Source organism: Pseudomonas sp. S2_B07, from assembly GCF_054668435.1.
The window spans coordinates 5,471,051-5,526,795 of sequence record NZ_CP162769.1 but is presented as its reverse complement, the minus strand read 5'-3'; the positions used below and the strand labels follow the sequence as shown (position 1 = coordinate 5,526,795).

Below are 55,745 nucleotides of genomic sequence, written 5' to 3'. Positions count from 1 at the left end.
CCTGCTCGCGATAGCGGTGTGACATTCGAACATTGATGTCGATTGATGCACCGCTATCGCGAGCAAGCTCACTCCTACATTGGTTTTGTTGTGTGCTTTCAACCTCGTTCAGCCCTTCCTCAAAAAATTTTCAGTCCTGAAAATCTCGCCTCGACCGCTCTAACTCGGCCCTCCGTATCATCCGCCCAAATCCCGACCAAAACTTTTTCAAAAATTTATCTTGCGCGCTAAATACTTGCGCGATACATTCATCTCGCACTTACTTAGCGCGCAAACATTTAGCGCAATACATCAAACCCGAATGAGGCTCACACCATGCAAACTCTCTACACCGCAATCGCAACCTCCACTGGCGGCCGTGATGGTCGTGCCGTTTCCAGCGACAACATCCTCGACGTCAAACTCGCTACCCCGAAAGAACTCGGCGGTGCGGGCGGCGCAGCGACCAACCCTGAGCAACTGTTCGCTGCCGGTTACTCCGCCTGCTTCATCGGCGCGCTGAAATTCGTTGCCAGCCAGACCAAACGCACCATCCCGAACGACGCCTCGATCACCGCCCATGTCGGCATCGGCCAAATCCCTGGCGGCTTCGGTCTGGACATCGACCTGCACATCAGCTTGCCGGGCCTTGAACAAGCCGACGCGCAATCCCTGGTCGACGCTGCCCACCAGGTCTGCCCGTATTCCAACGCCACCCGTGGCAACGTCGATGTGCGCCTGCACGTCACCGTCTAACCGCTGATCCCAAAGTCCGAACAGGAAACGAACATGAACGCTTTCAGCAAAGTCTTGACCGGCACCCTTCTCGCCCTGTCCATCGGCAACGCGTTTGCAGGCGACGGTGTTGAACACAACACCCAGGCCTTCCTCGACGTACTGAATGCCGGCACCGGCAAACCGATGGAGCAACTCACCCCGAAGGACGCCCGTGCCGTGCTGACGGGTGCGCAAGCCTCGGTGAAACTGACACTGCCTAAAGCGGATGTCAGCGAGAAGACCATTCAAGTCGATGGCCAACCGCTGCGCCTGACCATCGTCCGGCCGGCCGGGGTCAAGGGTGAGCTGCCCGTGTTCATGTTCTTCCACGGTGGTGGCTGGGTGTTGGGCGACTTCCCGACCCACGAACGATTGGTGCGTGATCTGGTAACGGGCTCGGGGGCAGTGGCGGTGTTCGTCAATTACACCCCGTCGCCAGAAGCGCATTACCCGGTGGCGATCAACCAGGCGTATGCGGCGACCCAATGGGTGGCCGAGCACGGCAAAGAGATCAATGTCGACAGCAAACGTCTGGCCGTGGCCGGCAACAGCGTCGGTGGCAACATGGCGGCCGTGGTTGCACTGATGGCCAAGGACAAGGGCACACCGGCGATCAAGTTCCAGGTGCTGCTGTGGCCGGTAACGGATGCGAACTTCGAAACGGCGTCATACAACCAGTTTGCCGAGGGGCACTTCCTCACCAAAAACATGATGAAGTGGTTCTGGGACAACTACACCACCGACGCCGACCAGCGTAACGAGATCTACGCCTCGCCGCTGCGGGCAACCACCGCCCAACTGAAGGGCTTGCCACCTGCACTGGTGCAGACGGCGGGCGCTGACGTGCTGCGCGACGAGGGTGAAGCCTATGCTCGCAAGCTTGATGAGGCAGGGGTGGCAGTGACGTCGGTTCGCTACAACGGCATGATCCACGACTACGGTTTGCTCAACGTGGTGAGCCAGGTGCCTGCGGTGCGTTCGGCGATGCTGCAAGCGTCGCAAGAGCTCAAAGAACACCTGAAGAAGTAACACCGCTCCTACAGGGGTGCAACGTTGAATTCGAAATTGCGCCCACAAAAAAGCCCGACTCAGTGGTCGGGCTTTTTCTGTCCGCAAAAAGCAGTGCTTATTTAGCACGGCCTTTGTAGGAACCGCCTTCGCGGGTATCGATCTCGATCATGTCGCCGATTTCGATGAAGTCAGCAACCGACAGCTCGGTACCGTTCTTCAGTTTGGCAGGCTTCATGACCTTGCCGGAAGTGTCACCGCGAGCGGAACCTTCGGTGTAGTCAACCTGACGCACGATAGTGGTCGGCAGTTCTACGGAAACCAGACGCTCTTCGAAGAAGATCGCTTCGCAAACATCGGTCATGCCTTCTTCAACGAAAGGCAGAACGGCTTCGATGTCTTCAGCGTTCAGCTCGTACATGGTGTAGTCAGTGGTGTCCATGAACGTGTAGGTGTCGCCGCTGATGAAGGACAGGGTCGCTTCTTTGCGGTCGAGGATTACGTCGTCCAGTTTGTCGTCAGCGCTGTAAACGATCTCGGTCTTGTAACCGGTCAGCAGGTTTTTCAGCTTGGTCTTCATGATCGCGCTGTTACGACCGGATTTGGTGAATTCAGCTTTCTGAACCAGCCAAGGATCGTTTTCGAGACGGATCACGGTACCGGGTTTCAGTTCTTTACCAGTTTTCATTGCGAATATCCGAATTTGGATGGGATTTACAAAAATCTAGGCCGCGTATCATATCCAATTTACATAAAACTGTACCAGCGCCGCGGCAAGATCGGCCTGCAAGGCTTGTTCCAGACACCACGCCTCGGCGTGTTTTTGCAGCTCTGGCCAGTGTTTGCGGGCTGTGCGCCAGTGGTCGGACATATCATGACCGGCATTCCAGGCGTGCCAAAGACCGTTTATCGCCTGGCTGGCGGGCTCGGACAGGCCTTTTGTGTACAGCGCGAGGAACGCATCGAGCTTGTCCAGGTGGATGTCTTCCTCCTGCTGATAGATGTGCCAGAGCATCGGCCGACCCGCCCATTGAGCGCGAACGAAGGAGTCTTCACCGCGCACGGCGTTGAAATCGCAGCACCAGAGCAGGTGATCATATTGATCCTGTCGGACGAACGGCAGCACCTGGACGGTCAATCCGTCGCGAACATGAAGCGCCCCCGCGGCCAATCCTTCAACGCCGAGCCAGCGTTCGACATCGCCGAGAATCCGCCCCTCGGGCACCAGCAAATGTGTGGGCGACGAATCGGCGGCCAGTACATCCAGCCAACTCGACAACCCGGCATTCTCATAGGCAAACAGCGAGATCAATTGCGCGTTCGGCGCACGATCAATGCCCAACCCTTGAAGGAATTCGCGTTGAGTCTCGGGACTTTGCTGAAACTGTCGGCGACGCTCAAGCAATCCACTTTCACGCAGCAGACCGCCGGTGCCCGGCCGGAATCCCGGGAAAAAGAAGTACTTCTGCACCGTTTTGTATTTGACCGACGGCAAACCGTGGCAGCCGATCACCCAGTCCTCGGCGCTCAGATAATCGAGGTTCATCCACAGCGGCGGCTTTACCCGCTCGGCCATGGCGTCCATGTAGGCGCTCGGCAATTGGCAGGCGAATGCGGCGATGACCACGTCCGCCGCGTCGGTGGCCAGCCACTCGGTCGGCCATTGGCGCACTTCGACACCGGCCTGCCATTGCTGCGCGACATGGCTATCGATCTCGGGACACAGACGTTCGAAGGCGCGCAGGTCATCGACCCACAAGCGCACCTCCAGCCCGTGGTCGGCCACCAGTTGGCGAGCCAGGCGCCAAGTCACGCCGATGTCGCCAAAGTTGTCGACCACGGTGCAAAAAATATCCCAGCGCCGGCGGTTTTTCACTTGAGGCAGTTCAGGCATTCCAGGTTCCCGTTGGCAAAGGCACCGATTGTCCGCATAAATTACCTCGTGCAGAAGAGCCGACGGCGATTAATCTTCGTGCGACAATCGCCACTCGCCCGCGACCATCCGCCAGGAGGCAGCCATGCCCTACCGTCCCAACCCGCGCCGCCCGTTGCCGATCCAGCTTAACGCCCTGCGATTGACCGGCAGCATTGCCCTTGGTATGTGGCTGGGATTTATCGCCATCGCGCTGACCTGCTGGCTCGTCTCAGCGGTGTTTTTCAAAGAGCAACTGGCACCGGTAGCCGCCGCCGTGGAACAACTGGCCAAGCCGCCGATTGTCGAACAGCCAAGGCCGGATATTCCACCGCAGAGCCCGTTGTTCGAGCAATACGAAGAGAACCTGCGCAAGAACGAACAGCAGGTGCGCATGGATCAGGCCCGCAGCAGCAGCCGCAATCTGTCCAATCCAAAATGCCAGTTCTGGTTGCAGCAGGACCATACCGCGCCGAGCGAAAAAAGCCGCGCCAATGTCCTGCAATTCTGCGACTGATCATGAACAAACAGACCGTCCACCAATTGATTCTCGACAAGCTGCGGATTGATCTCGACATCGCAGAGCGTGCCGCGCAAACCGCCTACGAAACCGCGACCCACGAAGAAAACATCGCCGAAAACAAGTACGACACCCTGGGGCTGGAGGCGTCCTATCTGGCAGCCGGGCAGGCCAAACGGGTGGAGGAAATCCGCCAGTCACTGGCGCTGTGCCAAAATCTGATGCTGCGCCCTTATGATGATCAGCGCGGCATCGAAGTCGGCGCACTGCTCGGCCTGGAAGACGAGAACGGTCGTGAGCAATGGCTGTTTCTGGCCCCCGATGCGGCCGGCCTGAAGGTCGATCTGGTGGGGCAACTGATCACCGTCATCACCCCCCGCTCGCCGCTGGGCAAAAACCTGCTGGGCAAGTTCGAAGGGGATGAAGTGGAGATTCTGGTGGCGGGCGCTCGGCAACAGTTTTCTGTTACCGAGGTGGTCTAGAACAAACGATCAGTGGACCGGCAGTTCGACGCCGTCGAACAGTTCTTCCAGCTCCTGCTTGTTGTGGCACTGAATGGCTTTAGCCATCACTTCACGGGTCAGGTGCGGGGCAAACTTCTCGATGAAATCGCACATGAAGCCACGCAGGAAGGTGCCACGACGGAAACCGATTTTGGTGATGCTCGATTCAAACAAATCGCTCGCATCGAGCATGACCAGATCGCTATCGAGTTTGGCATCGACCGCCATTTTCGCCACGATGCCCACGCCCAGTCCCAAACGAACGTAAGTCTTGATCACGTCGGCGTCGGCGGCAGTGAACACCACTTTCGGCGTCAGGCCGCGATGGCTGAAGGCTTCGTCGAGCTTCGAACGGCCGGTAAAACCGAACACGTACGTCACGATCGGGTATTCGGCCAAGGCTTCGAGGGTCAGCTTCGACAGTTTGGTCAATGGGTGACCTTGTGGCACGACCACGCAGCGGTTCCAGCGGTAGCACGGCATCATCACCAGGTCGCCGAACAACTCCAGCGCTTCGGTGGCAATAGCGAAATCCACGGTGCCGTCAGCGGCCATTTCAGCGATCTGCATCGGCGAACCCTGGTGCATGTGCAGGGCAACGTCCGGGTATTGCTTGATGAAGGTGCTGATCACCGGTGGCAACGCATAACGTGCCTGGGTGTGAGTGGTGGCGATCGACAGGGTGCCCTTTTTCTCGTTGGAGAATTCCTGGGCGATCTGCTTGATGCTTTCAACCTTGCGCAGGATTTCGCCGGCGGTGGTGATGATGCGTTCGCCAGCCGGGGTAACGCGGGTCAGGTGCTTGCCGCTGCGGGCGAACACCTCGACGCCCAGTTCGTCTTCCAGCAGGCGGATCTGTTTACTGATACCCGGTTGCGAGGTGTAAAGGCTTTGGGCAGTAGCGGAAACGTTGAGGTCGTGGTGCGCCACTTCCCAGATGTAGCGCAATTGTTGAAGCTTCATATGAATCCCTCAAAGCAGGTAGACGCCACGGGCATCAGCGACGGTATATAACTATATTAATGGCGTGAAGAATAAATCTAGAACTTTTTTGTCAAATTGCCACTATTTGTGTTCTAGCGATCTTCCTTGCGGCGACGCTCTACCAGTGGCACCAGATAGACCGGCACCCGCGCCAGCTGCAACACGCGCGCGGCGGTCCTGCCCAAAGGCGTTTCCGCGCCAGCACCATGGCTATGACTACCTACGATCAGCAAATCCACAGAGAGTTTCTGCGCCTGGTCGAGAATCACCTGCGACGGATCCCCCTGAAGTACGCGCACCGCGCGGATTCGCGCCAGATCCTGCTCCCCTTCATCCCCCAGCTCTTCGCGAAAACTGTCGAGCACCCGCTGCTCGATATTGGCAATGACGGTACTCAGGCCCTGACTGTGAAACTCGTTCAAGGCCTGTTCATCGAGATAACTTTGAAGCACCGATTCGGCAAACAGCCCCATGGGCTCAACCGCGTGGACCACATACAAGTCGGCATTGAATGTCCGCGCCAGGGCCAAGGCATGTTGCATCACCAACGGTGCATATAGGCCAAGGTCAGTGGCATACAGCATCGACTGAATCATAGGATCTCCTCGCAAGCCAACATGGCGGAGATTTGATTCAGCTTAGCAGTGCCTTGGCGAGTACGACGCTCTGCGTAACGCGTTGAACGGTAGGCTTAAACCTTTTGCTCGTTGCTTACGCCGTGCGGTACGTGACCGGTGGCGACGACTTCGCGGGCCAATTCGCAATGGCCAGCCTGATCGTCGAAAAACACATCGGCGGCAAACGCTTCGAGAAATGCCGATTTGGTCAGGCCACCGAGAAACAGTGATTCGTCCAGGCGAATATCCCATTCGCGCAACGTGCGGATCACGCGCTCGTGGGCCGGCGCCGAACGCGCCGTGACCAACGCCGTGCGGATCGGGCAGTCGTCGTCTGGAAACTCACGCTGCAACAGATTGAGGGCCGCCAGGAAGCCTTTGAACGGCCCTCCGCGCAATGGCTCACGGGCGGCTTCGCGCTCGCTGGCCTGAAACGCTTCCAGGCCGCCCGACTGGTAGACCCGCTCCGACTCGTCGGAAAACAGCACCGCATCGCCGTCGAAGGCAATCCGCAATTCATCGCTGGCCGCGCGGCTGGCACCGCCCGACAGAATGGTCGCCGCGGCGAAACCGGCCTCCAGTGCGCTACGCACGTCTTCGGCATGCGTCGACAGAAACAGGTCACAACCAAAGGCCTTGAGATACGGATAGGGACTGCGCCCGCCGACAAACGCCGCGCGGGAAATTGCCAGCCCGTAGTGATGAATCGAGTTAAACACCCGCAACCCGGTGTCGGCGCTGTTGCGCGACACCAGGATCACCTCGACCCGGGCGCGACCAAGAAGGGTATTGAGGTTCAGGAGTTTCTGCACCAGCGGGAAGGCATCACCAGGCTCAAGGATTTCGTCCTCGTGCTCGATCTGGTATTGCCGGTAGGCCTCGACACCGCTCGACAGATACACCTTGTGGCTTTCGCTCAGGTCGAACAGTGCCCGCGAAGAAATCGCCAGCACCAGTTTGTCGTCGATAGTCTTGGCCATGCCCTTCCCCCCGGATTGATCGACTCAGGTATTTCGTCGATCGATAAAACTCAAACTGCGATACAAGGCTTCGATCAGCGGCAATTCGCACCCTGCCGCTTTGGCCGCAGCCAAGGGGCGCGCGTAAATCGCCGCCAGTTCCAGCGGTCGCTTGTGCAGGAAATCGTGGTACATGCTCGGCCAATAGTCCGGCATTTTTTCGGTCACCATGAACAGATGGTCAGCGTAACCGGCCGGTATGTCGTGACCACAGGCGATTGCGCCCTGCACCACTTCGGCCATCAATGCCTTGATCAATTCCCTGCTGTCAGCATCGGCCATCAATGGCGTGGTGCTGGCCCCCAACAGAACCGACAAACCGTTGTACGGAACATTCCAGACCAGTTTTTGCCAACGTGCCTGCTGCAGGTTCGGCATGGCCTGGGAATCGATGCCAGCGCTGCGGAACAGTCTGGCGCCCTCTTCTACAATCGCCACGCGCTCCACTTCATCGGCCGCAGGACCACTGTGATAGCCGATGTTGACCGCGCCGAGCGCCTGATGGGTAATTTCCCCGGGACCGGTGCGATGGACACAGATAAAACACAGCCCGCCGAGCAGGTGCAACGAGTCAGGAAGCAACTCGCGCAGGCTGTCTTCGACGTCCAGGCCATTCTGCAAGACCAGCACTTTGGCGTTCGCAGCAGCCGCCTGAATGATGGCGGGGGCCAGGTCGGCATTGCTGGTGGTTTTGGCGCCGACCAGCAACCAGTCGCAGGCGGGCATGTCTTCCGCGGATGAATAGGCCTGAACCGGGTTCAACGTCAGCGCGCCATGCGCCGCGCTGTCGAGTCGCAACCCGCGCTCGGCCACTGCTGAAAATTCACTGCGCAGCAAAAAGTGCACATCGAAGCCGGCACGCGCCAGCATCATCCCGTAGAACCCGCCGATTGCGCCGGTCCCGATCACACCGATTGTCGGCCTGGTCACTGCCCCCATCATGGCAACTCCTCTGCTGTTTTCATCAGCGCCCGTCCGACCGCTTCATTGAGTTCGGTACCGGTCAGGCGCGATTTTAATGCCCCGAAGAACTCACCGTCGCGCACTAAAAACAGCGCCGGCAAATGAAAAACCTGATAACGCTCGACCACCCCGCCATTGTTCCCCGCATCGATCCAGCACAGTCGATCGACTGCCAGATCGAGCCTTGGCAATTGCTCACGGGCAAATCGGCAACTGGCGCAGCCGACACTGGTAAAAATCACCAGGGAAACACCGGGCATTCCCAGCAGCCGTTGGTCGGCATCGAAATCGGTCAGTTCCAATTCGACCACTATACTGGGTGAAAGAATGTCAGATGACCGACACAGGGAGTCCGTGTTCATGGGACGTTTTATTCCTCATCCTGATGATGTGCCCGTCGAATTAACGTTGCTCACACATGAGTGCATCTCGCGACAGCGCTTGCACACTATCAGCCTCGGGGGCATGGCTTGCAATTATCACAGGGCCTGGCGCCACGGCACGGCGCTGGAAGTGCGCATGCCGACCCTGAACCCCGACTTGCGCTACCTGGGCTATGTGGCCTGGTGCCTGCGGCGCAAACGCGGCTACCTGGTGGGCATTGCCTTTGTCGACGAGCAGATGATGTTCAGTGCCCGAATGGGCGAGCAAGTGTGCCAGATCGAACGCTATTGCCGCCTGCATGACGCACATGACGACTTGCAGGGTATTCAGGCGCTGGCCCTTGAATGGGTCCAGGCACATGCCGACGAGTTCTCTCACGACACCGTGCGCAAGGCATTTGCACAGGCTGTGCTGGATTAAACAGGTGTGTGCCCATTGTCGAGCAGGCGCCTAACGCGCTAAGGTTCGGGTCCCCGACGCGCTTAATTTGCTGTGCTCCGCCGCGCGGGTTCGCTGGCGGCCGGCACCCGTGACCTGACGAGTAAACGATGGCTGATTTACCGATCAACGACCTAAACGTCGCCTCCAACGAGACGCTGATCACTCCTGACCAGCTCAAGCGTGACATCCCCCTGAGCGACGCCGCCCTGCGCACCGTCACCAAGGGTCGCGAAGTCATTCGCAATATCCTGGATGGCACCGACCACCGCCTGTTCGTCGTCATCGGGCCTTGCTCGATCCACGACATCAAGGCTGCCCACGAATACGCCGAGCGCCTGAAGGCACTCGCGGCAGAAGTGTCCGATACCCTGTATCTGGTCATGCGCGTGTATTTCGAAAAGCCACGCACCACTGTCGGCTGGAAAGGCTTGATCAACGACCCGTACCTGGACGACTCGTTCAAGATTCAGGATGGCTTGCACATCGGTCGCCAGTTGCTGCTGGACCTGGCCGAAATGGGCCTGCCGACCGCGACCGAAGCCCTCGACCCGATCTCCCCGCAGTATCTGCAGGACCTGATCAGTTGGTCGGCCATCGGCGCGCGTACCACCGAATCCCAGACTCACCGCGAAATGGCTTCCGGCCTGTCCTCGGCTGTCGGCTTCAAGAACGGCACCGACGGCGGCCTGACCGTGGCGATCAATGCCCTGCAATCGGTTTCCAGCCCGCACCGCTTCCTGGGCATCAACCAGGAGGGTGGCGTGTCGATCGTCACCACCAAGGGCAACGCTTACGGCCACGTGGTACTGCGCGGTGGCAACGGCAAGCCGAACTATGATTCGGTCAGCGTCGCGCTCTGCGAGCAAGCGCTGAACAAGGCGAAGATCAAGCCGAACATCATGGTCGATTGCAGCCACGCCAACTCCAACAAGGACCCGGCGCTGCAACCGCTGGTGATGGAGAACGTTGCCAACCAGATTCTCGAAGGCAACCAGTCGATCATCGGCCTGATGGTCGAGAGCCACCTGAACTGGGGCTGCCAGGCTATCCCGAAAGACCTCGCCGACCTGCAATACGGCGTGTCGATCACCGATGCCTGCATCGATTGGTCCGCCACCGAAAACACCTTGCGCAGCATGCATGCCAAGCTCAAGGACGTGCTGCCCAAACGCGATCGCACCTGATCAGCGTTTAGCGCACACAAAAACGCCAGGCTTAAACCTGGCGTTTTTTTATGTGTTCGTTGGGGTCACAGCTTGGCGGCGTGCCGCTGGTGACGCTCCATATAGCGCTCAACGTAGGAGCACGATGGAATGACGGTGTAACCCATTTCATCAGCGTACTCCAACGCCTTCTCGGTCAATGCCGCAGCGATGCCGCGACCACGCAACGCGTTGGGCACGAAGGTGCGATAGATATCCAGGGTCTGTTTTCCCAGATCCATATAGGTCAGGTAGGCACGATGACCGTCCACATTGGTCTCGAACTGATGACCAGCCTGGTCATGGTGGATGGACAACGCCTCGCTCATCACTACTCCTCGCGGGTCTGAATTCTGACCCCTACCTTACCGATGTTTTTCCGGCGAAGGAACATCTACGCCACCCCGTGCCAATGGACACCGAGAAGAACTGCACCGATCTCGCGCAACCGAGCACGTATCAAATAGTAGGCACCATTGGCGAAAATGCTCAAGGTGCGCTCGTCATCATGCTCAGCCAGCGGGTGCTGCTCCGGGGGGACGCAGGGACGGCTCGACCGACGGTCTTAGCGGGTCGGCAGCCTGAACATTGCCGGATATTGAGACATAAGACGAATCCGCTCTCTTAAAGTCACCTCTAGATGGATAAAGATTATGAGAGCCTCTGCGCAAAATTCGAACAGAAGTATGGACGAACTCATCTAGCCAGACTTTAGCCAAGACCGAAAAAAAGCCCTGTGAGTGCGCGGAACTTTTTTTGAGCGGCTCGCTCATCTCGGGCCTCGCAGCTGGATATTTTTTAGACAATGCAGTTAAAAGTTGCTCGAAAAAGAATCAACGCCTACAATTTTTTTTGCTTCTTGCTTTACGTCAGTTTACTTACGAGTAGTAATGAGTAGTATGTACGCCGGCTATTTCCTCACTCTGAGGAGACAGCTAACTTAATAGAAAGTCCTTGAAGGGGAACACGATGAACAACGTTCTGAAATTCTCTGCTCTGGCTCTGGCCGCAGTTCTGGCTACCGGTTGCAGCAGCGCATCGAAAGAAACCGAAGCACGTCTGACCGCTACTGAAGACGCAGCTGCTCGCTCCCAGGCTCGTGCAGACGAAGCTTACCGTAAAGCTGATGAAGCTCTGGCTGCTGCTCAAAAAGCACAACAGACTGCTGACGAAGCTAACGAGCGTGCTCTGCGCATGCTGGACAAAGCTAGCCGCAAGTAATAATCCCTCGGGATTGTTATCAAGCCGACCCATTTTTTGGGTCGGCTTTTTTATTGCCTGGTGTTTCCTACCGGCAATAAAAAACCCGCCGACGCGGTGTGCGTCGGCGGGTTGTTTTCAAGCCTTACTGCAACGGATCGAGCGGTGTATTCGACACCATCGGCGCGGAGCCATTCGGCACCGCGATTTCCACCGGCAGGCCATCTTCAGCGGCGACCACGTCACGCACCACATCCCAGTTCATGCGCAGGTTGTTAGTGATGTCTTCACGCTTGAGCATCGCGTTGATCACCGCGGTGTGCTTGTCGACCACCGACGGGTTGCCCTTGTCATCCAGCGGTGTGTGCGCTTCGAGATACACCTTGCCGCCACTTACGCCAAATTTGTACGGATCGTTGATGATTCGTACCGACGTGCCAACCGGCACCATTTTCGCCATTTCCAGCACGTTATTGTTGAACATGCGGAAGCAGCCGTGGCTGGTGCGCATGCCAATGCCGAATTTCTTGTTCGAGCCATGAATCAGGTAGCCCGGAGTGCCCAGGCTGAACTTGAACGGCCCCAGAGGGTTATCCGGGCCTGCTGGCACGACATTCGGCAGCGGATCACCATCGGCGGCGTGCTCGGCCTTGATCGACGCTGGAGGGGTCCAGGTCGGGTTAGGCGTTTTCGCGGTGATGGTGGTATGGGCGATTGGCGAGCCCCACCCCTCACGACCAATCCCCAGCGGGAAGGTGTACACCACGTTCTGGCCTTTGGGGTAGTAGTAGAGGCGGTACTCAGCCAGGTTGATCACGATGCCTTCGCGCGGGCCCGGTGGCAGGATGAAACGGGTCGGCAGAATGACTTCAGTACCGGCGCCCGGCAACCATGCATCGACACCCGGGTTGGCCGCGATCATTTCCGTGTAGCCCAGGTCGTAAGCGGTGCCAAGGTCAGCAAAGGTATCTTCGTACTTGGCCTTGATCACCTGCACCTGGCCGATGATGTCTTCACCGGGCGGTGGCAGGGGAAACTCCAATGCTGCAGCTGGACCGGCCATACAAAGGGCGGCAAGAGACAGGCAGCGGGTGACGGCAGGAAAACGCGGCAACATCCGGAAAGTCCTTCGCATGATCGACAAGGGTATAAAAAACGGGATTGTACACCGCCGTCTGGAATTTCGGGGAGTTGGCCGATAGCACGCTATCTTTTATGCGTCAGAGCTCAAAACGCAGCTCTGGCCAGATCGGCGAGGTGCCGCGCTTTTGCGATTCAAGGATCGCCCGGCACAGCGAGCACAGGCGCTGGTCCTGGAATACTCGACGGTCCACACTCGACCAGCGTGGCTGTGCAGGCAACAGGCTGCCGCACAAGGTTCGGTCCGCCGAGCCGCCCAGCTCCAGTTGACGGGTTACCAGATGCACCCGCACTTCCTGGCAGGCGAACAGATCCAGCTGTTCGTCAGGCTCGATCAGTTGGTAGGCAAAAAGTGACCAGGCAGGACGCGGCATCGGGGGCTCCAAATCGGGGGCGCCACCTTAGCCGAAAGCCTGCGCCTAGAAAAGGGTCATAACAGCGGTTTTAGCGTAGGCCAGACATTATCCAGCAACTTGTCCTGAGCCCCGGCCGCCGGGTGTATGCCGTCAGCCTGCATCAAGTCCGGATGACCGCCGACGCCGTCGAGGAAAAACGGCACCAGCGCGATGTTTTTCTCGGTGGCCAGCGTGCTATAGACCTTGGCAAAGGCTTCGGTGTAGCGCACGCCGTAATTAGGAGGCAGTTGCATGCCCAACAGCAGGACCTTGGCGCCGTTGTCGCGGGAGCTGTCGATCATCGACGCAAGGTTTTGTTGCAAATTAGCCGGGGGCATTCCACGCAGTCCGTCATTGCCGCCCAACTCGAGGATGACAAGCGCCGGCTTATGCTCTGCAAGCAGCGCAGGCAGGCGCGCCTGGCCTCCGGCACTGGTGTCGCCACTGATGGAGGCGTTGACCACTTTATCGTCGAAGCCTTCGTGTTTGAGCCGTTGCTCGAGCAGCGAGACCCACCCTAACCGGGTATCCAGTCCGAAACCCGCGCTGATACTATCGCCAACGATCAGGACAGTACCCGCCGCTGCGTTCTGGGCCATGCACATCAAGGCCAGGCCAGCACTCAAAAACCACACACGCATCGGATTCTCCATGGGCGCAAGCATTCTCACCGCGAAGAACCTCAGTAAAGTGGTTCCCAGCGCGGAAGGTGAACTGACTATCCTGCACGAACTCAACCTGGAACTGAACAAGGGCGACAGCCTGGCCATCGTCGGCGCCTCCGGTTCCGGCAAATCCACCCTCCTCGGCCTGCTCGCCGGGCTCGACCTGCCCAGCAGCGGCGAAGTCACGCTGGCCGGGCAAGGGCTGAGCACCCTCGATGAAGATCAACGCGCACGCATTCGGGCCGAGCATGTCGGTTTTGTATTCCAGTCCTTTCAGTTGCTCGACAGCCTCAACGCCCTGGAAAACGTCATGTTGCCGCTGGAACTCGATGGCCGCAAAGATGCCCGCGAGCGGGCTACCGAGTTGCTGCAACGGGTCGGCCTGGGCCAGCGCCTGACCCACTCCCCCCGCCAGCTATCCGGTGGCGAACAGCAGCGTGTAGCGATTGCCCGTGCGTTTGCCGCCGAGCCCGATGTGCTGTTCGCCGATGAACCCACCGGCAACCTCGACAGCCATACCGGTGAACGCATCAGCGACCTGTTATTCGAACTCAATCAGGAACGCGGCACGACACTGGTACTGGTGACCCACGACGAACGCCTGGCACATCGCTGCCGGCGCCTGATCCGCCTTGAAGCCGGCCTGCTGGTCGCCCCACTGGAGCCTTGATGGCACGCCTGCCGCTGTTGCGCCTGTTCAGTCTTGCCATCCGTCAACTGCTGCGTGATGCCCGCGCCGGTGAATTGCGCGTGCTGTTCTTCGCCCTGCTGGTGGCCGTCGCGGCGAGTACCGCCATCGGCTACTTCGGCGCCCGTCTCAACGGCGCCATGATGTTGCGCGCCACCGAATTTCTCGGCGCCGACCTGTTGCTCGAAGGCAGCTCACCGGCACGCCCCGAACAGATCAAAAGCGGTACGGAGCTGGGGCTTGAACACGCTCAAGTGGTGGAATTCTCCAGCGTCATCGCCACCGATAACGGCATACAACTCTCCAGCATCAAAGCGGCCGATGATGTCTACCCACTGCGCGGCGAACTGAAAAGTGCCCCGGCGCCTTTTGCTCAGGAAGAACCTGGCGGCGGCCCGAAACCCGGCGAGGCCTGGGTTGAGGCGCGACTGCTGACGGCGCTGGATCTGAAGATCGGCGACAGCATCGACGTCGGCATGAAAACCCTGAAACTGGCACGCGTCCTGACCTACGAACCCGACCGGGCCGGCAACTTCTATAGCCTCACGCCACGGGTGCTGATCAACCTCAGCGACCTGGCCGCCACCGGTGTGGTGCAACCCGGAAGCCGGGTCAGCTACCGCGAACTCTGGCGCGGCAAAGCCGAGGCGCTGGAAACCTATCGCCAACTGGTCAAGCCGGGCCTGGCGGCCAACCAGCGCCTGCAGGATGCCCGCGACGGCAACCGACAAATTGGCGGCGCGCTGGGCAAGGCCGAGCGTTACCTCAACATGGCGAGTCTGGTGGCGGTCCTGTTGTCCGGCGTGGCGGTAGCGCTGTCGGCCACGCGCTTTGCCACGCGCCGATTCGATGCCAGTGCCCTGCTCCGTTGTCTGGGCCTGTCACGCCGGGAAACCATGGCATTGTTCAGTTTTCAGCTGACCGTACTCGGCCTGCTCGCCAGCCTCAGTGGCGCCCTCCTCGGCTGGCTGGCTCAGTTGGGGCTGTTCGCCTTGCTGCATGATTTGCTGCCGACTGACGTGCCTCCGGGTGGTCTGCTGCCGGCCATTGCCGGGATCGGCACCGGGCTGGTGGCACTGGCCGGATTCGCCCTGCCACCGCTGGCCGCGCTCGGTCGCGTGCCACCACTGCGCGTGTTGCGCCGAGACATGCTGCCAATTCCGTCCAGCACCTGGATGGTCTATAGCGCCGCCCTGGGTGCCCTCGGCCTGATCATGTGGCGCCTTAGCCTCGACCTGGTGCTGACCTTCGCCCTGCTCGGCGGCGGCGTAATCGCCGCGCTGGTGCTCGGTGGCTTGCTCTTGCTGCTGCTCAAAAGCCTGCGCCGGCTGCTGGCCCGTGCTTCGCTGCCCTGGCGCCTCGGTCTGGGCCAACTGCTGCGCCATCCACTGGCCGCAGCGGGGCAAGCCTTGGCCTTCGGCCTGATTCTGCTGTCCATGGCGCTGATCGCATTGCTCAGAGGCGAGTTGCTGGACACTTGGCAGAACCAATTGCCGAAAAACGCACCGAACTATTTTGCGCTGAACATTCTGCCGGCGGACAAACAGGCTTTTACGGATCGCCTGATTCAACTGTCGGCGCAGTCGGCGCCACTTTACCCGGTGGTGCCGGGTCGTCTGATCAGCATCAATGGCGAACCGGTGCAGGACATCGTCAGCAAGGATTCGGCGGGTGATCGGGCGATCCAGCGCGACCTGAGCCTGACTTGGGCGGCAGACTTGCCGGTGGGCAACAAACTCACGGCGGGCAACTGGTGGACCGAGCAGGCACCGGACGAGGTTCCCGGTGTGTCGGTTGAAGGCAAAGTGGCCGAAAGCCTGAAGCTCAAGCTGGGCGATCACCTGGTGTTTACCGTGGGCGGGGTCAATCGTGAAGCGAAGGTCACCAGCTTGCGAGAGATCAACTGGGACAACTTCCAACCGAACTTCTTCATGATCTTCCAGCCCGGCACCTTGAAAGATTTGCCGGCGACTTACCTGACCAGTTTCTATCTGGCGGCCGGTCACGATCAGCAGATTGTCGACCTCTCGCGCAGCTTCCCGGCGGTGACGATTTTGCAAGTCGAAGCCTTGCTGGAACAGCTGCGCAGCATCCTCGCCCAAGTCACGCTGGCGGTGGAATATGTGCTGTTGTTTGTACTCGCGGCGGGGATGGCGGTGTTGTTTTCCGGCCTGCAGGCGACACTCGATGAACGCATTCGCCAAGGCGCCCTGTTGCGCGCGCTGGGGGCCGAGCGGCAGTTGCTGGTGAAGGCCCGGCGGATCGAGTTCGGTTTGCTCGGCGCGGTCAGCGGTTTGTTGGCGGCACTGGGCTCGGAACTGGTGAGTCTGGTGCTTTACCGCTACGCCTTCGACCTGCCGTGGCACCCGCATCCATGGTTGCTGGTGCTGCCGGTGATCGGTGCGGTGCTGATTGGCGGTGCCGGTGTGTTTGGTACACGTCGTGCGTTGAATGCCAGCCCCCTGACAGTGTTGCGCGAGGGTTGATAGACTCGAACCTTCTCAAATACAAGAAGTTGCCATGAGCCGTTATCGTCCACCCCGCCCCGCAGGCACCGCGCTGATCACCCCCGAAGGTGAAGCGCGGATGCGGGCGGAGTTTCATGAGCTTTGGCATGTACGGCGACCGCAAGTGACGCAGTCGGTGAGCGAGGCGGCGGCGCAGGGTGATCGTTCCGAGAACGCGGAATACACCTACGGCAAAAAAATGCTGCGCGAAATCGACAGCCGTGTGCGCTTTCTCACCAAACGGCTGGAAGCGTTGAAAGTGGTCAGCGAAAAGCCCAGCGATCCGAACAAGGTCTATTTCGGGGCGTGGGTCACGATTGAAGACGAAGACGGCAAAGAGTCGCGCTATCGCATTGTCGGCCCGGATGAGCTGGACCTGAAGCTGGGGCTGATCAGTATCGATTCACCGCTCGCCCGCGCGCTGATCGGCAAGGCGCTGGACGCCGAAGTTCGGGTCCAGACGCCGACCGGTGAGCAATGCGTGTACATCGTGGCGATTGAGTATCTCTGAGCCTTAGCGACGGGTAATCAGCCCCTGTCGGGCAACGCGGGTCAGTTGTTTTATCACTTCCGGCGCGTCTTCGAGGCTCGGTGATTGAATCACCGCCAGGTCAAAGCTGTCGCTGGCAAATCGAGCCAGCGATTCGCCGTCTTCGACAAACTGGATCAGGAAGGCTGCAGGCCCGCCGGTACGACGTGGCCAGCCATCGAGATAACGCAGGAGCGTCGGCTGATGTTTACCGCCAAGCAGGATTTTTGGATTGCGCTGGGTAAGGTGTGCCGTGATCGGCGCGGGACGTACTACAGGGCTAAGTGCGTTCATCGAGTCGTGTCTCTGCCTCAAAATTCTGCATGGCAGGTGAGAGGCAACACCGAACCAGCGCTTTAGCGGTATTTCGAAGCCTGTTTCAAGCTTCTATCGGCAACTGAATGAGTCACCTGGCGCCCCGCAAGTAGCTGTTTAAATCGGCGCATGGGCAACATCCTAGAGAAGCTGACCGGACAGTGTCAAGAATGACGCGCAACAAAAAAGGCCCGCGCAATGCGGGCCTTTTCGTTGAGCCAGAGCGGTCAGTCGGTAATGGCGCGGTCCAGCGACAGCTTGCCGGCACCTTCGATCAGTACCGCGATGCTGCCGCCAAGCAAAGCCAGGGCGAATTCATAACCGTTGTTGGCCATGAACAGGCCGTTATGGATGTGCACCGAGAAAATCGCGACCAGCGAGAGGAAGGTCAGGCCCAGTGCTGCCGGACGTGTCAGCAGACCGATGATCAACGCCAGACCACCGAAGAATTCGGTACCACCGGCCAGAATCGCCATCAGGTGACCCGGTGCCAGGCCCAGGCTTTCCATGTACTGCGCGGTGCCGGCAATGCCGTAGCCACCAAACATACCGAAGAGCTTCTGCGCGCCATGAGCAGCGAAGATGATCCCGACGACAATCCGTATCGCGGTCAGGCCGAAACCGGCGCGGGTAAACAGTACCTTGTTGATCAGTGAGCTCATGCTGTGTCATCCATTGTGAGTGAGTGTTCGTTGGGCACCATATTAATCGATAAAACAAATGTGAAAAGCGCAATAATTGCGACATAACAATCAGTTTAGTTGATTATTTACGAGAGGCCACTTTTTGTCCCTGTGGCTCCAATGACTCCCTCTCACGATCGAACGCCAAGTAATACTTATTCACGCTATTAACATAGCTGACGGGCCCCATCCCCACCTGCTCCATGGCAATGCGCTCGACCTGGAAGAACCACTGATTGGGATTCAGGCCACGCCGTCGGGCTTCGGCGCGCATACCCTGAACCCGCTCCGGGCCAATGTTGTAGGCCGCCAGTACGAACGCCATGCGCTCACGTTCGTTGAGCTTGGGGCTGGAGAAGAACTTGCGGCGGATCATGGCCAGGTACTTGGCCCCGGCCTGCACGTTGGCGTCGAGGTCCTGAATGTTGTTGACCCCCACCCGCTGGGCGGCAGACGGGGTGATTTGCATCAGGCCGGTGGGGCCACCACCGTTGCGGGCGCTGGGTTGCAGCGCCGACTCCTTGAACGCCAGCGCCGCCAGGTTCAACCAGTCCATGCCTTGGGCATCGGCGTGTTTCTGCAGCACCGGTCGCAGTTTTTCCAGGCGCTGACGGTCGGCCTTGGCCAGTGGATAGTGCACTTGGTACAGCCGCCGATAAATCCGCAGAAACGCTACGTCCTGGTCCGAGGGCTTCTTGTACGTCGTCAGAAAACGATCAATGCTCGCCCGCAGCATCGAGGCATCACGGCGCACAAACCAGAATTCTTCGCCTGGATCACTGATCAGCAACTGCTTGTCGAAGCGCAATTTTGGCAGGATCCTGCCCCAGCGCTCGGCAATCGGTTGCTCGACGATGGTCAGGTGAAAGATCCCGCCCTGAACCATTTCCAGCACGTCTTCGACGGCCAGACTCGGATCGACCCACTCGATCTTTATCGGCGCCAACTTGTGCAGTGCGAGTCTTGAATTGATCTGGCTCACGGCATCGCCGGCCGCGCTGCCGGTGGGCAACGCCAGGGTCTTGCCCGAGAGTTGTTCGACCCGGGTGTAACGCCGTTCGCCCTTGATCCCCACCAGCACCAACGGGATGTTGCTGGCGATCGGTTCGCTGCTGCTGACTGCGTGGCCAGGCTGCAAATCGAGCAACTCCCCGGGCGCGACCAGATCCCCTTCCCCGCGCTGCAACGCGCCGAGTAGTTGATCCTTGGCTTTGGGAATGATCTTGAGGGTGACTTCCTGACCGTCGCGGGCGTGGCCGTTGAGGTATTGCTCGAAGGCGCGCAAGCGGTGGTATTCGACGCCGATGGCCTGGCCCTGGACTTCGCCGGAGCTGTTGCGGCTCTGATTGACCAGCACCCGCAACACGCGGCTACTGCGAATTTCTGCCAGATCGCGCACCTTGGCCGCCGGCACGGCTTGCAGCGGCCCGGCCAGACGCGCGACCGCCGGCATCGGCAGCAGCAACGAACAGCACAGCAGTAGCAAAATCGAGGGACGTGTCATCCACTCTCCGGAAAGAATACTGGGCCGATTTCCAAAAAAATCTCGAAATCGAACGTCAGAAACAGAGCGCCATGAGCGCTGGCAAAGTGCGAAAGACTGGCACAGTGATGGCACAATGACCACCCGGGCCTGTCTCGCGGCATCAAGAGACAGCTTCAACTCGTTGTAGTTCTTGGCTTTTCTTATAAATCTACAGCTCTGATATGCTTTCCGGCCTTTGGTCCGAGGTAGCACCATGCAACTCATCGATATCGGCGTCAACCTGACCAACCCCAGTTTTGCCGACAAACACCAGGCCGTACTCGACCGCGCGTACGCCGCAGGGGTTTGCCAATTGGTCCTGACCGGCACCAGTGTCGAGGGCAGCGAACAGGCTTTGGAACTGTGCCAACACTTGGACGAAAGCGCTCAACGCCTGTTCGCCACCGCGGGCATTCACCCGCACGCGGCCAGCGACTGGAACACTGACAGCGCCCAGCGTTTGCGCAGTTTGCTCAAGGAGCCGAACGTGGTGGCCGTGGGTGAATGCGGGCTGGATTTCAATCGTGACTTCTCGCCACGCCCGCAACAGGAAAAGGTCCTCGAAGAGCACCTGGCGATGGCGGTCGAGTTGCAGTTGCCAGTGTTCCTGCATGAGCGCGATGCCAGTCAGCGACTGCTGGAAATCCTGCGCGACTACCGTGATCAATTGCCGGCCGCCGTGGTGCATTGCTTCACCGGCGAAAAGAAAGCCCTGTTCAGCTACCTCGATCTTGATTTGCACATCGGCATCACCGGCTGGATCTGCGACGAACGCCGGGGCACGCATCTGCATCCGTTGGTGAAGGAGATCAAACGCGGACGTTTGATGCTGGAAAGCGATGCACCGTATCTGCTGCCACGCAGCTTGCGGCCGAAGCCGAAAAACGGGCGCAACGAGCCGGCGTATTTAACTGAAGTGTTGCGGGAAGTGGCGTTGCATCGTGGGGAAAGCGAAGAAGATCTCGCCGCCCACAGCACCGACTGTGCACGAGCGTTTTTCGGCTTGCCCACAATCCCCCAGTAACCACCGATCCCCTGTAGGAGTGAGCCTGCTCGCGATAGCGCCAGCACTTTCAACATTGATGTCTCAGACAGACCGCCATCGCGAGCAGGCTCACTCCTGCAGGGGGACTGTGGTGCATGTTGATCCACATCAAATTCAGAATCTTCGATAGCGGCACAATGCTGGCACCTTGCCAATGCTGTTTCCGCTATCAGAGAAGACCTCCATGGGTGCCTGGCTTAGCAACATCTCGCTGAAATACAAATTCTGGGCGGTCAACGCGGTCGCTTTCTTCACCACCCTGTTGCTGGTGCTGTACGCCGTGCAACTCGAACAACAAGTCCGCAGTCACGCCGCGCAGGGGGCTGCCCAGGCACAGGCGCGATTGCTCAGTGCCTGGCCCGTCGGGCAACCGCTGCCCAAGGCCGACAACCTGCTGACCTTCGGACGCGGACAGGCGCCATTGTTGAACGGTCAGCCACTCCTGGAACTGACGGACAGCCACGGCTGGGTCGAGATCCACCCGATGCCGCTGCTCGGTGACAACCCGTTGATGGGTGCCGAGGTGTTCACCCGCCCCGACGGGCAGCAAGTCGCGGTGATCGCTTTTGGCCCGAGCCTGAGTCAAGTCTTCAGCGAACGTTTCGCCCAGTACGCGGTGGCTGTATTTATCTTGATGCTGGCGATGTTGGGCGCATCGCAGCTGTTGATCCGCTTCCTGCTGAGTCAGCTCAACACCTTGAAAGACGTGATGCTCCACGTCGAAAAAACCGGCGACCTGTCGGCCCGTGTGCCGCTGGCCTGCCAGGATGAAGTCGGGCAGATGGCCAACGCCTTCAACGCGATGCAGGCCGGATACCAGCGAGTGGTCAACACCGTCGCCAGCACGGCCCGGCAACTGGATGTCGGTGCTGCGCGCCTGGCTTCGAGCATGAACGAAGTGCGCCACGGCATGCTCGGCCAGCAAAGCGAAACCGATCAGGCCGCCACGGCAATCAATGAAATGACCGCCACCGTCTATCACATCGCCCAGCACGCCGGCGCCACCCGCGACCTCTCGCAAACGGCAGACAAGCTGGCGGGCAGTGGGCAGCAAGTGGTGTGTCGCGTGCAGAAGTCGATTGCCGGGTTGTCCAGCGGTGTGCAGCAGACGGCGGAGATGATTCAGCGCCTGGCCGAGGACAGTCAGAAAATAAACGGCGTAGTCGGGGTGATTCATAGCATTGCCGAGCAGACCAATCTGCTGGCCCTGAATGCGGCCATCGAAGCGGCACGGGCGGGCGAAATGGGACGGGGCTTTGCAGTGGTGGCCGATGAGGTGCGCAACCTGGCCAAGCGCGTGCAGACCTCTACCGACGAGATCACCCTGATGGTCTCCGCCTTGCAGGCCGGGACCCGGGACGCGGTGGACTTCATGCAGGAAAGCTCCTTCAAGGCCGATGATTGCGTGAAGCAGGCTCAAGAAGCTGGCGCCGCGCTGGCCGAAATCACCAGCGCCGTGGCGCAGATGCGTGAAAGCAATACGCAGATTGCGGTGGCGGCCGAGCAGCAAAGCCAGGTGGCAGAGGAGATGAATCGGGCGGTGGTGAGTATTCGCGATGTGACCGAGAACACTGTGCAGCAGACCATTAACTCTGCGACGACCAGTCATGAGCTGGCAGCGTTGGCTGGGGAGTTGAGCAAGGCGATCGGGCAGCTCAGGCTGTAAGGGCCCCATCGCGAGCAAGCTCGCTCCCACAGTGACCGCGTTTTAACAGATGAATGCAATTAAATGTAGGAGTGAGCCTGCTCGCGATGGCGTCAGCCCGGTCAACATCAATCCCCACCTATCACCCCCATAGCCAACCTCGATTCGCCGACCACCCTCCCCCCGCCTATTCTTCAATCATACGGTCAACACGGATTGAGGAGTTTCAACATGGGCAAACGTCACCCCAACCTACCCGCCTGGCAATGGCGAGCGTACCCGAACAATCACCAGCACCCGACCAACCTGGTGCTGCACCTGATTGCCGTACCACTGTTCATTGTCGCGTTTCTGCTGATTGTGTCCGGGGTGTTCAGCCTGAGCCTGTTGAACATCGCCATCGGCGTGATCGGCCTGCTCGCTGCGCTGGGTCTGCAACGTCACGGTCACAGCCTGGAGGCGCAAGCCTCCGAACCGTTCAGTGATCGCAAAGATGCAGTGTCACGCTTGCTGGTCGAGCAATTCCTGACCTTCCCACGGTTTTTCCTCAGCGGCGGCTGGTGGCGCGCCTGGCGTGAGCGCCATCGTCGGCACTGATCAGGCGAAAATCGTTACCGTCTGCCGGCTCATGGCGATCAACCGGCCGTCCGCGCTCCACAACTTCGCGGCCGCATGACCGTAGCCGTCTGCGGCATGCTCGGTTTCGACCAGGTATTTGCACCAGTCCAGCGTGCTCAGTTCCAGCAACGGCTGAACGAATTCGATGGTCCAGGTCAGCGTGCTGCCCATCGCGGTTTTTTTCAGGTGCGGCAGCAAGGACGGCGGCCAGGCATCCACCAGCGCGAGGATATGCGACTCGGTGACGGCCTCTTCCTTCACATCCCCACGTAACCGCACCCAACCGCCCATTTGACGGGAAGAGTTGCCGGTAAACGGCATGCCGCCGACGGCCCAGCGCATTGCCAGATGGCGCATGAACTCCGGAATCACGCCGGGGATGAAGGGCAATTCCTGACACTCGTCCCAGTGCTTCATTTCCGGAGCAGGTTCAGCCGTGATCGCCACTTCGGAAGGCCGCGAGGCACCGAAGCTGCCCTGAATCAACGTCACCACTTGCCCCTTCTGCATCGCCCGGCCCAGCACCTGGCTGACGGCTTTGCCTTCGCGCAAGACATCGACTTCAAAGCTGACCGGCACTTCAGGCTCGACGGGGCCGACAAAGGTGATCGCCAGCGAACGCACCGGCCGGTCTGCCGGGACTTTTGCGCGCATGGCTTCGTATTGCAATGCCGCCACCAGACCACCAAAACTGGCCCGCCCCTGCGCCCATCCGGCTGGAATAGACAGCTCCAGCGGTTGCTGGCGGACGGCGTCGAGCAGATCGCAAAAGCGCATGAAGACCTCGGAAACGGGAAAAGGAGAGGAAGATCTTAACCAGCCAGCGATGGGGATACAGCACCTGTTCCGGCCAAAAGTACTGACAGAAGAGCCGCATACTAGATTCCATACTCAACACAAAACCCTGTAGGAGTGAGCCTGCTCGCGAAAGCGGCATGACAGCCAACATCACTGTTGAATGTCACGGCCTCATCGCGAGCAGGCTCACGCCTACATTTGATTTGCGCGGTTTTCAGGATTTGAAGCAGCGGGCGCTGAGTTTGTCGAGGACACGGTCGGCGCGGGCTTCAGCGTTAGCCATGGTGGTTTTCCAGACCGCGACACAAGGCTGCAAGTCCGCCTCTTCTTGCGCCCTGGCCAGCCATTGCCAACTGTCGTGCCAATCACCCAAAGCCCCCTGTGCCGATTTCAATCGGGCCAAGGCAGCCTTCGGCAAGCGGTCCAGCTCGGGATAGGCCTCGATGCCGTAGCGCACACGCTTGATCAACAGACGCAAGCGATGACGGTCGTGGGCCGGGTCGTGCAGGGCAACGTCGAGTTTCTTCCATTGTTTGCCCAAGCGTTTTTCAATGCGCTTGCGCAGGCCCTTGAGCAAGCCCTGGCGCTGGGACGCGCGCAAAAAACGCGGAAAGGCATCGAAGATCATTAGCAACTGCGCCAGCTCGGGACTGGCCGCCACCGCTGGATACGCCTTGGCCATCAGCGCCATGCGCCGGTGGGCGGCTTCGGGTTGACCGTGCTCGAGCAGGTACGCCGCCAGCACTTCGCGATCACGCAACGGCGTAGTCAGCTCGCCGACCCGGGACGCCGCCGCTTCCACCTGCTCGACACCGGGCAGGCCGCGCAAGGGGCGCAAGAGGCTGCGCAAACGGCGAACCGTGGTGCGCAGGTCGTGCAACGCTTCAGGGTCAGTGCGGGCAGTCAAACGCGCCTGACAGGCCAACAAGCGGACTTCAAGGCCCAGGACATGGGCCACCAACCGATCAACCAAATCAGACATCGCTTACTCCCTGAATCGAGTGTCCCTTTTTACCCGCGTCATGCCTCAACGGCCTGCACGCGACTCCCGAATATAGAAGCGCGCTTTCTCGGCTTTGCTGGTGCAGCCTTCGTAGGCTTCGAATTGTTGCTGGGTCTTGGCGCCTGTCAGTAACGACAGGGCCTTGGAATAGCTGACAGTCCCGGCGAAACCTTCGGCCTTGGCCAAGTCTAGCTCATGCCACGCGGCGTCAATCTGGCTGCCGCAGCTTTCGCGGTAAGCCGTTTTGCCGGCACAACCGGCGAGCGCCAGCGCAATCAAAGGTACGCAAATCCAGGCTTTCATCAATACCACCTCAAGATAGGTCAACAGTCGTGCAGGTAAGACGGCCCGGCGCGGGAAAAGTGCCTTGGCCGCTCGAAGCAAACTCACTATAGCGTGGGCAAGAATAGCCAAGTGCCGCCATGGAGTGTCGAAAAAACGACGCCATCGGCCTGTCGAGCGACCATGGCGATTGAAGCCCGCCCCTTGATGGGTGCATTGTTGAACCTTGTCAGACGAGGGCGATTCATGAAAAAGCGTATCGCACTGGTACTGGGCTCAGGCGGAGCCCGAGGTTATGCCCATATCGGTGTCATTGAAGAGCTCGAACGGCGCGGTTACGACATCGCCTGCATTGCCGGTTGTTCCATGGGAGCGGTGGTTGGCGGAATTTATGCGGCGGGCAAACTTGACGAGTATCGCAGCTGGATCGAAAGCCTGGATTACCTCGATGTGTTGCGCCTGGTGGACGTCAGCTTTCGGCTTGGCGCGATTCGCGGTGAGAAGGTCTTCGGGCAGATCCGCAAGATCGTCGGCGAGATCAATATCGAGGACCTGCGCATTCCCTACACGGCCGTGGCCACGGACCTGACCAACCAGCAGGAAATCTGGTTCCGGGAAGGTTGTCTGCATCAGGCCATGCGCGCCTCGGCGGCGATCCCCAGCCTCTTCACTCCGGTGATGCAGGGCAACCGGATGCTGGTGGATGGCGGCATTCTCAACCCTTTGCCAATCGTGCCAGTGGTGTCGAGTCATTGCGACCTGATCATCGCAGTCAACCTCAACTCCACCAACCAGCGCCACTATCAATTGCCGGTGATCCAGCGACCGGCAGCGTTCAAGAGTCGTTTCGACAGTTTGATCAATTCACTGGGTTCGAAGTTGCCGTTCCGGCGCAAACAGGCCGAACAATTGCTGCTGCTGGAGAAGGAAGCGTTGATGGCAGAAGCGGCTGACATCAACCCCTGGATCGAATCCGCCGAGCCCGAAGCCCAGCAACCTGCCGCCGCTCCCGAGCGCGAAGGCGCGCCGAAGTCGGCCACCGGTTCGTTCATCATCGATAACGTTGGGCCGGCGTCTTTGCTGGACCTGATCAACCAGAGTTTCGAGGTGATGCAGACGTCGCTGGCGCAGTACAAGATTGCCGGGTATCCGCCGGACATCCTGATCAACGTGCCGAAAAGGGTTTGCCGGTTTTTCGAGTTTTACAAGGCGCCGGAGTTGATCGCGTTGGGACGGGAGATTGCTCGGGATACGCTGGATCGGTATGAGAATGAGCGTGAGCCCTGAGATCGTTCCCACGCGCTGCGTGGGAATACCGCCATGGACGCCCTGTGTCCGCTGTTGAGATCGTGACGCGGAGCGTCACGGGATGCGTTACCACGCAGGAACGATCAGGTATCAAGCAACCGATACCCGACCCCTGCCTCCGTCACGATAAACCGCGGCTGAGTCGGATCATCCACCAGCTTCTGGCGCAAATGCCCCACCACAATCCGCAGGTAATGACTGTCCTCGGTATGGGTCGGCCCCCAGATATCCTTGAGCAGTTGCTGCTGGGTAATCACCCGTCCCGGATGCCGCGCCAGTTGCGCCAGCACCGCGTATTCCTTGCGTGTGAGCGCCACTTCGACGCCCTCGAGCAGCACCCGCCGATAAGCCAGGTCCACGGTCAACGGCCCAAACGTCAACGCCGCCTGCTGGGCTTCACCGACTGGCGCCTGGCGCAACAAAGCACGCACCCGCGCCAGAAATTCCTGAATGCCAAAGGGCTTGGTCACGTAGTCATTGGCGCCGCCATCGAGTGCTTCGACTTTTTGCCCTTCGCTCGCACGCACCGACAGCACCAGCACGGGCACCGTCGACCATTCACGAAACTCGCGCAGCACTTGCTGGCCGTCCATGTCGGGTAAACCGAGGTCGAGCACCAGCAAGTCCGGTTTGTTCAGCGCCGCTTGCGCCAGGCCTTCGGTGCCGGTGCCGGCCTCCAGCACTTTGTAGCCTTGGGAGACCAGACTGATGCGCAGGAATTTGCGGATTTGCGGTTCGTCGTCGATGACCAAAATGGTCGCGGTCTGGCTCATGGTTTCTGATCGCGGCATGGGGATGTCCAAAGGGTATCAGGCTTCACTTCAGCGCTCACTTTCAAAGGCGGGTTGTTCCTGCAAGGGCAAGTGAAGCGTAATGCACGTTCCGCGTCCCTCAATGCCGTCAGCGACGCTGATCCGTCCGCCATGCGCACCGACCATGCCCTGACAGATCGCCAGCCCCAGCCCGGTGCCCTGCCCGCCCCGATCACCGCGCGCGGCGGTGTAGAACATGTCGAAAATCTTCGCCCGTTCCTCCTCCGGAATACCCGGCCCCTCATCACTCACCGAGAAAAACAGCTCGCCATCCTCGACACCGGCGCGCAATTGCAGGCGCCCATGTGCCGGTGAGAATCGCGCGGCGTTTTCCAGCACGTTGACCAGCGCCTGCTCGATCAGCGCCGCGTGGACATACAGCAGCGGCAACTCCGGCGGCACGTCGGTGCTGACTTGCAACGGCGCCAGCACGGCGCGCAGTCGATTGAGTGAACTGGCGACGATGTCGGCCGGCGACACCCAATCACGCGCCAGCTTCAGCGCGCCGTGACCGAGGCGGGTCATGTCCAGCAGGTTCTGGATGTAGCGATCCAGCCGCTCGGCTTCGTCACGCGTGCCTTCGAGCAACTCCTTGCGATCCTCCAGCGGAATGGCTTCACCGAGGGCCAACAGGCTGTCGATGCTGCCGCGCATGGACGTCAGCGGCGTGCGCAGGTCGTGGGACACCGACGCCAACAGTGCGCTGCGCAGTTGCTCGGTTTCGCCGTGCAGTCGCGCCGCTTCGAGGTCTTCGGCCAGTTGCGCCCGAGCCAACGCCTGGGCCAGCGGTTGGCTCAATGCGGTCAACAAACGCCGACGCTGACCGCTTAAGGTCTGGCCTTCTTTGGCGCACACGCCCATCAATGCCAACGGCCCGTCTTCCACCGATAACGGCCACCACCACCAACGCCCCATTGGCAATGTTCCGGTGCCTGCACCAGCGGGTTGATCGTGTTGCCAGGCCCAATCGGCGGCAGCGCGTTCAGCTTCGGAGAACTCTATCGGACCGCCAGTTTCGACTTTCCAGCCACCCTGCCCGTCTTGATTGAGCAGGCACAGCTGCAAATCACTCCAGCCGTTGAGGTGCTGGGCAGCGGCGCTGATCACGGCTTGGCGATCAGTGGCGGCCGTCAGTTTGCGCGACAGGTCGAGCAGTTCGGTGGTCTCTTCCTGGGTGTCACGCAGTGCCTGCAATTGCCGACGTTGCCGCGCCGCGAGGTTGCCGGTGAGCGCCGCCATCAGCAGGAAGAACAGCAAGGTCAGCACGTCTTCTTCGCGCTGGATGGCGAAAGAAAAATTCGGCGGAATGAACAAAAAGTCGTAGGTCAGAAATGAAAGCGCCGCACAGGCCAGCGCCGGGCCGAGGCTGCTGCGCACCGCCACCAGCAGAACAGCGGCGAGAAACACCAGCGAGATGTTGGGCAGCGGCAAAATACTCGCCACGCCCCACGCCAACGCACTGGCCAAAACGGTCGCCACCAGTGCCAGCACGTAGTCAAACCACACCAGTGATTGTGCCGAACGCTGGCGCGGTTGTTGCGGTAAATCATCGCTGTCGAGGACGTTGATTTCCAGCCCGCGCGCATCGCGCAGCAGGCGTGACGCCAAGCCCCCACCGAACAAGCGCCGACGCAACCGCTGCCGGGACTGGCCGACCAGCACCAGACTGGCGCGGCGTTCGGCGGCGTGCTGGATCAGGGTCTTCGCGACTTCACCGGCGCGCAGCAACACCACTTCGCCACCGAGGCGTTCGGCCAATTGCTGGGCACTTTGCAGACGCAGGCGCGATTGCTCGTCACGCACGCTGCCATTGTCGACATGCACCAGGCTCCATGGCAAATGCCGGCGCTGGGCAACGCGACTGGCGTGACGCACCAGGCGCTCGGCCTGCGCATCGCCATCGACCCCCACCAACAAACGACCACGTACCGCTGGCGCTGCTTGACCGAGTTGGCGATACCCCTGGGCCAGGTCATTGTCGACCTGCGCGGCAGCGGTTTGCATCGCCATTTCGCGCAGGGCGGTCAGGTTGGTCTGGGTGAAAAACGCGTCGATGGCCGCCCGCGCCTGCTCCGGCACGTAGACCTTGCCGTCGCGCAGACGCTCAAGCAATTCCCTTGGTGGCAGGTCGATCAGCAGCAGTTCGTAGGCTTCTTGCAGCACCCAGTCCGGCAGGGTTTCACGCACCTGCACACCGGTGATGCCGCGCACTTGATCGTTGAGACTTTCCAGGTGCTGGACGTTGACCGTGGTGTAGACATCAATGCCGGCGGCGAGCAATTCCTGGATGTCTTGCCAGCGTTTGGTATGGCGGCTGCCGGGGGCGTTGCTGTGGGCCAGTTCATCGACCAGCACCAGTTTCGGCTTGGCCGCGAGCAGACCGTCCAGGTCCATTTCTTCGAGCATCACGCCCCGGTATTCCGAGCGCACCAACGGCTGTTGCGGCAAGCCGCCGAGCAGCGCTTCAGTTTCGGCGCGGCCATGGGTTTCGACCACGCCGGCAATGACTTTGACGCCCTGGCGCAGCTGGGTATGAGCGGCTTGCAGCATGGCGTAGGTTTTGCCGACACCGGGCGCGGCGCCGAGGAAAACCTTGAGCCGGCCACGGCCATCGCGGGGCAAGTCTGCTAACAACGCGTCGGCGCGGCCGGAATCACTCATGCTTGAAGCTCTCTCTAATTGATCGTTCCCACGCTCTGCGTGGAAATGCAGCCCGGGACGCTCCGCGTCCCTGCTTAAAGCGGACGCTAAGCGTCCATTGATGCGTTCCCACGCAGCGTGTGGGAACGATCATCTCTTACAGCTTTTCCAGTGCGATGTTAAGCGCCAGCACATTCACCACCGGCGGTCCCACCAATGGTTGTTCAATGTGCGCGTCCAGCAGTTGTTGTAGCGTAGACACCGGCAGATTACGCGCAGCGGCAACACGCGCCAGTTGATAGGCAATCGCGGCCGGTGGCAAGTGTGGATCGAGGCCACTGCCGGAGGTGGTCAGCATGGCCAATGGCACAGGCCCCTGACCCGGCACCAGCAGTTTGTTGGCATCGTCGATCACTCGTGTGGCCAACGCCGGGTTGCTCGGTGACAGGTTACTCGCGCTGCTCGACACGGTGGCAAACGCACCGGCGGAGGGGCGTGGATGGAACCAGGCGTCACCGACAAAATCCTGGGCAATCAGCGACGAGCCACGGACCTTGCCGTCGGCGTCGTGCACCAGGCTGCCATTGGCTTGATCCGGGAACGCAACCTGGGCGACACCGGTGACCACCAACGGGTAAGCGACGCCGGTGATCAGGGTCATCAGGACCAACAGGCTCAAGGCCGGACGTATCATTGTGGACATTTCAAAATCCTCGAATTCGGATAACACATACAGGGTTCGATCAGGTGCACCGAGGTGCTTTCATCGCGAGCAGGCTCACGCCTACAAAAGCACCGCATTCCCCGGTGGGCGCGAGCTTGTTCCGGGGCGGCGTTCCGACGATGGCGTCAAACCAGATGCAACGCCGTCAACAGCATGTCGATTGCCTTGATGCCCACGAACGGCACCACAATCCCGCCCAATCCATAGATCAGCAGATTGCGTCGCAGCAACGCCGCCGCACTCGCCGCTTGCACCCGCACGCCACGCAAGGCCAGTGGAATCAGCACGACGATGATCAAGGCGTTGAACACGATGGCCGAGAGAATCGCGCTCTGCGGACTGGTCAGGTGCATGACGTTCAGCACGCCCAGTTGCGGATAAATCGAGGCGAACAACGCCGGCAAAATCGCGAAGTATTTGGCCACGTCGTTGGCGATGGAAAAGGTCGTCAACGCGCCGCGGGTCACCAGCAATTCCTTGCCGATCTGCACCACGTCCAGCAGTTTGGTCGGGTCGCTGTCGAGGTCGACCATGTTGGCCGCTTCGCGCGCCGCTTGGGTGCCGTCATTCATCGCCATACCGACGTCCGCCTGGGCCAATGCCGGGGCGTCGTTGGCGCCGTCGCCGCACATGGCAACCAGGCGACCGTCGTTTTGCTCGTGACGGATGCGCGCCAGTTTTTTCTCTGGGGTGGCTTCGGCCAGCACGTCGTCGACGCCCGCTTCGGCAGCAATCGCGGCGGCGGTCAGCGGGTTGTCGCCGGTCACCATGACCGTGCGAATCCCCAATTTGCGCAGCTCGGCGAAACGCTCGCGGATGCCAGGCTTGACCACGTCCTTGAGGTGAATCACACCGAGCAGTTTGCCGTCGGCGCAGACCAGCAACGGGGTGCCGCCGCTTTGGGCAATCTTGTCGATTTCCCGGGACAGCGGCGCGGCCAGGTCAGCGCGTTTCAGGCCGACGAAGACCAGCAACGAATCCACCGCGCCTTTGCGATACACGCGGCCCTGATAGTCGACACCGGACAGACGGGTTTCAGCGCTGAACGGAACCGCTGTCAGCAACTCGGCGGCGGGTTCTGGTTGTGGCTGAGTGCCGCGCAGGTACTCGACGATGGATTTGCCTTCAGCCGTGTCATCGGCCAGCGAGGCAAACAATGCGCCCTCGGCCAGTTCCTTGGCGGTGACGCCCGGGGCTGGATGCACCGCGGTGCAGCGACGGTTACCGAAGGTGATAGTGCCGGTCTTGTCCAGCAACAGGACGTGTACGTCCCCCGCTGCTTCCACGGCACGGCCGGACTTGGCGATCACGTTCAAGCGCACCAGACGGTCCATCCCGGCGATACCAATGGCGGACAGCAAACCGCCAATGGTGGTCGGAATCAGCGTGACCAACAACGCCACCAGGAACACCAGCGGCAAGCTGCCATTGGCAAAGTGGGCGAACGGCTGCAGGGTCACGACCACCAGCAGGAAGATCAGCGTCAGGCCGATCAACAGGATGTCGAGCGCCACTTCGTTCGGGGTTTTCTGGCGTTTGGCGCCTTCGACCAGGGCGATCATGCGGTCCAGTGTCGATTCGCCAGGGTTGGCGGTGATCTTCACCAGCAACCAGTCGGACACCAGTCGGGTGTTGCCGGTGACGGCCGAGCGATCTCCCCCGGACTCACGAATCACCGGCGCGGATTCACCGGTAATCGCCGCTTCGTTGACCGCCGCGATGCCTTCAATCACTTCGCCGTCACCGGGGATCATTTCCCCGGCTTCAACGCGCACCACATCACCTTTGCGCAGGCTCGTGGCCGGTACCACTTGAAAGGTGCCGTTACTGGTTTTACGGCGGGCGCTCAAGCCTTCGCTGCCGGCCTTGAGGCTGTCGGCGCGGGCCTTGCCGCGACCTTCAGCCAGGGCTTCAGCGAAGTTGGCGAATAGCACGGTGAACCACAGCCACAAAGCGATTTGCGCGGCGACAAACGTCGGCACGGCGCTGTCGGGAATGAAGCACAGCACGGTGGTCAGAATGGCAGTCAGTTCGACCACCAGCATCACCGGCGCACGCTGCAATTGCCGTGGATCGAGCTTGACGAAGGCTTGCACCAGCGCCGGGCGCCAGAGGGCCGAGATCGCGGTTTTCGGTTGTTCCGGCGCCTTGGCGACGGCGGTTTTGCTTACAGGCATATTCATGATGGATTCCTTAGAAGCCCATGCTCAGATGTTCAGCAATCGGACCCAGCGCCAGCGTCGGCAAGAAGGTCAAACCACCCACCAGCAAAATGGTCACGGTCAGCAGGGTCACAAACAGCGGGCCATGGGTCGGGAAGCTGTTCTGGCCGATCGGTGCGGTTTTCTTCATCGCCAGGCTGCCGGCCAATGCCAGTACCGGGAGGATGTAACCGAAGCGACCGATCAACATGCCAAGACCGAGCATCAGGTTGTGGAACGCGGTGTTGGCCCCGAAGCCGCCGAACGCCGAACCGTTGTTGGCACTGGCCGAGGTGTAGGCATAGAGCAACTGACTGAAACCGTGGGCGCCAGGGTTACTCACCGCCGCGACCGGGCCAGGCAGGCTGGCGGCAATCGCGCCGAGCACCAATACGCCGACCGGCATCACCAGCAAGGTCACCACCAGCAGTTGCACTTCTCGGGCTTGCAGTTTCTTGCCGAGGTATTCCGGGGTGCGGCCAATCATCAGGCCGGCGAGGAACACCGCGATCAACACGTTGAGCAACATGCCGTAGAGCCCGGCACCGACGCCGCCGAAGATCACTTCGCCGACCATCATGTTGACCAGCGCGACCATGCCGCTCAGCGGGTTAAGGCTGTCGTGCATGCCGTTGACCGAGCCGTTGGACGCCGCCGTGGTGGTCACCGACCACAACACCGTGGCCGTGGTGCCGAAGCGCGCCTCCTTGCCTTCCAGCGGCGCGGTCTGTTCGACGGCGACGTTATTCAGCGTTGGATTCGGTTGGTATTCAGCCCACAGCGAAGTCGCGCCGCCGATCAGGAACAGCGCCAGCATGCAGGCGATGATCGCGCGGCTCTGACGCAGGTCTTTGACGTAATGGCCGAAGGTGAACACCAGGGCGACCGGAATCAGAATGATCGAGCCGACTTCGAACAGGTTGCTCCACGCCGTCGGGTTCTCGAACGGGTGCGCCGAGTTGACGCCGAAGAAGCCCCCCCGTTGGTGCCCAATTGCTTGATCGCTATCTGGCTGGCGGCCGGGCCGAGCGGGATCACTTGATCGACGCCTTGCATCGTCACCGCACTCACGTACTGGGCGAAGGTTTGTGGCACGCCCTGCCAGACCAGATACAGCGCCAGCAGCAGGCACAGCGGCAGCAAGCCGTAGAGGGTAGCGCGGGTCATGTCGACCCAAAAATTGCCGAGGGTCTTGGATGACTTGCGACCGATACCGCGACACAGGGCTACCAACACGGCGAGGCCGGTGGCGGCGCTGACGAAGTTCTGCACGGTGAGGCCGACCATCTGACTCAGGTAGCTCAGGGTTGCTTCGCCGCTGTAGGACTGCCAGTTGGTATTGGTCATGAAGCTGACGGCCGTATTGAACGCTTGCGTCCATTCCTGGCCCGGCAGGTTTTGCGGGTTCAGCGGCAGGTGATCCTGAAACAACAGGATCGCGAACAACAGCAAAAAGCCCGCAAGGTTAAAGGCGAGCAGGGCCAAGGTGTACTTCTGCCAGCTCTGTTCTGCCTGCGGATCAACGCCGGCCACGCGATAGCAGCCGCGTTCCACCGGCCCGAGAATCGGCGTCAGCCACGTGCGCTGACCTTCCATTACCTTGTAGTAGAAGCGCCCGAGAAACGGCGCCGGGACCAATACCACCGCGAAAAACGCGAGGATCAGCCAATAGTCATAACTGTGCATAGCCGCTCCTAGTTCCGGTCCGCGCGCAACAGCGCAACCAACAGATAAATGAACAGCCCCACTGCCAGTAGCAGTGACACTCCGTCCAGAACGCTCATGGAAGTTCTCCGTGTTACGGCGTATTGCCGCGTGTGGAGTCATTGTCGGCAGGGAGGCTGTAAAGGAACGAGATCGAGGGTGCGGGCGAGGCATAAAGAAAGCGTAAAGAGTGGGTTTATGCCTGCTTTACAGCGGTGTTTGGGCGGGCCTCATCGCGGGCAAGCCCGGCTCCCACAGGTTCAGCGGTGGCGTCGGATTCGGAGATTGACCCAAATCCCTGTGGGAGCCGAGCTTGCTCGCGATGGCGGCACAACTGACGCCCTTGCCCTCAACTGGCGCACAAAAATGCACTCATCCAGCGGCGAACATCCCTGATACGACACCTTTTTACGCTTTACGACTGCTATCACAACACTGGCACGCCCACTGCAAACACCCTCCCCCGAGCAATCCAAACCGTTCAGGGAGCAACCGCATGAACACACAACTCAAACCCACGCTGGGCACGTTGCACTTATGGGGCATTGCCGTCGGGCTGGTGATTTCCGGTGAATATTTTGGCTGGAGCTACGGCTGGGGCGTCGCGGGTACATTGGGTTTTCTGGTGACCTCGTTCATGGTCGCGACGATGTACACCTGCTTCATCTTCAGCTTCACCGAACTGACCACGGCGATCCCCCATGCCGGCGGTCCCTTTGCCTACAGTCGCCGCGCCTTTGGCGAAAAAGGCGGATTGATCGCAGGATTGGCGACGCTGATCGAATTCGTCTTCGCGCCCCCCGCAATTGCCCTGGCGATCGGTGCTTACCTGAACGTGCAGTTTCCGGCACTCGACCCCAAACACGCGGCGGTCGGTGCCTACATCGTGTTCATGGGCCTGAACATCCTCGGGGTGAAACTTGCGGCCACGTTCGAACTGGTCGTCTGCGTACTGGCCGTGGCTGAACTGCTGGTGTTCATGGGCGTGGTTGCGCCGGCCTTCAGCTTCAGCAACTTTGCGCTGAATGGCTGGGCCGGCAGCGATGTGTTCGGTGCCCCGGCGATTGCCGGGATGTTCGCGGCGATTCCGTTCGCCATCTGGTTTTTCCTCGCCATCGAAGGCGCCGCCATGGCCGCCGAAGAAGCCAAGGACCCGAAACGCACAATTCCCAAGGCGTACATCAGCGGCATCCTGACCCTGGTGTTGCTGGCCATGGGCGTGATGTTCTTCGCTGGCGGCGTCGGCGACTGGCGCACCCTGTCAAACATCAACGATCCGCTGCCACAGGCGATGAAAACCGTGGTCGGCGAGAGCTCCGGCTGGTTGCATATGCTGGTGTGGATCGGTCTGTTCGGGCTGGTGGCGAGTTTTCACGGGATCATCCTCGGCTACTCGCGGCAGTTCTTCGCCCTGGCCCGGGCCGGCTACCTGCCAACCTCCCTGGCGAAACTGTCGCGTTTCCAGACGCCGCACCGGGCAATCATCGCTGGCGGCGTGATCGGCATCGCGGCGATTTACAGCGACGGTTTGATCAACCTCGGCGGCATGACACTGACCGCGGCGATGATCACCATGGCGGTGTTCGGTGCGATCGTGATGTACATCATGAGCATGCTCAGCCTGTTCAAACTGCGCAAAACCGAACCGAACCTTGAGCGTACGTTCCGTGCGCCGTGCTATCCGCTGGTGCCGATGATCGCACTGGTACTGGCGGTGGTCTGCCTGGTGGCGATGGCCTGGTTCAACGCCTTGATCGGGCTGATCTTCCTCGGCTTCATGGCGGCAGGTTTCGTGTACTTCCTGCTCACGGCGCAATTGCGTGCAGACGCACCGGCAGACGCGATGCTGACCGGGCTGTAAACGCTTCAGGTGCGATTGGCTTATCAGGCATAGAATGGAACCACTGCGAAAATCCATCGCTCAAAGTGGTATGCACGATCGATTGGCGACCTCCGCCAATCGCCCTGCCTCAAGGAGAGCCCTATGCCCTGGTATGCCTGGTTGATTCTGGTCGTTGCAATCGGCTCGATCGTTGGTGGCTTGATGATGTTGCGAGACACCGCCACCAAGGTCGACCTGACCGAAGAGCAACGAAAACGCGTCGCTGAACGCAATGCGGAAATGGATGCCAAGGAAGCACAGGACCGCTAACGAAAACCCCCCTGTCATTCTCAGTGAATGACAGGGGGTTTGCTTTTATTGTTCCCAGTCGGCTTTGGCGATGTGCAAGCCGTGCATACCTTTGTACGCCGCGCGCTCCGGTTGGCTCCAGCCTTCCAGCAACGACTCCTGCAACCGATAAATCTCCACGCCCAGCGGTCGACATACGGTCAGCGGATCCTGCGCATCCGGCCCCCACATGGCCAGCGACAGGTCACCACCTGGACAGGTCGAGAGCGCGCACAGCAAATCGATCTCGGCAAAGAACTCCAGGTAATCGCCCTTCTGCGCCGGACAGGCTTTCATGAAGTAAAGGTCGTCGTGATTCAGACCGGTGCACTGGAAAATGTTCAGCACGTCATGCACGTCGAACTCGGTCAGGCCATAGGGCAAAACGGCGCGAGTCAGGTTGGAATGGCAGTGATGATGGAAGTCCTCACCAGTGAGCATCTTGTTCACATAAGGATCGCAGCGCGTGCCGAGTAAATCATGCAAGCGACCGCCGTGTTCGTCGATGCCATAACCCGCCAGGCTGTCGTCGGTAATCGTCACCAGCGGCCGCAAAAAAGGCAGGTTCGACCAGAGCCGGTCGTGGGTGCTGACGTGGGCGCCCTGCAATTGACGGGTGCGCGCCGCCCATAAGCGCTCCCGTGGGTCATGGGCGTTCCAGACGTTGAAATCCCCCACTTGCGGCCCGACCGGTGTGGTGACACGAAACACATGGCCTGCCGGCACGTTCCAGGCGCGGCCGGTGCGGATCGGTACTTCGAACTGCTCGATCAGCGTCCGCCCGTCCTTCGCATCCCGAATCCGTTCGTAGAAGGCTGTATCCACCTGCAACGCCGAGCCTTTGCTGACTTGATAGGCCGCCGGATAGTCTTTGTACATGGCACGAATCCTCGATCAGTGATGGGAAGAAGGGGTACATATCTGCAACAGGAGGTGTTCCGAATCATCCAGGTAAAGGCTCATCGCATCCGCAGCTGCGCGGGTATCGCCCTCGGCCAGCAAGGCATGGATCTGCCGGTCACGCGCCAGCCATGGCGCCTGAAAACGTGATTCATCGGGCGCGGTGGAGAACACCAGACGCAATTGCGCGACGACGTTGGTGAAGAACTCATCAAACAACGGACTGCGCAGCAACCCGACAATGTGTTGATGAAAGGCCAGGCTGTGAGTGCCGACGGCACGCCAGTCCTCACGCTCCCTGGCCAGCTCGGTGGCTTCCAGGGCCTGGAGCATCCGCGCCGACTGATCGTCGCGCAGCGGCGGGCTGGCATTGATGGCTTGCAACTCGAGGGTGCGCCGGACCTTGAACAGGTCACGCACGTCCACTACGCCCAGCCTGCGCACGCTCACCCCTTTGTTGCGGACATACACGGTCAACCCTTCCTGACCCAAGCGGTGCAAGGCCTCGCGGATCGTATTGCGAGAAGCGTTATAGGCAGACACCAGATCGTTTTCCACCAACGCCATGCCGGGCACCAATCGGCCGCCAATGATGTCGGCACGCAATTCCAGTGTGATGTGGTCGGCCAGGGACTGTCCGTTGCTCATGCGCTTCGCCTTATGATTGTTCAACAATCTCTGGCTAATGAGTAATCACTATCCGTGCCAGATCACGTCGTGTTCAGGACGGAGTTGGACGCATCTGCATGCTTTATAGAAGTAGAAGTACAGTCGCCATCTTATTTTCATTGGTTAAGATGGCGCATTGTTGCGGAGATTTCAGATGCGTTACTCGCAGGACCATAAAGCCCAGACCCATCAGCGCATCATCAAGGAAGCGTCAGCGCGATTCCGCCGCGACGGTATTGGTGCGACCGGCCTGCAACCGCTGATGAAAGCCCTGGGGTTGACCCACGGCGGTTTTTACTCGCACTTCACGTCCAAGGACGAACTGGTTGAAAAGGCGTTGCAAGCGGCGGGTGATCAGTGCGACGCCGTCTGCGCCGAGTTGTTCGCCCAGGATCGCCCGCTGGAAGCGTTCATCGACACCTATTTGTCGGAATGGCACCAGACCTCGCCGCATGAAGGATGCCCGTTACCGACCATGTCCTCGGAACTCGGCTTGCGCGGGCAGCCAAGTCCGACCTCGGACGTGGTGCTGAACGCACGACTCCAACAAATAGAAAACAGCCTTGAAGGCGAAGATGCCGCTGACCAGAGCGTCTTTATCATGTCCGCCCTGGTCGGCGCATTGTTGTTATCGCGCAGTGTCGAGAGTCCGGAGCTGGCTCAGCGGATTCTTGACGTGACCCGCGCGTTTCTTAAACAACCGCAGGATTAACCCTGCCAGCGTTTGAACAACACGCTGGCATTGACCCCGCCAAACCCGAAGCCGTTGGACAACGCGTACTCGATAGCCATTGGCCGCGCCTGACCGTGGACGATGTCCACACCTTGCGCCGCCGGGTCCGGGTTATCGAAGTTCAAAGTGGCCGGCACGATCTGATCGCGAATCGCCAACAGCGTGAAGATCGCCTCAACCCCACCAGCAGCGCCGAGCAAATGCCCTATCGCCGACTTGGTCGATGTCACCGCCACCTTGTTGTCTGAACCGAACAATGACTTGATCGCCGCTAACTCGCCGAGGTCGCCCACCGGCGTCGACGTGGCATGCGCATTGAGATGTTGCACCTGTGCGGCTGAAACACCGGCCTGTGCCAATGCCAGCGACATCGCCCGACGTGCACCATTGCCATCTTCCGGGCCCGCCGTCAGATGGTAAGCATCGGCGCTGGTGCCGTAGCCGACCAACTCGGCTAACGGTTGAGCCCCGCGCGCCAAGGCGTGCTCCAGGGATTCAATCACCAGAAGGCCAGCGCCCTCGCCCATCACAAAGCCGTCGCGAGCACTGTCGAACGGCCGGGAAGCACGTTCCGGGGTTTCGTTGAAACCGCTGGACAAGGCTCGCGCCGCCGCGAACCCGGCAAGACTGACCCGATCGATCGCCGCCTCCGCGCCGCCGCACACGGCAATATCCGCTTCGCCACAACGAATCAGCCGCGCCGCATCACCAATCGCCTGAACCCCCGCCGCACACGCCGTCACCGGAGCACCCAACGGGCCTTTGAAACCGTGCTGGATCGACACATGACCCGCAGCGAGGTTGACCAGGAACGACGGAATGGTGAAGGGCGACAGTCGCCGTGGGCCACGGCTGTCGGTGGTGCGCACCGCATCGGCAATGGCGCCGAATCCGCCGATTCCTGAGCCGATGATGGTTGCGGTACGTTCCTGGGCTTGCGCGTCCAGCGCCTGCCAACCCGCCTGCTCCAACGCCTGCCGCGCGGCTTCCATGGCAAACAGAATGAAGCGGTCCATCTTCTTCTGCTCTTTGGGTGGCGTCGCCCGATCCGGATCAAAACCCGCCTCGGCATCCTCCTCGGCAGTCGGCACCACACCGCCCACCTTTGCCGGCAAATCGGCGACCACCTCGTCCGGCAAAATCCGCAACCCGGAACGCCCGGCCAGCAGACGCTCCCAGACAACTTCTACACCGCTACCCAATGGAGACACCAGGCCCATGCCGGTGACAACTACTCGACGATCACTCATGCCGTAATTACCTCAATACGATTGAAGGTGTTTCATTTGTAACGTGCGGCGGCGGTACTTTTGGAAAGATTCGGCGCCATGACCAAGCGGGCCTTCACAAAGTCGTCCCAGTCCGAGGCGTTCGGCAACGATGGAATGGTGATCAGTTCACCTTGGTCCAAGCCGGATAACGCCGCATCAACCATTTCGCCGGCTTCCATGACCATCTCCGCCGGAATCTGGCTGGCGTCGATGCCGGAGCGTTCCCAGATTTCGGTACGCGTGACACCCGGCAAAACGGCCTGGACCTTGACCCCGGTGCCATCCAGTTCGGCATTCAGGGATTGGGTCAGGCTTAACACATAAGCTTTACTGGCGCTGTAGGTTGCATTGAAGCGCTCAGGGAACAGCGCGACCACCGATGCGATATTGATGATCGAACCCCGGCCGGCCTTGGCAAAACTGGCGGCTGCCGCCGATGCCAGGCGTGTGACCGTAGTGACATTCAGTTGAATCAGCTTTTCCAGCTGTTCCATGTCGGCATTTGCCAGCAGACCATCCGACGCGACGCCAGCGTTGTTCAGCAACAGGCTGATACTCGAATCACTGCGAAGACGTTGTTCGATCTTCAGCACATCATCCTTTTGTGTCAGGTCTGCCTTCAGCACTTCTACCTGAACACCATACTCGGTGCGCAACTGGCTCGCTGCCGCCTCAAGCCGCTGCTCGTCGCGAGCGACCAGCAGCAAATCAAAACCACGCGCCGCCAACCGCTCAGCGTATATCGCACCGATACCGGAAGATGCGCCGGTAACAAGGGCCGTACCTTGGGACTGGGAGGAAGTCATGACTGTGCTCCAGGAAAAGACTTGAGGAAAATGAGCGTCTGAACATCAGCACGCTTCAGCGGCACGCGAATGAATTATAGGCATAATATCAGCGACATATGATAGCCATAATTTTTTATCAGCCGATGAAAGGCGTCTCCCCTCCCCTATTCCCAGAATGAAAAAAGGCCGGTCAATGACCGGCCTCTGGGCTTGAGTTACAAGCTTAGTTCACCTGAAGCTTTTCGCGGTTCTTGTCCACAATCGCTTTCCCTATCCCTTTCACTTCCAGCAGTTCGTCTATAGACGAAAATGGCCCATTACTCTCACGATAAGCAACAATCGCCTTGGCTTTGGCCTCACCGATACCGGACAGCTCACGCTGCAATGTCGGTGCATCGGCTGCATTGAGATCGACTTTGCCAACCTGCATCTTAGGGGAAACGTCCAGCACCGAAGGTGCGTTGGCAGGCTCGGGTTTCACAGCTGGCGCGGCAATAGCGGCAATAGAGGCGCTGGTGAGCAGTGCAAAAACCAAAGAGTAGAAATAGCCAGTACGCATAGATGAAGCTCCATAACATCGTTTGAGAAAGCAGCTTTTCCGAAGCTGCTCTCCAAACTTAGGCGATGGTGGGAGCTTGTCAAAAATGTGTCTGTTGCAGAATGTGAAACAATCAGGGGTCGAGGCGGCGTTGCTGGTAGATCCAGTCGACGATATCCCCGTCTGGGGTGTAGCCGCTGACCGTATCACGCAGCAATTGGCGGACCCGAAAGTAGTCATCCTGCTCAACTGCCGCCAACAACTCAACAAGCCTTGCCTTGAGCACATCCCAGGAAAGGTAGTCCTCGCTGGCAGTCATGATCATCGGGTGCAGAGTCGCCGCAACGTTATCGCCAATCAGTAACTCTTCGTAAAGTTTTTCACCAGGACGAAGCCCCGTGAACTCGATGGCAATATCACCATGGGGATTCTTTTCCGATCGCACACTCAGACCAGAAAGGTGAATCATCTTTTCTGCCAGCTCTACAATCTTCACCGGCTCGCCCATATCCAGAACGAAAACGTCACCACCCTGCCCCATTGAACCTGCCTGAATCACCAGTTGGGCGGCCTCAGGGATAGTCATGAAGTAGCGGGTGATCTTCGGATGAGTAACCGTGAGAGGTCCACCTAACTGGATCTGTTTGTGGAACAACGGTATGACCGACCCGGAGGATCCCAGCACGTTCCCGAAACGCACCATCGTGAAACGGGTTTTATTGACCCGGGATACATTCGACGTATCAGCAAACAAAACAGGGGCCAGTTCGCGGCTCAGGGCCTGGAGCGTCATTTCAGCCAAACGCTTTGTACTGCCCATCACGTTGGTTGGCCTGACAGCCTTGTCTGTGGAAATAAGTACGAAGTTGGCAACGCCAGCTTGCAACGCGGCTTGCGCGGTGTTCAACGTACCGATGACATTGTTGACTACGCCTTCGGCAATATTGTGTTCAACCATTGGAACGTGTTTATAGGCCGCAGCGTGATAAACCGTATCGACGCGCCATGTCTTCATTACGTCCAGCAGTTTGTCCTGGTTACGCACGGAGCCAAGGATCGAGAGCAACTTTACAGGCAACGATTCACGCGCGATTCGCTGCTCCAACTCCGACATGATGCTGTACAGGTTGAATTCACTGTGTTCAAACAGCAAAAGAGTAGTCGGTCGCAAGGCAAGGATCTGCCGGCACAGTTCAGAGCCGATAGAACCACCGGCACCGGTCACCAAAACCACTTGTGCCTTGATGCAGTGTTCAAGCAGATCGGCCTGTGCCGGTACTGAATCACGGCCAAGCAGGTCGCCGATGTCGACCTCTTGAATATCATCGACTTTCACACGACCGCTTGCCAGGTCCATGAAACCGGGAACACTTCGCACGTGCAGCGGGAACCCTTCCAGGTACCCCAGAATCTCACGACGGCGTCCACGATTGGCCGAGGGTATGGCCAAGAGGATTTCCTGAGCGCCAGTCGCATCGATCATTCGTTGAATATGCTTGGGCTTGTAAACCTGTAATCCCGAAATAACCCTGTCGGCAATACTGCAGTCATCATCGATAAAGGCGACCGGACGCATTGCTCGCCCCATGCGCAGAGCCGCGACGAGCTGGTTGCCTGCCGCCCCGGCACCATAAATGGCAACCTTGGGCAATCCATTGTCCCTGTTCGTAAACGGTACGTGCTGTGCAGCGGTAAACCAGTCACCGAGAAAATATTGACGCATCGCCAACCGCAGCCCGCCGATCATCAGCAGACTGAGCCACCAGTAATTGAAAATAATCGAACGGGGCACAACATTCTGATGATTGCTATACCAATAGACCACGAGGCCGAGGATGAGCGCGGACAGGCTCACGGCTTTCACGATTTCGATCAGCGCATCGTTACCAAAGTAACGTAGAACCGCGCGGTAAAGACCGAAACGAATGAAGAGCGGAATCGCGATGACAGGAGCACACAGGAACAACCACGTGTGATCTCTGAGCGGATTTATGATCTCGTCAATCCCAAGGCGAACGACAAAAGCCATCCAAAGCGCAATCCAGACCAACACTACATCGGTCCCAACCTGCATCAGCCTTTTTTGCCGCCGAGGAAGCTGGAGTAGCCATTGGCGAAACATCTCAATATCCTTTTCAAAAAAGCAAGCGACAAGCTTAAAGCTCAAGAGGGTTTATCTCAATTGACTTCAAGGCTCTTCCCCCCTGCGCCCTGTGAAAACTGCGCCGGGAGGAAGAACCGAATCAACCTTCGCGTTGACCTGCCTTGAACCTCAAGGCCAGAAGAATCAATGGTACGTAGGCTATCAACAAACCGACAAAACCATCGAGACTGCCCAAGGCCACCAAAGTGGCAATCGGTAACAGCCAAATCAGGTTGATGCCGGTGACGGACAAGGTGATGGGCAGGTGTCCACCAAACTGACGTGACGCATATTGATAAGCGTGGCTGCGATGAGCCTCGTGCACCTTGTCACCCTTGACCAGTCGGACAACAAGGGTACAGGTCGCGTCGACGATGAATACGCCCAACAGAATGAGCCACCCCCATAACAATGCAGGGTTGACCCACGCTGCTTGCAACGACAAGAAGCCCAGCGTAATCCCCAGGAACCCACTACCTGCATCGCCCATGAAAATACGCGCGGGGGGGAAATTCCAATACAGAAAACCAGTCACTGCCAGCGCCAACGCTATCGGGCCCCAAACAAATTCGATGTTTGCGGAAACAACATAAAGTAGTGCCCCTCCCAGACACACAAATATCGCTTCCATACTTGCCAATCCATCGATCCCGTCCATGAAGTTATAAAGATTCAACAACCAGACGAGATAAAGACTTCCGAACACGTAACCGGTCCAAGCTAAATTCACCGACGTCCCGAAGAGCTGAATCGGAGCCAATCCGCCAAGAAGAACCAACCCCGTGATCGCGGCGATAAAATGCCCCAACAACCGCCAACGTGCCGGAATATGACCATGATCGTCGAGGAACCCGATAACAGCGATTGCGCCCCCAGGCACCGCGATTGCCCATGTCAGCGACCATTGAATCTGTCCGGTCAGTGCAAGTAAAACTGCACTCAATACAAATGACACAACAATGGCCACACCGCCCCCCTGGGGGTAGGCAGCACATGAGAACTTCGCGCATTCGGAATATCTATAAGACTATTGGAGAGCGCATATCGACGCAGTACAGCGGTTCCAGCGAGTGCACCGGCAAGCGCCAACGGTAAAATCCAGTATAAGCTGGTCATCAACGGTATTCCAAAAATTCTTTAGCAGTTCTATTCAAGGCATCTTGTACGGAAACTGGCGGATTCCAACCCAATAACGTTCGGGTTTTACTGATATCAACCTGCAGCGAACCGCACAATCGCTGGGACAATGCTCGCCGCCCCAAAGCCACTGCGCAGAAAACCAGCAATCGCTCAGGCACGGGAATCAACCGACTCTTGACGCCTAGAGCTTCAGCAGTTCGATTCAGTAACTCAGTCGTAGACAAGTCAACGCCATCGCTAACCAAAAATATTTGACCGGCAGCATTATCATGTTTCAGGCAAACCAAAATCAAACTGACCAGGTTTTCAAGCGACACCAGACTGCGCTTATTATGAATAGCACCGAAAGGTAGAGGTATACCTTTCTTGAGCCATCCCATCATATTTCGAAAATTAGCCTTGACGCCTGGCCCATAAATCAAAGTAGGACGAATAATAACAACTTCCATGCCCGTTTCCTGGGACAGAGCTAGTAACGCCCCCTCTGCTTCCTTCTTGGAAATGCCATAGGGATCGGATGGCGCTGGATTATCGTCAGCAGTGAAAGGGTGACCAGGATTCGTCTCCTCGCCATTCACTTTGATTGAACTGATAAAGACAAAACGCTTAACTCCGGCTTGCGCAGCTTGCCGGGCAAGATTGACTGTGCCCTCGACATTAATCTTGCGAAACTCGGTTAACGCGTCCGCGGCGACTTCCTTCATCACATGCACCCTTGCAGCAGCATGAACGATAACCGCGACGCCCTTTAAACTATCTCCCCATTCGGTTGATGATGAGATATCAGAAATATAGAACGATTGGGCGTTTGCTACAGCCGCATTTGCTTTTGAACGTACGACGGAAACTGGTAAATAACCCGATTGGTTATCCAAAGCCCTGACCAGTGCGGACCCAACGAATCCAGTCGCCCCGGTGACTAGGACTCGCCGAGCTGCGTGATCTATATCAATAGTCAATTTGAGAAACCCTTGTACTCATTGATCAATAAATCAGAACAGTTCTTCGCGCCAAAATCGTTGCGAGCACGATCCCTGGCAGCAGCCCCCATTGCCGACATTAATGAAACGTTGTTCAATGTAGAGAGAATCGCCTTTTCAAGTGCAACAGCATCTCTGACGGGAACTAAAATTCCCGTTTCGCCATCGACTATTGCATCAGTCAAGCCATAGATATCGGTACCAATCGTTGGCGTACCCATTGCAGCGGCCTCGATAACCACTGTACCGAAACCTTCCCTATAACTGGGCAGACATAACAAATCGGCGAGAGCCATATATTTCTCAGGCTCATCGGAATAACCCACTATCCTTATGTATTTTCGCACGTTGCCATCTTTCACCTGCGCGACAACTTCCTCTCCGACTGACTCGAATGGACCGACAAGTACAAGAAATACATTGCCGTCTTTATTCACGATCTCGGCGAATGCAGAGACAAGTTCCTTGATACCTTTGTCAGGCGTAATTCTACCAACAAATAAAAGAACCTTACCCGATTCAGGTATGTCCATGTCAGTTCGCAAAGCACTTAGCTTTTCCGAGGAGTAGCGAGACGGATCAAACCGGTTCAAATCGATACCTGCCAAAGAGCCAGCACCAATAACCGATATCTTCTCTGTCTTGATAATCCCGCAGGAAACGAGAAATTTTTTCTGACTTTCACTATCCGCATAACAATGAGTGTTCAACAAACCAATAATCTTGTCACACGTTTTCAGAATCGTTCGCTTGACGCCACCCATTGTAGCCCAGGGCTGACCCGTGAACGTATGCAGTCGAATTTTCGTACCCGAAAAAACACCCGCTATCGCACAAAGCAATCCGGCTTTCGGGGTAGTTGAATGAACAATATCAAATTTGTTTTTTCTGAAAGTACTAATCAACGCGATCAGACTTAAAAAATCCTTGATTGGATTTATGTCCCGCTCAATATTGACAGGAATATAGGTGAAGCTCTTGTTTTCCGTGAGCTCATCACTCATTTCGTCGCGACTGGCAATGACCGTAACAGCCATACCGGAAGCGCTCAACGCTTCGATTTGAGCTCGTAGCTGGGTGACCACAAAGAACGGTACTGTCGAAACTCGAGCAACTTTTAATTCATTAGCTTGCAATGAAAATCTCCCCTCATGCCTTGGCGCCGGCCATACCCACGCAGAACCAGCAAAATCCGATGATCCAAGACCTGTAAAACACACCCAAAATATAGCTTATATTTTGGGGTAACTAGGCACGTAACACCATTGTTATGGCCCTGATCAGACTATCGGCTTCTGCGCGAAAAGCTCGCCAATGGCACCGGGCACTTCCCTTTCGGAAGCAAACGTGGCCGAAGGTGATACGACTCAACGACCCAACTTCATGACCTGATCCACATAGATGCAAAAGCAACGGGCGTCCTACAAAGCTCTTGGTGCTTGTCAGCAATATCATATTTCTACCCTCCCTGGACAGGGATAGCTCTTCTTTGTGCGGCACGCCGCTTACCATTAGCAAAATTGTTACTAATCGCACGAATGACGTAAGCCAATTCCAACGGATAGAAAATCCAGGAATAAATACCAAACCTGTCATTATACGCCACGTCAAACATCGCTATATGAAGACAAGAAAGAAAGGCACTAACATAGAAGACATAAGCCTCCCGTTTATTGACCTCCCCACCCAGCACCTTCAGTATCACCAACAATATTACGGCAAGCGACGAAAACACCCAAAAATCCCATCTGAAGCCGGTCACATAATCAATATTATCTACATCACTGTAGTTAATAACTAACCCATAACCAGACAAAAAATCAAACAACAAGGCAACCAACAAACCAAGGAGCTTCGAATACGACGCAAGTGAAACCACTAGCCACAAACCGACGACACCATAGACACCAATCTTCAAGACCAATCGTCTAAACAAAAGAAATGGAAAATAGACGATGGATGATTTATGAAACAAAGTAGCAATCAATGTAAAAATCACACCGCGATTCCAGTAGCCTCTAGCCCCAAAATACAGCGAAAGATTTATGAAGCTCAGCGCAAAGCCTTGCCGAATAACATTGGCGGTTAAAGAAAAGAAAAACGGATAAAACAAAAACGCGCCAAAAACAAACAGCGACCAAGGAGACTGACGGCCAAATACCGCCTTGGCCAACAAATAATATGACCACAAATACACAAATGTAATTAAGTAAAAGAAGCCCCGATAACCAAGCGACAAGTAATCAAACAATTGCATTATAGCAATAAAGCCTGGTTCGAACGTTTGGAAGGGGTTTTCCACGCCGGAATTCAAATCTTTATAAAAATCGATATAAACTGGCGTATCACCGTCCATATCAAATGGCCGATTAGATATGTAGTGTGAGACGATGGCAATTGCGAAAAACACCACAAAAATCTCTATGGCGCGATTGACGTCTATCACCCTACGATCGCGCACCAGGGTCTGAGCGGCCGCGAACAAAAACAACAAAGCGCTCACAAGATAAAACGCTGTACCGTAAAGATTTAGACTTAACATCCTATCGCCTCAACCACTTCCGAACCACAAAGCACATCCATCAGCGGATCTTGCTCGCAGGCCCCACACGCTTACGAACGTTTACTGTCTCGATAAATTTGCGCAGACGAAAACAGTGTAGATTTCGTACAAAAAACATGAAATTTTTGGCGGTACATTTGCGAGTTGACTTTGCCATCGCTACAAATGTTATAAGGAAATTAGAATACAGATCAGTCCTTAATTTTGGCTGCGAATGAAAATACTCATACAAATCATCAAGGTAGATTGTGTATGCTTTAATTTTTCCGGCTGCTGTTGACAAGTACGAACCCGCAGACGGATTACACCTATATCTAACCAACGGTGCATTTATATATGCCGCCTTTTTATCCGGAAGCAAAGAATCAATAACAAAAAACCATTCCATAAATTCACGATCGATCATTGCTCGTCTGGACGTCCTTCGATAGGAGTAGGAACTGTGAACGGCAATGGCGCCCCAACGAGCCATTTCTTCGAGCGATATTAAAGACACCATCTGCGTATCCGCATCTGGATATCGTGTTTCTGACGAATACGAATGATCATCCGAAAAATAAATTGCCTTGTGAAACACTACGTTCACTTCAGCGTTATTTTTAAAAACATCATATTGCCGCTGTAGTTTCCCCGGCAGCATGACGTCATCACCATCAAAGTGATAAACGATATCGCCAGATGCCATTTTATGCACGCCGTGATAATTCAACGCCGCGCCAACATTCTTATCTCTTAGCAGAAGTTTGAGTCTGCCCGGATGCCTGTCAGAATAAGCACGAATCCTTTCCTGGGTGCGATCAGTCGAGCAATCGTCCGAGACTATAATTTCACAGTCAAAGTCGATTTCCTGAGAAAGTATGCTATCCAGACACTGTTCGATATAATCTTCCTGATTATAGCAGGATACCACTACGCTCCCGGTCAACATTAAAAACTCCTCCGTCTATAAATCATAAACCCGATAATTGAAACAACAAAATACACGACGTTCATTACCAAGTTGGCGAGAAAAACACCCTCGACCCCCATTCCGGTGTGCAGAGAACAGAGGCTCAACCCACAAAAAATCAAACCTTGAGTCAACTCACTTACTAGGTATATTCGCAATGCAGCCTTAGCCACCACAACAAAACTTATCACATAAGTGGTGACACGAAAAAAATCAGCCAACAACTGATATTTGATTAGACCTTCAAGATCCACAAACTCAGCAGAAAGCAATAATGGAATAAGAAATTGTCTCAAAGTATAAAAAACTGCGGCACCCAATACAAATATCGCCATTACAAGCTTCATAAACTTCAGAACCAAGGGCGTTATCTGTGAAACTTCAGCTTTTTCTGACACCATTGGCATGAAGTACACGGCAAGAAAAATGGTGAAAAAACCCATATAAGCACTTGATAGCTTGATGGAGGCTTGCCAGATACCGGCAGCTACAAACCCAACGTGGTCAATGATTTGTTCGCGAATTATTATTTCTATCAATGGAACACTGACAGCACCCACCATCGCCATCAGCGTGAACGCCAGTAGCCGTTTAAACCCTTGGGACTCGAATTTGAAACCTATCGGCAACTTAAAAAAGATTGACCGCCGATAGAAGTACAGCGCTGGGATCGTATAGAGCGAGAAAAAAAACACCATCGATAGCGCTGCACCGACAAGGTGAAAACTCTTGATCAGAATCCAGCTCACGGGCAGCACAAGCACATTCCCTACAATCTGAATGATTGCGTACGTCTTGGTGTCCCGCAGCCCGTTTGTCACTCCCGTCACTAAATTAGTGAAGGCAAATCCAAATTGAGCGACAGAAAGAAAAACAATAACCCAGTAATAGTCCGGAGTTTTAAAAATATACTCCGATAAAAACCCGGAAAACACACACCCAAACAAACAAATAACTATGCAAAATATCAAAGAATAAGCCTTTGATACTGCAACTGTGTTAATCAACTGTTTAGGTTGCTTTTTATATTGAGCTACATACTTAATAAGACCGTTAACAACCCCTCCACCCGCAAGTAAAGACAGAAAGGTGACTGCGCTCATGAAGTGACCAAGCTGCCCCATGCCTCCAGCGCCGAGGTAAACCGCAATGAGCTTAATAAAAGCGAAACCCACCCCAATCTTGGAAACCTGAGCAACGGTAGTCAAAGCGGCGCTGATGAGCGCACGCTTTTTGTCAGAAGCACCAAATGCAACCTTACTGGAAGGTTGCATTTACCGCACCGATCACAGCCGTAGTGACTCGCTCCATTTCCGCCTCTTGCATGCCATACCAGATTGGCAGGCGAATAAGACGCTCACTCTCAATAGTAGTATTCACATCAGTGCCATGAAAACGCCCAAGCCGCAATCCGGCAGGTGCAGAATGTAGCGGGATGTAATGAAAAACAGCACCTATGCCCTGTTTTTTCAGAATATCCAAAATCTTGCTGCGAACGTCGATATCCCGGACTTTTATATAAAACATATGCGCATTGGCAGCGCAATCATCCGGAATACTCGGGAGTTCAATGCGCCCCTCTTTAGAGACTTCTTGCAATGCATTGAAGTAATAATCCCAGACATCATGCCGAGCCTTGTTGATTTGATATGCTTTTTCGAGTTGGCCAAAAAGATAGGCGGCTTGAAGTTCCCCCGGAAGATAGCTACTACCTACGTCGACCCAAGTATATTTATCAATCATCCCGCGAAAAAACAGACTGCGATTAGTACCCTTTTCGCGAATAATCTCTGCTCTAACGACAAATTGCTCATCATTGATAATCAGCAACCCGCCCTCGCCACCGCTGGTGTAGTTTTTTGTTTCGTGAAAACTATATGCGGCCATATGGCCGATGGTGCCTAATGCCTTACCTTTATAGGTAGACATCATGGCTTGAGCAGCATCTTCGATCACGAACAAATTATGTCGTTTTGCAATGGACATAATTGTATCCATTTCGCATGCAACACCTGCATAATGAACAGGAACAATGGCCTTCGTCCTATCAGTTACTGCGGCCTCGATAAGCGATTCATCAATGTTCATCGTGTCAGCACGGACATCGACAAATACTATCTTCGCGCCACGCAATACAAAGGCGTTGGCGGTGCTGACGAACGTATAGCTGGGCATTATGACTTCATCGCCAGGCTGTATATCAATCAGCAATGCAGCCATCTCCAGCGCCTGAGTACAGGACGGTGTCAACAGTGCTTTCTTGCAGTTCAGCTTTTCCTCAAACCAACTCTGGCACCGTAGCGTGAACTCGCCATCACCCGACATCTTCCCGCTTCGCATAGCAGTAATGACGTGCTGGTCTTCATTGCCGGTATAAGGTGGTTTATTGAATGGAATTGTCATTTTAATTCACCCAAAAATTTTTTTTCCAAATCCAGGAGATCCTGTTTGCGCTCTTTCACACGAACAGCGGGTATACCCACATAAATCCCCCAAGGATCTGTACTTTTAGTCACCAGCGCCATCGCACCGATTGAACAGCCTTCTTTAATTGTGGTGCCCGGCATTATTGTAGCGCCGGCCCCGACTATTACATGACGGTCAAGCTGAACCTTGGCAAATTTCTCATCTTTATATTTCTTCGGAATCAACGAATTAGTCAGCGTCACGCCGCTGTAGTCATCCGATTGAGCGAATATCTTTACACCATAGGCCAACGTACAAAAGTCCCCAAACTCAATCCCGGGCTCACCACCCGCCACGAGGCACATTGGCGTAATATGATTATATTTGCCAAATATTACCCGTCCCGACACCACACAGAAATCGTCAATCCTTGTGTAATCACCAAGCTCTATCAACTCAGGGTTATAGATACTTGCCTTATCACTAACTCTTACTTCTTTACCAAGTTTCCGGAAACCTAATTTTTCCAGCTGTGCTGCGCTCAAGTACGCCATAGATCACCCGAAAGGAATCAACTTAAACTTCAAAAAAATCACTGTCCGTCATGCTCTGCAATCAGACTGAGCAGGTATTGGCCGTAGCTATTCTTTTTCAACTCGTTAGCCGTTACAGAAAGCTGCGCAGTGCTCAACCATTTATTCTTGAACGCAATCTCTTCCAGGCAAGCGATTTTGAAACCTTGACGCTTTTCTATTGTTTCAACGAAATGTGAAGCTTCGAGCAAACTTTCATGGGTGCCAGTGTCCAACCATGCAAATCCTCGCCCGAGAAGCTCAACATGCAAATCACCGCGCTCCAGATATGCCTGGTTGATCGATGTAATTTCTAACTCACCGCGCGCCGACGGTTTAACTTTTTTTGCCAACTCAACAACATCGTTATCATAAAAATACAGGCCGGTTACCGCAAAATTCGATTTAGGCTTTAGTGGCTTCTCTTCAATCGAGATCGCTTTTTTACTCTCATCAAACTGAACCACACCGAATCGTTCCGGATCTTTCACTTGGTAACCAAATACGGTGGCGCCACTTTTGCGTTTAGAGACGGCCTGAAGCATCGTCGTAAAGCCTTGCCCATAAAAAATGTTATCACCAAGCACCAAACACACGGGGCCCTTGCCAATAAACTCTTCACCGATAAGAAACGCCTGCGCCAGACCATCAGGCTGCGGTTGTACTGCATAGCTCAGGCTAACGCCAAACTGGGAACCATCAGCAAGCAGACGCTTAAAGCCAGCCAAATCTTCTGGCGTGGTGATGATTAGAATGTCTCGAATACCAGCTAACATGAGGACAGAAAGCGGGTAAAAAATCATAGGCTTGTCGTAAATGGGCAACAGCTGCTTGGATACCCCTTTTGTCAGTGGATACAAACGAGTTCCCGAGCCGCCAGCCAGAATGATACCTTTCATTTTCTACCCTCCCGCCTGATCCTAGGCGCCTCACAGCATTGTTACAAATATCGATTTACCGGGCGCGATTATACATTTTTTCAGCCCTTTTTTGCCCGGAAACCGATGTGAAGCAGCCTCCCCGACTGAATCCTTTAGCCGCAAAAACCGTCAAAACCAACAAAACTAAAGGGCCCAATGCCACCACACATAGAAGCCCCGCATCACAGTTAACAAATAGATAAAAACAGACTATTCATACCCTCTCTGTCTTTTTCTAACGTTCTTATTTGTTATCTTGCTCCCTTAAAAGGGAATTACGAATTAGCGCAATTACCACACCCAACATTAACCCCAAGATCAACCCGATCGAAATAACAACAGGGATCTTTGGCTTCACAGGCGAACCGGAGACCTCTACAGAGCCATCCATTCTAAATGTTTTGGCAATCTGAAACCTTTCCGACAACTGCTTATAAAAATTATAATCAGTTTCCAGACCACGCAACTTGTCAATGAACGGGTCTTCGGATTTCCTGGATTTTAGATTCTCAATTTCAGCTTCCAGCGCTTTCGTACCGCGCATATAGGTAAGCTCATCATCCATTTTTCCCGCAATATTTAGCGAGGATTTTGAACCACCACTAACGATAGGCGGCTTTTCCAAACCGATAGCTTTTGCGACAACCAAAGCCTCATTCAGTTTGACAAGTGTATCTTCCCTGTCCTTTCGCCCTACTTCCCGGAGCGAAACGATTTCTTGATTGAGGTTTCGGGCTTCCACATTAAACTCACTGGAGATGTTTTTATTTATCTCCTGTAACGCCAGTTCTTGTGCCCTCTCTGCATATTGCCCTACCCACTTAGCTGCCTGACTGGAATCCGCGTCGAGAATGACAATCGAATACCGATCCGCTGTATCTTTTCCCACAACGGAAATCAACAGATTTTTCGACAACTTGTCGTACAGCAATCCCTTGGGATCGCTGTCTTTTCCTAATGCAGGCAGATAGGTACCCTTGAAAAAATCCCTACGAAGAGATTCAGCTTGCAGATTTTTAAGAAAGACAAGATAAACATCTTTAACCGCCAAGGAAGGAAGTTTCTTCCGCCCGTAATTTAGACCCTCTATATCATTCTGCGTAGGCGGCATAATGAAGGCTTTTGCTTCATAAATTGGCTCGGAAAGAAAAGCATAAGTTGTCGCAATAATTGTTCCCAGCAAAGCCATGCATAAAATTATAATCTTCTGTCGCCATAACGTAAAAACGAGGGCATGCATATCGAGCCCTTCAGCATCAGAGTCTTTGGAGTCAATCTGCATATCCTGGAACCCTTGAAATAGAAAAAATTACAATCTTTAGAAAAACAAACCGGTCAGGGTTTGCGATGCTAGCAAAGCGCGGCTTTGTTAGTAGTTCAACGGACGTCGGCAGGTTCCGGAGCAGCAGACAAGAACGCTTCCTTTGAGCTTTATTCCGGTCATTTGTTCAATAATCCCCTGAGCATAGGTCTATTCCGCGCTTCAACTGGCCAACATTGAGAGAAATTTTACGGCCGACGCTGCGCATTCGCTGCAACGTGCTTCATGCCATGTTAGAGCGGTCTGTGTAATTCTGATCAATCCACTGCTGGTAGCTGCCGCTTTTGACGTGTGCCACCCACTCGGTATTAGCCAGATACCATTCGACGGTTTTGCGCATACCGGTTTCGAAGGTTTCTTCCGGCGACCAGCCCAATTCGCGCTGAATTTTACTGGCGTCAATTGCGTATCGCTGGTCGTGGCCTGGACGATCCTGGACGTTAATGACCAAGCTTGAGTGCGGGAGATGTGTCGAGTCAGGACGCAACTCGTCAAGCAATGCACAGACGGCATACACCACTTCGATGTTTTGCTTTTCGTTATGACCACCGATGTTGTACGTCTCGCCAATAACACCATCAGTCACAACTTTGTACAAAGCACGGGCGTGGTCTTCGACATAAAGCCAATCGCGAACCTGGTTGCCTTTGCCGTAAACCGGCAACGGCTTGCCTTCCAGCGCATTGAGGATGATCAGCGGGATCAGCTTTTCGGGGAAATGGCACGGACCGTAGTTGTTTGAACAGTTGGTGACCAATGTCGGAAGGCCGTAGGTCCGGCTCCAGGCACGAACCAGATGGTCAGAGCTTGCCTTACTGGCGGAATAAGGTGAACTCGGTTGATACGGCGTAGTTTCGGTGAACAGGTCTTCCGGACCTTCAAGGTCTCCGTAAACCTCATCAGTCGAAATGTGGTGGAAGCGGAAATTGGCTTTGCGCCCATTGTC

The 55,745-nt window shown here is 56.8% G+C and carries 55 protein-coding genes and 2 pseudogenes (1 of these 57 cut by a window edge); 17 read left to right on the top strand and 40 right to left on the bottom strand.

Going from position 1 to position 55,745, the window contains the following annotated elements:
- The first annotated feature begins 315 nt into the window (after positions 1-315).
- Together AB4N43_RS25525 and AB4N43_RS25520 are read left to right on the top strand one after the other, a co-directional pair.
- Positions 316-735, top strand: coding sequence for an organic hydroperoxide resistance protein (locus AB4N43_RS25525; RefSeq protein WP_027925717.1), 420 nt, complete (start codon positions 316-318; stop codon positions 733-735).
- Positions 736-768: 33 nt separating this feature from the next.
- Complete coding sequence (locus AB4N43_RS25520) at positions 769-1,785, top strand: alpha/beta hydrolase (protein WP_027925716.1); 1,017 nt, start codon at positions 769-771, stop codon at positions 1,783-1,785.
- A gap of 97 nt (positions 1,786-1,882) precedes the next feature.
- On the opposite strand, the gene AB4N43_RS25515 is transcribed toward AB4N43_RS25520, so the two are convergent.
- Together AB4N43_RS25515 and earP are read right to left on the bottom strand one after the other, a co-directional pair.
- The gene (locus AB4N43_RS25515; RefSeq protein ID WP_007943632.1) at positions 1,883-2,452 is read right to left on the bottom strand and encodes an elongation factor P; all 570 of its coding nucleotides are present in this window, start codon (positions 2,450-2,452) and stop codon (positions 1,883-1,885) included.
- Between the two features lie 48 nt (positions 2,453-2,500).
- Positions 2,501-3,658: an elongation factor P maturation arginine rhamnosyltransferase EarP gene (gene earP / locus AB4N43_RS25510; RefSeq protein ID WP_027925715.1), complete on the bottom strand. Its 1,158-nt coding sequence runs from the start codon at positions 3,656-3,658 to the stop codon at positions 2,501-2,503.
- 124 nt (positions 3,659-3,782) lie between these two features.
- Here earP and AB4N43_RS25505 point away from each other — a divergent pair, with 124 nt between their 5' ends.
- Entirely contained in the window at positions 3,783-4,193 is a 411-nt protein-coding gene (locus tag AB4N43_RS25505) for a hypothetical protein (protein WP_027925714.1), read from the top strand.
- Positions 4,194-4,195: 2 nt separating this feature from the next.
- Positions 4,196-4,678 carry a GreA/GreB family elongation factor gene (locus AB4N43_RS25500; protein ID WP_027925713.1) on the top strand — a complete coding sequence of 161 codons (483 nt, stop codon included), beginning with the start codon at positions 4,196-4,198 and terminating at the stop codon, positions 4,676-4,678.
- 9 nt (positions 4,679-4,687) lie between these two features.
- Here AB4N43_RS25500 and cysB read toward each other — a convergent pair whose 3' ends face one another.
- From cysB to AB4N43_RS25475, 5 genes are all read right to left on the bottom strand, one after another.
- Positions 4,688-5,662, bottom strand: a complete 975-nt coding sequence (gene cysB, locus AB4N43_RS25495) for an HTH-type transcriptional regulator CysB (protein ID WP_027925712.1) — start codon at positions 5,660-5,662, stop codon at positions 4,688-4,690.
- 113 nt (positions 5,663-5,775) lie between these two features.
- The gene (locus AB4N43_RS25490; RefSeq protein WP_027925711.1) at positions 5,776-6,279 is read right to left on the bottom strand and encodes a universal stress protein; all 504 of its coding nucleotides are present in this window, start codon (positions 6,277-6,279) and stop codon (positions 5,776-5,778) included.
- A 95-nt stretch (positions 6,280-6,374) separates the two neighbouring features.
- A complete protein-coding gene (locus tag AB4N43_RS25485) occupies positions 6,375-7,280 on the bottom strand; it encodes a 5'-nucleotidase (protein WP_027925710.1) in 906 nt (301 codons plus the stop codon).
- Positions 7,281-7,304: 24 nt separating this feature from the next.
- Positions 7,305-8,261, bottom strand: a complete 957-nt coding sequence (locus AB4N43_RS25480) for a putative 2-dehydropantoate 2-reductase (RefSeq protein ID WP_027925709.1) — start codon at positions 8,259-8,261, stop codon at positions 7,305-7,307.
- The gene (locus AB4N43_RS25475) at positions 8,258-8,644 is read right to left on the bottom strand and encodes a thioredoxin family protein (protein WP_460152143.1); all 387 of its coding nucleotides are present in this window, start codon (positions 8,642-8,644) and stop codon (positions 8,258-8,260) included. Before AB4N43_RS25475 ends, AB4N43_RS25480 begins: the two co-directional genes overlap by 4 nt.
- On the opposite strand from AB4N43_RS25475, the gene AB4N43_RS25470 reads away from it, so the two are divergent.
- Together AB4N43_RS25470 and AB4N43_RS25465 are read left to right on the top strand one after the other, a co-directional pair.
- Complete coding sequence (locus tag AB4N43_RS25470) at positions 8,643-9,086, top strand: PilZ domain-containing protein (RefSeq protein WP_027925707.1); 444 nt, start codon at positions 8,643-8,645, stop codon at positions 9,084-9,086. The two genes, AB4N43_RS25475 and AB4N43_RS25470, sit on opposite strands and share 2 nt — an antisense overlap.
- A 128-nt stretch (positions 9,087-9,214) precedes the next feature.
- Complete coding sequence (locus tag AB4N43_RS25465) at positions 9,215-10,291, top strand: 3-deoxy-7-phosphoheptulonate synthase (RefSeq protein WP_027925706.1); 1,077 nt, start codon at positions 9,215-9,217, stop codon at positions 10,289-10,291.
- Between the two features lie 65 nt (positions 10,292-10,356).
- Here the strand turns inward: AB4N43_RS25465 and AB4N43_RS25460 are convergent, their stop codons facing one another.
- Positions 10,357-10,638, bottom strand: a complete 282-nt coding sequence (locus AB4N43_RS25460; protein WP_027925705.1) for a GNAT family N-acetyltransferase — start codon at positions 10,636-10,638, stop codon at positions 10,357-10,359.
- Between the two features lie 640 nt (positions 10,639-11,278).
- On the opposite strand from AB4N43_RS25460, the gene oprI reads away from it, so the two are divergent.
- Complete coding sequence (gene oprI / locus AB4N43_RS25455) at positions 11,279-11,530, top strand: outer membrane lipoprotei OprI (protein WP_003199355.1); 252 nt, start codon at positions 11,279-11,281, stop codon at positions 11,528-11,530.
- Between the two features lie 124 nt (positions 11,531-11,654).
- Here oprI and AB4N43_RS25450 read toward each other — a convergent pair whose 3' ends face one another.
- From AB4N43_RS25450 to AB4N43_RS25440, 3 genes are all read right to left on the bottom strand, one after another.
- On the bottom strand, positions 11,655-12,626 hold the full coding sequence (locus AB4N43_RS25450; RefSeq protein WP_027925703.1) for a L,D-transpeptidase family protein: 972 nt from the start codon (positions 12,624-12,626) through the stop codon (positions 11,655-11,657).
- Positions 12,627-12,729: 103 nt separating this feature from the next.
- Positions 12,730-13,023, bottom strand: a complete 294-nt coding sequence (locus AB4N43_RS25445) for a hypothetical protein (protein WP_003226812.1) — start codon at positions 13,021-13,023, stop codon at positions 12,730-12,732.
- A gap of 56 nt (positions 13,024-13,079) precedes the next feature.
- Complete coding sequence (locus tag AB4N43_RS25440; protein WP_027925702.1) at positions 13,080-13,685, bottom strand: arylesterase; 606 nt, start codon at positions 13,683-13,685, stop codon at positions 13,080-13,082.
- 10 nt (positions 13,686-13,695) lie between these two features.
- Between AB4N43_RS25440 and AB4N43_RS25435 the strand changes: the two genes are divergently transcribed.
- The 3 genes from AB4N43_RS25435 to greB are packed head-to-tail and all read left to right on the top strand — an operon-like array spanning position 13,696 to position 17,415.
- Complete coding sequence (locus tag AB4N43_RS25435) at positions 13,696-14,379, top strand: ABC transporter ATP-binding protein (RefSeq protein WP_027925701.1); 684 nt, start codon at positions 13,696-13,698, stop codon at positions 14,377-14,379.
- A complete protein-coding gene (locus tag AB4N43_RS25430; protein ID WP_460152140.1) occupies positions 14,379-16,883 on the top strand; it encodes an ABC transporter permease in 2,505 nt (834 codons plus the stop codon). Before AB4N43_RS25435 ends, AB4N43_RS25430 begins: the two co-directional genes overlap by 1 nt.
- 34 nt (positions 16,884-16,917) lie before the next feature.
- Entirely contained in the window at positions 16,918-17,415 is a 498-nt protein-coding gene (gene greB / locus AB4N43_RS25425) for a transcription elongation factor GreB (protein ID WP_007943614.1), read from the top strand.
- A gap of 3 nt (positions 17,416-17,418) precedes the next feature.
- On the opposite strand, the gene AB4N43_RS25420 is transcribed toward greB, so the two are convergent.
- From AB4N43_RS25420 to AB4N43_RS25410, 3 genes are all read right to left on the bottom strand, one after another.
- On the bottom strand, positions 17,419-17,727 hold the full coding sequence (locus AB4N43_RS25420) for a hypothetical protein (RefSeq protein WP_027925699.1): 309 nt from the start codon (positions 17,725-17,727) through the stop codon (positions 17,419-17,421).
- Between the two features lie 248 nt (positions 17,728-17,975).
- Positions 17,976-18,410 (bottom strand): DoxX family protein, encoded by a 435-nt coding sequence (locus AB4N43_RS25415; protein WP_027925698.1) that lies wholly within the window; start codon positions 18,408-18,410, stop codon positions 17,976-17,978.
- Positions 18,411-18,513: 103 nt separating this feature from the next.
- Positions 18,514-19,935 carry an MltF family protein gene (locus tag AB4N43_RS25410; RefSeq protein ID WP_194940712.1) on the bottom strand — a complete coding sequence of 474 codons (1,422 nt, stop codon included), beginning with the start codon at positions 19,933-19,935 and terminating at the stop codon, positions 18,514-18,516.
- 235 nt (positions 19,936-20,170) lie between these two features.
- Here AB4N43_RS25410 and AB4N43_RS25405 point away from each other — a divergent pair, with 235 nt between their 5' ends.
- The 3 genes from AB4N43_RS25405 to AB4N43_RS25395 all read left to right on the top strand — a co-directional run bounded on the left by AB4N43_RS25405 (position 20,171) and on the right by AB4N43_RS25395 (position 23,243).
- Complete coding sequence (locus AB4N43_RS25405; RefSeq protein WP_460152137.1) at positions 20,171-20,980, top strand: TatD family hydrolase; 810 nt, start codon at positions 20,171-20,173, stop codon at positions 20,978-20,980.
- Between the two features lie 205 nt (positions 20,981-21,185).
- Positions 21,186-22,667: a methyl-accepting chemotaxis protein gene (locus tag AB4N43_RS25400; RefSeq protein ID WP_027925695.1), complete on the top strand. Its 1,482-nt coding sequence runs from the start codon at positions 21,186-21,188 to the stop codon at positions 22,665-22,667.
- A gap of 210 nt (positions 22,668-22,877) precedes the next feature.
- On the top strand, positions 22,878-23,243 hold the full coding sequence (locus tag AB4N43_RS25395; RefSeq protein ID WP_027925694.1) for an Mpo1-like protein: 366 nt from the start codon (positions 22,878-22,880) through the stop codon (positions 23,241-23,243).
- On the opposite strand, the gene AB4N43_RS25390 is transcribed toward AB4N43_RS25395, so the two are convergent.
- The 3 genes from AB4N43_RS25390 to AB4N43_RS25380 form a co-directional block, all read right to left on the bottom strand.
- Positions 23,244-24,041: an acyl-CoA thioesterase gene (locus AB4N43_RS25390; RefSeq protein ID WP_027925693.1), complete on the bottom strand. Its 798-nt coding sequence runs from the start codon at positions 24,039-24,041 to the stop codon at positions 23,244-23,246.
- Between the two features lie 235 nt (positions 24,042-24,276).
- On the bottom strand, positions 24,277-25,044 hold the full coding sequence (locus AB4N43_RS25385; protein WP_460152134.1) for a CHAD domain-containing protein: 768 nt from the start codon (positions 25,042-25,044) through the stop codon (positions 24,277-24,279).
- A gap of 45 nt (positions 25,045-25,089) precedes the next feature.
- Positions 25,090-25,368: a hypothetical protein gene (locus AB4N43_RS25380; RefSeq protein WP_027925691.1), complete on the bottom strand. Its 279-nt coding sequence runs from the start codon at positions 25,366-25,368 to the stop codon at positions 25,090-25,092.
- A 225-nt stretch (positions 25,369-25,593) separates the two neighbouring features.
- On the opposite strand from AB4N43_RS25380, the gene AB4N43_RS25375 reads away from it, so the two are divergent.
- Positions 25,594-26,634, top strand: a complete 1,041-nt coding sequence (locus AB4N43_RS25375; RefSeq protein ID WP_460152132.1) for a patatin-like phospholipase family protein — start codon at positions 25,594-25,596, stop codon at positions 26,632-26,634.
- Positions 26,635-26,738: 104 nt separating this feature from the next.
- Here the strand turns inward: AB4N43_RS25375 and AB4N43_RS25370 are convergent, their stop codons facing one another.
- The 6 genes and pseudogenes from AB4N43_RS25370 to kdpF all read right to left on the bottom strand — a co-directional run bounded on the left by AB4N43_RS25370 (position 26,739) and on the right by kdpF (position 34,816).
- Positions 26,739-27,428 (bottom strand): response regulator, encoded by a 690-nt coding sequence (locus AB4N43_RS25370; protein ID WP_027925689.1) that lies wholly within the window; start codon positions 27,426-27,428, stop codon positions 26,739-26,741.
- A 48-nt stretch (positions 27,429-27,476) separates the two neighbouring features.
- On the bottom strand, positions 27,477-30,128 hold the full coding sequence (locus AB4N43_RS25365) for a DUF4118 domain-containing protein (protein WP_460152130.1): 2,652 nt from the start codon (positions 30,126-30,128) through the stop codon (positions 27,477-27,479).
- Between the two features lie 136 nt (positions 30,129-30,264).
- Entirely contained in the window at positions 30,265-30,810 is a 546-nt protein-coding gene (gene kdpC / locus AB4N43_RS25360; RefSeq protein WP_027925687.1) for a potassium-transporting ATPase subunit KdpC, read from the bottom strand.
- Between the two features lie 146 nt (positions 30,811-30,956).
- Positions 30,957-33,014 (bottom strand): potassium-transporting ATPase subunit KdpB, encoded by a 2,058-nt coding sequence (kdpB, locus tag AB4N43_RS25355; RefSeq protein WP_460152128.1) that lies wholly within the window; start codon positions 33,012-33,014, stop codon positions 30,957-30,959.
- 10 nt (positions 33,015-33,024) lie between these two features.
- Positions 33,025-34,718 (bottom strand): annotated as a pseudogene (gene kdpA, locus AB4N43_RS25350) (potassium-transporting ATPase subunit KdpA).
- An 8-nt stretch (positions 34,719-34,726) separates the two neighbouring features.
- Positions 34,727-34,816 (bottom strand): K(+)-transporting ATPase subunit F, encoded by a 90-nt coding sequence (gene kdpF / locus AB4N43_RS25345; protein WP_007899818.1) that lies wholly within the window; start codon positions 34,814-34,816, stop codon positions 34,727-34,729.
- Between the two features lie 416 nt (positions 34,817-35,232).
- Here kdpF and eat point away from each other — a divergent pair, with 416 nt between their 5' ends.
- Positions 35,233-36,597: an ethanolamine permease gene (eat, locus tag AB4N43_RS25340; RefSeq protein WP_027925684.1), complete on the top strand. Its 1,365-nt coding sequence runs from the start codon at positions 35,233-35,235 to the stop codon at positions 36,595-36,597.
- A gap of 123 nt (positions 36,598-36,720) precedes the next feature.
- The gene (locus tag AB4N43_RS25335) at positions 36,721-36,888 is read left to right on the top strand and encodes a DUF2897 family protein (protein ID WP_081744012.1); all 168 of its coding nucleotides are present in this window, start codon (positions 36,721-36,723) and stop codon (positions 36,886-36,888) included.
- A 45-nt stretch (positions 36,889-36,933) separates the two neighbouring features.
- On the opposite strand, the gene AB4N43_RS25330 is transcribed toward AB4N43_RS25335, so the two are convergent.
- Both AB4N43_RS25330 and AB4N43_RS25325 read right to left on the bottom strand, forming a co-directional pair.
- Positions 36,934-37,785, bottom strand: a complete 852-nt coding sequence (locus AB4N43_RS25330) for an urea carboxylase-associated family protein (RefSeq protein WP_027925683.1) — start codon at positions 37,783-37,785, stop codon at positions 36,934-36,936.
- Between the two features lie 15 nt (positions 37,786-37,800).
- Positions 37,801-38,454, bottom strand: a complete 654-nt coding sequence (locus AB4N43_RS25325; RefSeq protein WP_027925682.1) for a GntR family transcriptional regulator — start codon at positions 38,452-38,454, stop codon at positions 37,801-37,803.
- A 175-nt stretch (positions 38,455-38,629) separates the two neighbouring features.
- Here AB4N43_RS25325 and AB4N43_RS25320 point away from each other — a divergent pair, with 175 nt between their 5' ends.
- Positions 38,630-39,187 (top strand): TetR/AcrR family transcriptional regulator, encoded by a 558-nt coding sequence (locus tag AB4N43_RS25320; RefSeq protein WP_027925681.1) that lies wholly within the window; start codon positions 38,630-38,632, stop codon positions 39,185-39,187.
- Here AB4N43_RS25320 and fabF read toward each other — a convergent pair.
- The 15 genes and pseudogenes from fabF to rfbB all read right to left on the bottom strand — a co-directional run.
- A complete protein-coding gene (fabF, locus tag AB4N43_RS25315; protein ID WP_059182390.1) occupies positions 39,184-40,458 on the bottom strand; it encodes a beta-ketoacyl-ACP synthase II in 1,275 nt (424 codons plus the stop codon). The genes AB4N43_RS25320 and fabF overlap by 4 nt on opposite strands.
- Before the next feature lie 32 nt (positions 40,459-40,490).
- Positions 40,491-41,285 (bottom strand): SDR family NAD(P)-dependent oxidoreductase, encoded by a 795-nt coding sequence (locus tag AB4N43_RS25310; protein WP_460152124.1) that lies wholly within the window; start codon positions 41,283-41,285, stop codon positions 40,491-40,493.
- Positions 41,286-41,490: 205 nt separating this feature from the next.
- Positions 41,491-41,826, bottom strand: coding sequence for a ComEA family DNA-binding protein (locus AB4N43_RS25305; RefSeq protein ID WP_460152122.1), 336 nt, complete (start codon positions 41,824-41,826; stop codon positions 41,491-41,493).
- Positions 41,827-41,938: 112 nt separating this feature from the next.
- Entirely contained in the window at positions 41,939-43,927 is a 1,989-nt protein-coding gene (locus tag AB4N43_RS25300; RefSeq protein WP_460154230.1) for a polysaccharide biosynthesis protein, read from the bottom strand.
- A gap of 121 nt (positions 43,928-44,048) precedes the next feature.
- Positions 44,049-45,064 (bottom strand): annotated as a pseudogene (locus AB4N43_RS25295) (MraY family glycosyltransferase).
- Positions 45,064-45,963, bottom strand: coding sequence for a UDP-glucose 4-epimerase family protein (locus AB4N43_RS25290; RefSeq protein ID WP_460152120.1), 900 nt, complete (start codon positions 45,961-45,963; stop codon positions 45,064-45,066). Before AB4N43_RS25290 ends, AB4N43_RS25295 begins: the two are co-directional and overlap by 1 nt.
- Before the next feature lie 80 nt (positions 45,964-46,043).
- Positions 46,044-47,204, bottom strand: a complete 1,161-nt coding sequence (locus tag AB4N43_RS25285) for a glycosyltransferase family 4 protein (protein WP_460152118.1) — start codon at positions 47,202-47,204, stop codon at positions 46,044-46,046.
- A gap of 323 nt (positions 47,205-47,527) precedes the next feature.
- A complete protein-coding gene (locus AB4N43_RS25280; protein ID WP_460152117.1) occupies positions 47,528-48,610 on the bottom strand; it encodes an EpsG family protein in 1,083 nt (360 codons plus the stop codon).
- A gap of 40 nt (positions 48,611-48,650) precedes the next feature.
- On the bottom strand, positions 48,651-49,559 hold the full coding sequence (locus tag AB4N43_RS25275; RefSeq protein ID WP_460152116.1) for a glycosyltransferase family 2 protein: 909 nt from the start codon (positions 49,557-49,559) through the stop codon (positions 48,651-48,653).
- Positions 49,559-50,854 (bottom strand): O-antigen translocase, encoded by a 1,296-nt coding sequence (locus AB4N43_RS25270; RefSeq protein ID WP_460152115.1) that lies wholly within the window; start codon positions 50,852-50,854, stop codon positions 49,559-49,561. The genes AB4N43_RS25275 and AB4N43_RS25270 overlap by 1 nt, the downstream gene beginning before the upstream one ends.
- Positions 50,838-51,983, bottom strand: a complete 1,146-nt coding sequence (gene rffA, locus AB4N43_RS25265; RefSeq protein ID WP_460152113.1) for a dTDP-4-amino-4,6-dideoxygalactose transaminase — start codon at positions 51,981-51,983, stop codon at positions 50,838-50,840. The genes AB4N43_RS25270 and rffA overlap by 17 nt, the downstream gene beginning before the upstream one ends.
- Positions 51,980-52,540, bottom strand: a complete 561-nt coding sequence (locus AB4N43_RS25260; protein ID WP_460152112.1) for an acyltransferase — start codon at positions 52,538-52,540, stop codon at positions 51,980-51,982. The genes rffA and AB4N43_RS25260 overlap by 4 nt, the downstream gene beginning before the upstream one ends.
- A 38-nt stretch (positions 52,541-52,578) precedes the next feature.
- A complete protein-coding gene (gene rfbA / locus AB4N43_RS25255) occupies positions 52,579-53,457 on the bottom strand; it encodes a glucose-1-phosphate thymidylyltransferase RfbA (protein ID WP_460152111.1) in 879 nt (292 codons plus the stop codon).
- Positions 53,458-53,722: 265 nt separating this feature from the next.
- Positions 53,723-54,760, bottom strand: a complete 1,038-nt coding sequence (locus AB4N43_RS25250; RefSeq protein ID WP_460152110.1) for an LPS O-antigen chain length determinant protein WzzB — start codon at positions 54,758-54,760, stop codon at positions 53,723-53,725.
- Between the two features lie 262 nt (positions 54,761-55,022).
- Positions 55,023-55,745 carry the 3' portion of a dTDP-glucose 4,6-dehydratase gene (rfbB, locus tag AB4N43_RS25245; RefSeq protein ID WP_460154229.1) on the bottom strand. The gene runs 354 nt beyond the window's last position, so the window shows 723 of its 1,077 coding nt (coding positions 355-1,077); its start codon lies off the right edge, out of view — the gene reads right to left on this strand; its stop codon occupies positions 55,023-55,025.

What these genes read in the sequence shown, in the direction of transcription:
- AB4N43_RS25525 (WP_027925717.1), top strand. Translation starts at nt 316, where the DNA reads ATGCAAACTCTCTACACCGCAATCGCAACCTCCACTGGCGGCCGTGAT.
- AB4N43_RS25520 (WP_027925716.1), top strand. Translation starts at nt 769, where the DNA reads ATGAACGCTTTCAGCAAAGTCTTGACCGGCACCCTTCTCGCCCTGTCC.
- AB4N43_RS25515 (WP_007943632.1), bottom strand. Translation starts at nt 2,452, where the DNA reads ATGAAAACTGGTAAAGAACTGAAACCCGGTACCGTGATCCGTCTCGAA.
- earP (WP_027925715.1), bottom strand. Translation starts at nt 3,658, where the DNA reads ATGCCTGAACTGCCTCAAGTGAAAAACCGCCGGCGCTGGGATATTTTT.
- AB4N43_RS25505 (WP_027925714.1), top strand. Translation starts at nt 3,783, where the DNA reads ATGCCCTACCGTCCCAACCCGCGCCGCCCGTTGCCGATCCAGCTTAAC.
- AB4N43_RS25500 (WP_027925713.1), top strand. Translation starts at nt 4,196, where the DNA reads ATGAACAAACAGACCGTCCACCAATTGATTCTCGACAAGCTGCGGATT.
- cysB (WP_027925712.1), bottom strand. Translation starts at nt 5,662, where the DNA reads ATGAAGCTTCAACAATTGCGCTACATCTGGGAAGTGGCGCACCACGAC.
- AB4N43_RS25490 (WP_027925711.1), bottom strand. Translation starts at nt 6,279, where the DNA reads ATGATTCAGTCGATGCTGTATGCCACTGACCTTGGCCTATATGCACCG.
- AB4N43_RS25485 (WP_027925710.1), bottom strand. Translation starts at nt 7,280, where the DNA reads ATGGCCAAGACTATCGACGACAAACTGGTGCTGGCGATTTCTTCGCGG.
- AB4N43_RS25480 (WP_027925709.1), bottom strand. Translation starts at nt 8,261, where the DNA reads ATGATGGGGGCAGTGACCAGGCCGACAATCGGTGTGATCGGGACCGGC.
- AB4N43_RS25470 (WP_027925707.1), top strand. Translation starts at nt 8,643, where the DNA reads ATGGGACGTTTTATTCCTCATCCTGATGATGTGCCCGTCGAATTAACG.
- AB4N43_RS25475 (WP_460152143.1), bottom strand. Translation starts at nt 8,644, where the DNA reads ATGAACACGGACTCCCTGTGTCGGTCATCTGACATTCTTTCACCCAGT.
- AB4N43_RS25465 (WP_027925706.1), top strand. Translation starts at nt 9,215, where the DNA reads ATGGCTGATTTACCGATCAACGACCTAAACGTCGCCTCCAACGAGACG.
- AB4N43_RS25460 (WP_027925705.1), bottom strand. Translation starts at nt 10,638, where the DNA reads ATGAGCGAGGCGTTGTCCATCCACCATGACCAGGCTGGTCATCAGTTC.
- oprI (WP_003199355.1), top strand. Translation starts at nt 11,279, where the DNA reads ATGAACAACGTTCTGAAATTCTCTGCTCTGGCTCTGGCCGCAGTTCTG.
- AB4N43_RS25450 (WP_027925703.1), bottom strand. Translation starts at nt 12,626, where the DNA reads ATGTTGCCGCGTTTTCCTGCCGTCACCCGCTGCCTGTCTCTTGCCGCC.
- AB4N43_RS25445 (WP_003226812.1), bottom strand. Translation starts at nt 13,023, where the DNA reads ATGCCGCGTCCTGCCTGGTCACTTTTTGCCTACCAACTGATCGAGCCT.
- AB4N43_RS25440 (WP_027925702.1), bottom strand. Translation starts at nt 13,685, where the DNA reads ATGCGTGTGTGGTTTTTGAGTGCTGGCCTGGCCTTGATGTGCATGGCC.
- AB4N43_RS25435 (WP_027925701.1), top strand. Translation starts at nt 13,696, where the DNA reads ATGGGCGCAAGCATTCTCACCGCGAAGAACCTCAGTAAAGTGGTTCCC.
- AB4N43_RS25430 (WP_460152140.1), top strand. Translation starts at nt 14,379, where the DNA reads ATGGCACGCCTGCCGCTGTTGCGCCTGTTCAGTCTTGCCATCCGTCAA.
- greB (WP_007943614.1), top strand. Translation starts at nt 16,918, where the DNA reads ATGAGCCGTTATCGTCCACCCCGCCCCGCAGGCACCGCGCTGATCACC.
- AB4N43_RS25420 (WP_027925699.1), bottom strand. Translation starts at nt 17,727, where the DNA reads ATGAACGCACTTAGCCCTGTAGTACGTCCCGCGCCGATCACGGCACAC.
- AB4N43_RS25415 (WP_027925698.1), bottom strand. Translation starts at nt 18,410, where the DNA reads ATGAGCTCACTGATCAACAAGGTACTGTTTACCCGCGCCGGTTTCGGC.
- AB4N43_RS25410 (WP_194940712.1), bottom strand. Translation starts at nt 19,935, where the DNA reads ATGACACGTCCCTCGATTTTGCTACTGCTGTGCTGTTCGTTGCTGCTG.
- AB4N43_RS25405 (WP_460152137.1), top strand. Translation starts at nt 20,171, where the DNA reads ATGCAACTCATCGATATCGGCGTCAACCTGACCAACCCCAGTTTTGCC.
- AB4N43_RS25400 (WP_027925695.1), top strand. Translation starts at nt 21,186, where the DNA reads ATGGGTGCCTGGCTTAGCAACATCTCGCTGAAATACAAATTCTGGGCG.
- AB4N43_RS25395 (WP_027925694.1), top strand. Translation starts at nt 22,878, where the DNA reads ATGGGCAAACGTCACCCCAACCTACCCGCCTGGCAATGGCGAGCGTAC.
- AB4N43_RS25390 (WP_027925693.1), bottom strand. Translation starts at nt 24,041, where the DNA reads ATGCGCTTTTGCGATCTGCTCGACGCCGTCCGCCAGCAACCGCTGGAG.
- AB4N43_RS25385 (WP_460152134.1), bottom strand. Translation starts at nt 25,044, where the DNA reads ATGTCTGATTTGGTTGATCGGTTGGTGGCCCATGTCCTGGGCCTTGAA.
- AB4N43_RS25380 (WP_027925691.1), bottom strand. Translation starts at nt 25,368, where the DNA reads ATGAAAGCCTGGATTTGCGTACCTTTGATTGCGCTGGCGCTCGCCGGT.
- AB4N43_RS25375 (WP_460152132.1), top strand. Translation starts at nt 25,594, where the DNA reads ATGAAAAAGCGTATCGCACTGGTACTGGGCTCAGGCGGAGCCCGAGGT.
- AB4N43_RS25370 (WP_027925689.1), bottom strand. Translation starts at nt 27,428, where the DNA reads ATGAGCCAGACCGCGACCATTTTGGTCATCGACGACGAACCGCAAATC.
- AB4N43_RS25365 (WP_460152130.1), bottom strand. Translation starts at nt 30,128, where the DNA reads ATGAGTGATTCCGGCCGCGCCGACGCGTTGTTAGCAGACTTGCCCCGC.
- kdpC (WP_027925687.1), bottom strand. Translation starts at nt 30,810, where the DNA reads ATGTCCACAATGATACGTCCGGCCTTGAGCCTGTTGGTCCTGATGACC.
- kdpB (WP_460152128.1), bottom strand. Translation starts at nt 33,014, where the DNA reads ATGAATATGCCTGTAAGCAAAACCGCCGTCGCCAAGGCGCCGGAACAA.
- kdpF (WP_007899818.1), bottom strand. Translation starts at nt 34,816, where the DNA reads ATGAGCGTTCTGGACGGAGTGTCACTGCTACTGGCAGTGGGGCTGTTC.
- eat (WP_027925684.1), top strand. Translation starts at nt 35,233, where the DNA reads ATGAACACACAACTCAAACCCACGCTGGGCACGTTGCACTTATGGGGC.
- AB4N43_RS25335 (WP_081744012.1), top strand. Translation starts at nt 36,721, where the DNA reads ATGCCCTGGTATGCCTGGTTGATTCTGGTCGTTGCAATCGGCTCGATC.
- AB4N43_RS25330 (WP_027925683.1), bottom strand. Translation starts at nt 37,785, where the DNA reads ATGTACAAAGACTATCCGGCGGCCTATCAAGTCAGCAAAGGCTCGGCG.
- AB4N43_RS25325 (WP_027925682.1), bottom strand. Translation starts at nt 38,454, where the DNA reads ATGAGCAACGGACAGTCCCTGGCCGACCACATCACACTGGAATTGCGT.
- AB4N43_RS25320 (WP_027925681.1), top strand. Translation starts at nt 38,630, where the DNA reads ATGCGTTACTCGCAGGACCATAAAGCCCAGACCCATCAGCGCATCATC.
- fabF (WP_059182390.1), bottom strand. Translation starts at nt 40,458, where the DNA reads ATGAGTGATCGTCGAGTAGTTGTCACCGGCATGGGCCTGGTGTCTCCA.
- AB4N43_RS25310 (WP_460152124.1), bottom strand. Translation starts at nt 41,285, where the DNA reads ATGACTTCCTCCCAGTCCCAAGGTACGGCCCTTGTTACCGGCGCATCT.
- AB4N43_RS25305 (WP_460152122.1), bottom strand. Translation starts at nt 41,826, where the DNA reads ATGCGTACTGGCTATTTCTACTCTTTGGTTTTTGCACTGCTCACCAGC.
- AB4N43_RS25300 (WP_460154230.1), bottom strand. Translation starts at nt 43,927, where the DNA reads ATGTTTCGCCAATGGCTACTCCAGCTTCCTCGGCGGCAAAAAAGGCTG.
- AB4N43_RS25280 (WP_460152117.1), bottom strand. Translation starts at nt 48,610, where the DNA reads ATGTTAAGTCTAAATCTTTACGGTACAGCGTTTTATCTTGTGAGCGCT.
- AB4N43_RS25275 (WP_460152116.1), bottom strand. Translation starts at nt 49,559, where the DNA reads ATGTTGACCGGGAGCGTAGTGGTATCCTGCTATAATCAGGAAGATTAT.
- AB4N43_RS25270 (WP_460152115.1), bottom strand. Translation starts at nt 50,854, where the DNA reads ATGCAACCTTCCAGTAAGGTTGCATTTGGTGCTTCTGACAAAAAGCGT.
- rffA (WP_460152113.1), bottom strand. Translation starts at nt 51,983, where the DNA reads ATGACAATTCCATTCAATAAACCACCTTATACCGGCAATGAAGACCAG.
- AB4N43_RS25260 (WP_460152112.1), bottom strand. Translation starts at nt 52,540, where the DNA reads ATGGCGTACTTGAGCGCAGCACAGCTGGAAAAATTAGGTTTCCGGAAA.
- rfbA (WP_460152111.1), bottom strand. Translation starts at nt 53,457, where the DNA reads ATGAAAGGTATCATTCTGGCTGGCGGCTCGGGAACTCGTTTGTATCCA.
- AB4N43_RS25250 (WP_460152110.1), bottom strand. Translation starts at nt 54,760, where the DNA reads ATGCAGATTGACTCCAAAGACTCTGATGCTGAAGGGCTCGATATGCAT.